This window comes from Neorhizobium galegae, from assembly GCF_021391675.1.
In the GTDB taxonomy this organism is placed as follows: domain Bacteria; phylum Pseudomonadota; class Alphaproteobacteria; order Rhizobiales; family Rhizobiaceae; genus Neorhizobium; species Neorhizobium galegae_B.
This window is the reverse complement of record NZ_CP090095.1, coordinates 3,093,866-3,149,197: the sequence shown is the minus strand read 5'-3', so window position 1 is coordinate 3,149,197 and position 55,332 is coordinate 3,093,866. Positions and strand designations below refer to the sequence as shown.

The following is a 55,332-nucleotide window of genomic DNA, read 5'->3' as shown; positions in this document are numbered from 1 at the left end:
AGCACGATGATATTGAGCAGGCCGTAGCGTTCCATGATGTGGTGTCGATGCCAGGGCGTGTTGCCGCTGAGCGGCTCGGCAATTGCCGGGACGGCGAGTTCAAGCAAGGCGCCCAAGACCCACAGCGCCAGGCCGAAGCCGGTCGATACCGACTGCGTCATCACGTAGACCACCCAGTAGATTTGCACCAGGAAGATACCGACGGCATAAGCGACGTTCGTCCTGCGGCGGGCGGGATCATGGTAGGCGGCGCGCAGCCAGAGCAGCACCATGGCGAGACGCATGACGACATAGCCAAAAACGACCATGGTCAGATCCGGAGCCGCCGTAAAAAGGAACTGGATGCCGGCTGCCATGGTCAGCGATCCGCCCATCAGGATCATCGTCAAAAGCCGATAGACGACGTCGTCATTGTCATAGGCGGATGAGAACCAGGTGAAGTTCATCCAGGCCCACCAGATGCAAAAAAAAGCGATCAGAAAGGTGACGACACCTTGGCCTGCATGATTCTCCGCGATCGCATGGTGCAGCCCGCCGGCCGCGGAAGCGATCGCGATCACCGACACCAGATCGAACAGCAGTTCGAGCGGGGTGGCGGCACGGTGGTGTTCCTCCGGATCCCGGGGATGCAAAGGGCGCAGGATACTGGCGAGTGGTGAAACCTGGTTCGTCATCGTCTGTCTGCCCCCGAGCATCAAGATTCGCTATGGGGAAAATAGCGCAAAAAAGCGTGTTCAAGTAAAGAGTGGCGGGGCGATTTGGCGATGATTGAGGGCTTGGGATGCGTGAGGTTCTTGAGACGGAAGGGCTGACTTTAAGGGAGATCACCAAAGCTGATCTGCTGATTTTATTTCGCATCTTCGGCGATGCCGAGAGCATGCGCTTCTATCCGCGCGCCAAGAGCTTTGAAGAGACCGAAGCCTGGTTCGAAAAGCTTGCCTTCCGGAGCTATGAGGAAAACGGTTTCGGCCTGTGGGGTGTCGTCGAGAAGGCGACCGGTGAGCTTATCGGTGATTGCGGCGTTACGCTTCAGCCGACGCTCAAGGGCTTGGAGCCGGAGATAGGCTATCATCTCCGGCGCGAATGGCTCGGCCGTGGTTATGCCGCCGAGGCAGCGGCCGCCTGCCGTGATTTTGGTCTCGGCACTCTCGGTTTCGAGCGAATCGTCTCGATCGTCAGTCCGGAAAACATTCCGTCGCTCCGGGTTGCGGCGAAGATTCATCAGCGATGGGAAACCTATCGGACGGTGACGGCGGCTGGGGCGGAAGTGGATCGGTTTCTGTTCATCTCCGAGTCCGATGCATCGGACGCCGACGGCCCGGGCGCCGCCACGCGAGTGGCAATGGTGGAGGCGGCGGCTCTTCTGTCGATGCGCCGCCGTGCGATGGAAAGCTAGAACCGTTCCATCTCGCGCCGGACTTTATCGAGGAAGGCAGCGCGCGTCTGCGGCGTGCAGTTGTTCATGTCGTAATGGGCCAGAAACGCCACCGGCCGGGCCGGGTTGGTCTGTACCCGCAGCACGCGTTTCGACAGTTTTCTCGGCGGGTCGCCGGCAAGGAAGGCGCGCCAGCGGGTGGCGCCATAGGTGGTGACCACCGCCACCTTGTCGATATGCAGTTTTCGCGTCAGCTTGCCGTCCTTCAGCTCGAAGGTGATGCCCGGCAGCCAGACGCGGTCGAAATAACCCTTCAGCATGGCCGGCCAGCCGAAATTCCAGACCGGCGTGACAATCACCAGCCCTTCCGCCGCCTGCAGCCGGTCGACATAGGGTTTCACCAGCGACAGGTTATTGGGGTAGTCGTGATAGGTCATCCGGTCATGGCGCGACATGACCGGATCGAAACCTTCGGCATAGAGGTTGCAGTCATCCACCTCATGCCCGGCCTTCAATAGACTTTCACGCGCCTGCCTGTGCAGCGCTGCGCCATAACTTTCCTCGACCGGATGCGAATGGATGAGCAGGACCCGCATCAGCCACCTGCTGCGGCAAGGCCCGGAAAGAGGTAGTTCTTGCCGGCCGAGAAATCGAAATCGGGATTGTCCCAGGCGATCATCTTGCCGGGATTGAGCAGGCCCTTCGGATCGGTCTCCTTCTTGAAGGCGAGCTGGACGGTGTCCGTCTGTTTCATGCCGCCTTCTTCCAGAGTGTAGCGGTGCGGGTTGAAGATCGGGCAGCCGTTGTCGCGGTGGATCTGCATGATCTCCTCCAGCCGCTCCCTGGTCGTATAGCGTACCAGCGGCAGGCCGGAGCATTGCATGCGGCCGTCGAACTTGATGAATTCGAGATGGCCCGGCACCTCGTCGCCGAACAGTTTTGTCATCTTCTCGACCTTGGCGACGTGGTCCGGCCCCGGATACTGGACCTGAAGATAAGTGAACCCGGGATCGACTTTCAGGGCGCGCAGCGTCGTGTGGTTCCAGGCGAGTTCATAGGCATGCGGGATGCCCTTCATGCTCTCGACCTTGTCGGAGCGGAACAGGATCTCGCCCTTCTGGCGTTCGGCAAAGGCGGTGAAGGCGTCCATCGAATGCGGCGCGATCATCAGCACGACGATCGACTGGTTGCGGTCGCGCAGGAACGGCTTGTGGCGCGGGAAATAGTCGTAGGGGATCGGCGCCGCGATCGGGGCGATTTCCTTGATCAGCAGGCCGTTCTTGTGGGCCAGCGCATCGCCGAAGCGCACCGCATCCATGAAGTCGTCGTAACCGACCAGCACGTCCACCCAGTCATAGGCGGGGGCCAGCGGCATCTCGACCTCGACGATGATGCCGTTGGTGCCGTAGGCGTGGGTGACTTTCTGCAGGTCCCAGGCCGTCAGGTCGAGCACGCGCGGTTCGGCCTCCATGGTAACGACGCGCAGGCGCAGGATATTGCCCAGGTCGCGCAGACCGCCCCAGTGGATCGAGCCGACACCGCCGGAACCACCGGCGACAAAGCCGCCGATCGTCGCCGTCTGGGCGGTGGAGGGGTGGAAGCGCAGCTCCTGGCCGGAATGCGCCCTGGTCTGGCGGTCGAGTTCGGCAATCACGATGCCGGGTTCGGCGATGACGCGGCCCGGATGGATTTCCTTGACCTTGTTCATGTGGATGAGGTTGAGCACGATGCCGCCCGAGAGCGGCATGGCCTGGCCGTAATTGCCGGTGCCGGCACCGCGCGGCGTCACCGGCACGCCATGGGCGTAGGCGACCTTCAGCACCCGGATCACCTCTTCCTCGCTTTTCGGCGAGACGACGAGATCGGCGGTGACGTTCTCGAGTTCTTCCTTGAGGATCGGCGAGTACCAGTAGAAATCGCGGCTCTTCTGGCGCACCAGCGCCGGATTGTCCTCAAGTGCGAGGCCTTCGAGTTCTTTCTTGATCTGTGCGTAGTCCGGCATGTTCACTTGTCCAAAATCGGGTCCAGGTCACGGTAATCCGGCAGGCGACGGTCGATGCCCATGCCATTCCGCATCACGATGCGGTCGGCCTGCGGACGGGAAAGGAATTCGCTCCAGCGGCGCGCGCTGAACAGCACGAGGTCGGCGGGGGCGCCTTCGGCAATAACCCCGATATCCGGTCGTCCAAGGATTTCGGCGGGCGTCGAGGTGACGACGCGGGCGGATGTGTCGAGCGGGTGGTCGAGATGCAGGATGCGGACCGCCTCGCGGAAAACCTCGACCGGATCCATGTCGCCATAGGCGTAGAACGGATCGCGGGTATTGTCGGAGGAGACGGCGGTTTTCACGCCGGCGGCTGTCAGCTCGTGGAACAGCGTGACGCCGCGCCAGCGCGGCGTGCGGCCGGCATGGCGGTCCTGAAGGTACATGTTGCACATCGGCAGCGACACGACCGAGATGTTGGCCTTGGCCACCTTGTCGATGACACGGCCTGCGGTCTCGTCGTCCTGCCTTGCGAGCGAACAGCAATGGCCGACGGTCACCGAGCCTTCGAAACGGTTGCGGAGTTTTGCCTCGGCGATGGCTTCGAGGGTCAGGACCTGCTTGTCTTCCGTCTCGTCCACATGCAGGTCGATGTCGAGGCCGTTGTCGGCGGCCGCCTGGAAGAGCGTGTCGAGGATCCGTTCGAAATCCGGCAGGATGCGGGTGGCGCCGCCGAGCAGTCCGCCATAACGCTTCGCCGTCGCGACGATGCCGCCAAAGACGCTTTCGTCGAGCACGCATTCCAACGGCAGCAGGGCGACCGCCTGCAGCGCGATCCTGTCCTTCCATTCGGCGCGAAGCTCGTCGAACAACGGAAAGGAGATATCCGGCTGCGGCGGAATACTATCGAGATGGGTGCGGATCAGCTTTGTGCCGTGGGCGTAGGCACTTTTCAGTGAGAATTCGAAGCGGGCGCGGATGTCCACGGCCGACCAATTGGCGATCCGGTCTTCGCGCACGTTCATCAGCGCGCCCTCGAACGTGCCGTCCGGGTTGGGGCGGCGGTCCCAGAAATGTCCCTTGTCGAGATGCGTATGCATGTCGGCGAAACAAGGCCAGACCATGCCGCCGCGCATATCCGCAATCGTCAGATCGGCGGGCGCCGAGCCTTTCGGCAGGATAGCCTCGATCTTGCCGTCCGCGATGACGAGATCGGCTTCCATGAGGCCGTCCTTCGCGACAGCCGGCAGGCCCTTGACGAGGACGGCCGGCAGCGTCGCATCGGTGAGCGCGAAACGGCGGGCGTCGGGAAGCGTCATGAAGGCAGTCATCAGTTTTCTCTTTTCAGGCTGCTTTCATGCCAGCGATGCAGGAAAAACCACGAGATGAAGGAGGTGATCGCAAAAATCACCACGCCGAGCAAGGACAGCAGGATCAGTGCCGCAAACAGGCGCGGAATGTTGAGGCGATACTGGGATTCGAGCAGCCGGAACGCAAGGCCGGAACCTGCGCCGGCCGAGCCTGCCGCGAACTCCGCAACGACCGCCGCGATCAGCGCCAGGCCGCCGCCGATCCTCAGGCCCGTCATGAAATAGGGGAGCGAGGAGGGGAGTTTCAGGTAGAGCAGCGTCTGCCAGCGCGAGGCACCGTAGAGATCGAAGAGGTTGAGCAGGTTGTGATCGACGCTCTTCAGGCCCTGGACCATGTTCGACAGGATCGGGAAGAAGGCGACGAGGAAGGCGCAGATCAAAAGCGCCACCTGGGTCGTCGGCGCATAGATGAGGATCAGCGGCGCGATCGCCACGATTGGCGTCACCTGCAGGATGACCGTGATCGGATAGAAGGCGGTCTCGATCCATTTCGACTGGATGAGAAAAACGGCGATGCCAACGCCGCCGATCAGCGCCAGCGCGAGCGCCTGCATAGTGATCTGCGTCGTCACCCAGAGAGCGGGCGAGAGCGTGCCCCAGTCGTTGTAGAGCGAGTTCGCGACCGCCAGCGGGCCCGGCAGGATGTATTGAGGGATGCTGTTGACGGTGATGATGAACTGCCAGAGGAGGACGAGGCAGATCACCACGCAGATCGGGACGAGGGTGCGCAGCAGCGTATCGCGGTTGCGGCTAAGGAAGCCCGGCTTCGGCGGCACGAGGGCGGTATCGGTGTCGGCCATCAATGTTCCTCCCCGCCGATTGCTTCGATGAGCATGGTCGAGACCTTTTCGCAGGCCTGGCGGTATTCTTCCGAGGTGCGGTAGCGGGCATCGCGCTCGAGGCTCGTGACCAGCGGGAAATCCGCATGCACCCGGCCGGGACGCGCCTTCATCACCACGATGCGGTTGGAGAGGTAAGCGGATTCGAACACGGAATGGGTGACGAAGATCACCGTGATGCCGGTCTCGCGCCACAGCCGCAGCACGTCGTCGTTGAGTTTCTGGCGGGTGATTTCGTCGAGCGCCGCGAAGGGCTCGTCCATCAAGAGCAGCTTCGGTTTGGTGACCAGCGCACGGGCGATCGAGACGCGCATCTTCATGCCGCCTGAAAGTTCGCGCGGATAGGCGTCGGCAAAGTCCTGGAGGCCGACAGTCGCGAGCGTCTTCATGATTTCGTCGCGAGCGGCGGATTTGGAGACGCCGCGCAGTTTCAGCGGCAGGTAGACGTTGCCGAACACCGTTTGCCACGGCATCAGCGTCGGCTCCTGGAAGACGAAGGAAATGTCGCCTTCCGGCAGGCCTTTGGAGTTGATGCGGGAACTCGGCCAGTCGATCGTGCCGGTCGAGACGTCGCCGAGGCCGGCAATGATGCGCAGTGCCGTCGATTTGCCGCAGCCGGAGGGTCCGAGCAGACTGACGAATTCGCCCCCCTCGACCGTCAGCGACATGTCGGAGAGCGCCAGCGTGCCGCTGGAGAATGTTTTCGAGACGGAGCGCATGACGACCAGCGGGCGTCTGCGTGTCTCCCCGGGGGCGGGTATCAACGGGGCTTGGGACATGCTCATTGCGGGCCTTGAACTTAGTCGGGACAGGGCGGCAATTCCCTCTTTCCCGTGACAGGCACAGCAAAGAGGGAATGAACCGTTGCGCTCTTCCGAGACTATTTCTTCAGCGCCATGCCGACGCCCTTGCAGACGAACTTGGTCGAATAGGCCTTCTTGTAATCGAGGTCGGCCGGCTGGACACCGATCGATACCATCGACTCGAAGAACTTCTTGTAGCGCTCGTCGGTGATGCAGCCGATGCCCTTGGTCTCGGCGTCGCCGGATACGACGATCCCGTATTCCTTCATCTTGGCGATGGAATAGGCGATCTGGCCATCCGTCATTTCCGGATTGTCCTTCTTGATCAGGTCGTTGCCGGCCTTGTTGTCACCATAGAGATAAGTGTACCAGCCCTCGATCGAGGCGTCGACGAAACGCTGCACGACGTCCGACTTCTTGTCTATCATCGGCTGCGTGGTGGTGATCATCGTCGAATAGGGGCCGTAACCGGCATCGGCGATCAGGAAGACTTTCGGCGTCCAGCCGGCCTGCTTGCCGATCTCGTAGGGTTCGGAGGTCAGGTAACCCTGCTGTGCGGAGGCCTTGTCGGCGATGAAGGGGGCAGGGTTGAAGGTGTAGGGCTTGAACTGTTCGTCCTTGAAGCCTTTGAAGTTCTTCTTCATCCACTCGAAATAGGTGGTGTAACCTTCCTTGCCCATGAAGATGGTCTTCATCTTGGCGAGGTCCTCGAACTTTTCGACGCCCGCGTCGGGATGGGCGAGCAGGACCTGCGGGTCCTTCTGGAAGATCGAGGCGACGCTGACCAGCGGAATGCCTTGCTTGACGGCATCCATGTCGCCGAGCGGGCCGCCCATGTAGAAATCGACCTTGCCGGCGATCAGTAGTGCGCGGTTGGCGGCGTTCGGGCCGCCCTGGACTATCTTCACCTTCAGGCCACGCTTTTCATAGGTGCCATCGGCGACGGCCTGGTAGAAGCCTCCGTGCTCGGCCTGGGCAAGCCAGTTGGTGCCGTAGGAGACTTCATCGAGGGCAGCGGCCGGCTGAGCGCCGAGGGCCACCGCCGAAAGACCGACGGCAGCAAAAAAACTCTTCATCATCAAGGATTTGGACATGTCGCTTTGTTCCCCTGTTAAACCGTGCGGCATCGTGAGAGCAGCTTATGATGAGCATTTGTACGGTTGCGTTGCTCTTTGAAAAGCATCAAAATTCGTTCACATTGATGCCTTTAGGGCAGCGCTCGAATTTTAACCTGCCAAATTGTGGTGCATGATCAAAAAACATGCAATGAGGGGCTTCGGAGAAAATGCTGCACTCGCGAAAACTTCAATATATCGACGAAATCGCCCGATGCGGATCGATCCGCAAGGCGGCCGCCCGGCTGAACGTCGCGTCGTCTGCGATCAACCGGCAGATTCTGGCCCTTGAGGAAGAGTTCGGGGCGCCGCTTTTCGAGCGGATGCCGCGCGGGCTGAAGCTGACGGCAGCGGGCGAGCTCTGCATCGAGCATATCCGGGAGGTGCTGAAGACCTATGAGCGGATGGAAGCGCGCATCCGCGGCCTCAAGATGCCGCAGGCCGGCAAGGTGACGCTGGTTTCGACCGTCGGGCTTGCCGCGGGGCCGCTCCCCGAGATCATAGCCCGCTTCGTCGCGCAGCATCCGCGCGTGCGGGTTCTGCTGCGCAACGATGGGCCGTCGAACACGATGCAGCCGGTGATCACGGGGGAGGTGGATTTCGGGCTCGGTTTCAACATCCCCGCGACGCCCGGCATCCGCACGCTCGCCAACTTCGACATACCGATCGGCGTTGTGATGCCGCCAGGGCATCGGCTGGCGGCCGAAGAGGGGCCGGTCGACCTTGCGGATGTCGTGCAGGAGCCACTGGTGCTTGCACAGTCGGGCACCAGTCTGCGCAACATCATCAATCTGGCGCTATCGCCGCTGTCGGTGGCGGTGGAGCCGCTGGTGGAAAGCAATGCCTCGGAAATGCTGAAGAAGCTGGTCAAGGCGGGCACCGGCCTGACGCTGCTCAATCCCCTCGACGTGCTGTCGGAATGCCGCCGCGGCGAGCTGATCTTCCGGCCGATCGCCAACCCGCACGCGCGCCACCAGCCGATGAAGCTTTTCGCCCGCGCGCGGACGACGCTCGATACGGCGACCAGCCTGTTCGTGGAATTCCTGCTGTCTGAACTGGCGGCCATGGTGGCCGAATTGCAGGCCAAGGGCCACCTGCCGCCCCAGCCGCATGGCCGGGACGCGCAACGCGACGAGGGTTAACGCGAGTAGAGCTCGTCGAGCGGGAAGGTTTCGAATTCCCGCAGCATCTCGATGAAGCCCGCGACCTGATGGCGGCAGATGAGCGCGCCTTTTTCGGCGGTGCCCTTCGAGGCGTCGCCGACGACGCCGTTGGGGTTCAGGTCATGGGCTACCCAGGACAGCACGTGCGGCGGGGCCGGCTGCATGTATTTCGAGCGGCTTTCCGCCTTGGAGACGAAGTTTTGCGCGTTCTCCATCCGCACCAGTTCGGGGCGGAAATGCAACATCAGCGAGGTTTCGACTTCGCCGCCATGGATACCGTATTTCTGCTCGTGCTCGCTGATCAGGCCCGGCGGGTGCCCGAAGCGTCCCCATTGCGTGCCGATCACGGCCATCTTGTAGCGGACGCGCAATTCGCGGCCGACAATGCTCATGATATCGACATTGCCGCCGTGCGAATTGACGAAAACGAGCTTCTTCACCCCGGCTTCCGCCACCTTGGCGCCGATCGCGGTCCAGGCGGGAATCAGGATTTCCGGGCCGAAGGACAGCGAGCCGGGGCCATAGACATGCTCGTTCGCCTTGCCGATCTCCTGGGTCGGCAGAACGAGGAAATCGAGGTCGTCCGGCCGCTGCGCCTTCAATTCCGCCAGCATGCCGTTGGCGATCGCCACGTCGGTTGCGATCGGCAGGTGGGGCCCGTGCTGTTCGGTCGAGGCGATCGGCAGGATGGCGATGGTCTTGTCGGGCGAAAGGCCGGCGAAATCGAGTGAATTGAGTTCGTTCCAGTAAAATGGCTTGCCCATGTTGTCCTGCCTTTCTGCATCTCGTTTTTGAGGGGTAGGAGATCGGGCACATCTCGAAAAGCATCAATTTCCGCCTACTCCGCTGCCTTTTTGAGCACGCTGTTTCGAGCCTTCTGTATCAAGTCGGGAAAAAAGCCGATTTCACTAAAATTGCAGCTATCTGTTTAAGCGCCCCGAAAAACCCGAGCGCTAGGGTGAACTCATCCAAGAAACGGCATCCAAGCCGTCTGAAGAAAAGGGTGCAGCCATGATCAAGAAGCTCATCATTTCCGCCATTGTCCTGACGGCGCTGATTGTCGGCAAGGAATCACGCGCAGCTGGCATCACCGGTTTCGCGGGCATGTTGACCGAAGGCGTGGCGATCGAGCGCCATCACCGCGTCGAGGATGATACGGCGCTGACATTTTCGCAGCGGCGCGAATTGCTGCGGGTCAATTCCGCGGTCAACAACGCCATCTCGGAGCTCGACAGTTATTTCGACACGGTCGCCGGCATACCTTTGGCCAAGATGCGCGCCAATGCCGGCCTCGATTGCGCCGACTTGAAGCGCGATCACCTCATTCTGCTCGGCTGGTCGCCGGAGGCTCTGCGGATCGAATATGCGATCGGCGGGGAAGGCCGCATCGAACGGGTGCTGGCGATTTCGACCGGCCGCGGCGACGTGATCCTCGGCCATGACAGCGCGATGATCGACATGTCCGGCGATCAGGTGCGGCGCCCGACCGGCGGGCGTGGTATGATCATTCCAATCTGTCATCTTATCTGATCCGGAGCGGCTCTCCTCGCTCCCGTCCGTTGCAGCACGACGGACCGGCCCGTCTCCTTCATACGGGGAGGCGGGTTTTCGCCATTCGGTGAATGTGATGCCCAAGTTGCGGAAACGATTCCACAGGCTTCCGGAACGCCTTGTATTTAATCGAATATTTAATGTTTTATACGAGGTTGTATTATCTCTCCCGTCCAGGTCGGGAGACGCTGCCGGGTGGTTCAGCAATTATCCGAATTGCTGATTGCCCGCAAACCGAGCGGCGAGTGTATTAACTAAGGAGTGATGCAGGTGCGGATTTCAATCAAGCATACTTTGATACTGGCTTTTGTTGTTCTTAGCTTGGGCATACTGGGTCTCATGGGCAGAATGCTGTCTCAGGAGATCGGTCGCTACCAAAACTCCACCCGGCTCTCGGAACTGGCACAGCTTGACGAAGCGCTGTTCAATGCGCTGATCGGGCTGCGCGGCGAGCGCGGCGGCATATCCTCGGCGATCAAGCTGGAACCTGCCGAGATCGCGTCCAGCCGCAAGAACATGGATACCGGCCGGCAGTCGATGGATAAAGCCTTTTCGGCGGTGAAGACCCTGACGGCCGAAGTCGAATCGGCGAGCCTGCGCAACGCAATCTCTCCCGTCCTCAACGCCTATACGCAGTGGGCCGGCTATCGTGCAAATGTCGACACGGCGCTCACGCAGGCGGTCAAGGACCGCGATCCGGGGCTCGGCAAAGCCGTGCTCGGACTTGCTGATACGATGCTGGCCGATCTCGAAAAGGCCGCCAATCAGGCCGAGGCCACCATCAATGCGCGCGGGCCGGGGATGATCATGTTCACCCAGATACGCTCCCTTGCCTGGACGGCGCGCACGCAGCTCGGCACCGCCAATTCCACCTTCGTCAATGCGCTGATCGCCAAACAGCCGCTTGCGGCGGACAAGCTGACGGAAATTGCTGTTCAGGATGCGCGCGTGGCTACGGCATGGGATGTCATCACCCAGCTTTCCAACGCGGAGACGACCCCGGAGAAGATCAAGACGCTCCACCGGACAGCGCAAACGACCTATTTCGCCGGACCGTATGCCGAGCAGCGCAATGCTGCCCTCAAGGCATTCCAGGCCGGCAAACCCTTCGACATGGCGGTCGACGACTGGCGCAAGCCCGCCGCGCCCGCACAGTCTTCGGTCGCCGACATGGCCTCCGCCTCGCTCGACGAGATGACGAGGCTGACGGCAGAAGAGGTTGCTTCCGCAACGCAATCCATCATCGTCTACAGTGTTGCGACCGTTATCGCTTTTGCGCTTTCGCTTCTCGGCATCTACACGGTCATCGTGCGGATCGCCAATCCGATCAGCCGGTTGACGGGTGTGATGCGCACGCTCGCCGGCGGCGACCTTTCCGTCGAAATCCCGGGTGCCGCCCGCACCGACGAGATCGGCGATATGGCGCGCGCCGTCGAAATCTTCCGCGAGGCTGCGCAGCAGAACCGCCAGCTCGAGGCGGATGCCGAACACTCCCGCAAGGCGGCCGAAGCCGAACGCATCGAATTCCAGCGCAGGGCAGAGTCCGAAGCCGAGGAGCGGCTGACCCAGGCCACCTCGGAACTCGCCTCCGGTCTGCAGCGCCTTGCTGCCGGCGATCTGCTGTGTGAGATCGACAAGGAATTTTCCGAGCAGTTCGAAACCTTGCGCCATGACTTCAACAGCTCGGTCCGCCAGTTGCGGACTGCGCTCGAAGGCGTGAACCGGACCGCCCAAAGCGTTCGCAGCGGCAGCGACGAAATCTCGACCGCTTCCGACCAGCTTTCGAAGCGGACGGAACAGCAGGCTGCATCGCTGGAACAGACGGCGGCGGCGCTGGAAGAAGTTACCACCAATGTGAAGCAGACCTCCGAAAGGGCGAGCGAGGCGCGGGAAATCGTCCGCGATGCAAGCTCCCGCGCACAAAACTCCAGCACCGTCGTTTCCAATGCGGTCAACGCGATGCAGAAGATCGAGATGGCGTCGAACCAGATCAGCCAGATCATCGGCGTCATCGACGAGATCGCGTTCCAGACCAACCTGCTTGCCCTCAACGCAGGCGTGGAAGCAGCCCGCGCAGGCGAGGCGGGCAAGGGATTTGCGGTCGTTGCCCAGGAAGTCCGCGAACTGGCGCAGCGCTCGGCCAAGGCCGCCAAGGAAATTAAGACGCTGATCGGCAATTCCGAAGCCGCCGTCAACCAGGGCGTGGTTCTCGTCAATGATACCGGCGACGGTCTCAAGGAGATCGCCAAGCTTGTCGCGGCGGTCAACCAGCATATGGAGGCGATCGCCATTGCCGCAAACGAGCAGGCGTTAGGTCTCTCGGAAATCAACACGTCCGTGAACCACATGGACCAGATGACCCAGCAGAACGCCGCCATGGTCGAGGAAATGAATGCGGCCGGCGCCTCTCTGGCGCAGGAAAGCAGCCGTCTTTCCGAACTGCTGGCGCGCTTTGAAGTGAGCCGAAACAACGTGCGCGATCAGCGCTCGTTCGCCCCTGGACGACTGGCGATGGCCAGCTGAGGAGCAGTTCCGACCAGCCGGCTCCCCAAATGCCTCAGCAGGCGGCGGGATATCACCGGTCGATGATCTGAAAACCGCCGGCCCGTTTGCAGGGGCCGGCGGTTTCTGTTTCCAGCAGGACTACCGGTCCATATGGGGTTTTCCCCATTCGGCGATGGCGATGCCGCCGAGCGCCAGCGCCAGCGCGACGACATGGAAGAGCTGCAGGCTCTCGCCGATGATGGCGACCGAGAGCAGCGTGCCGAACACCGGCACGAGATTGATGAACAGCCCGGCCCGGTTTGCGCCGATCTCCTCGACGCCCTTGATGTAGAGCACCTGGGCGATCAGCGAGGCGAAGACGGCCGTATAGAGCACCACGATCCAGCCTTCCGTGTCGGGCCAGATCAGGCGGTCGCTCGAATATTCCCAGAAGGCCAGCGGCAGGGAGAAGATCATCGCGAAGAAGGCGGGGACCGCCATCAGCGTCCGCCAATTGACCTTCGGGCGCCATCTGAGCGCCACCGTATAGATCGCATAGGCGACGATCGCGATCATCATGATCGCATCGCCGGAATTGACGGTCAGCGTCACCAGCGCGCTCAGATCGCCGTGGACGGCGGTGAGGGCGCCGCCGAGAAGCGTCAGGGTGAAGCCGAGGATCTGCGCCCAGGAGACCTTCATCCGGAACAGGGCGAAGTTGATGACGAAGATCAGCATCGGGATGACCGCCTGCTCGACCGTCACGTTGATCGCCGTCGTGTAGTTGACGGCGGTATAGAGCGCAGCATTGAAGACGACATAACCGACGACGCCGAGGAAGAGGAGAATCGGCAGGTTCTTCCTGACGACCGGCCAGTCCTTGATCAACTGCGGCATGGAAATGGCGAAGATGATGGCGACGGCGAAAAACCAGCGCCAGAAGGTCAGCATCATCGGGCTCACATGGCCAACGGCGAGCTTGCCCGCTACCGCATTGCCGCCCCAGGCCAGAGTTGCAATGACGAGCGAGAGATAGGCCTTTTTATGCAAGATGGTCTCCGGCGCCGGAAAATGACGGTGATTTCAGGAAATAACGGGCGGGAATAGCGTGTGATCCACGCTTTTGTCACGTAAAAACCACGCCCGAGTGACAAACAGGTCGCTTTCCGTCGGCCGAGGCTTTATAGATGCGGCCGTTTGCAATGCCCTTGAACGAGTTCCCTCCGCCAAAGGCAGTGCATGTAAAATCAAATTGGCGCGTCGACCGTATATCAATATTGATCTACGGAAGGTGCGCGTGTGGTCGCGTGGGGCTTTGCCCGCAATACAGGAAACACAGATGACGAACGTAGTCGTGGTTGGTTCGCAATGGGGTGACGAAGGCAAGGGCAAGATTGTCGACTGGCTTTCCGAACGTGCCGATATCGTGGTGCGTTTCCAGGGCGGTCACAATGCGGGCCATACGCTCGTCATCGATGGCGTCAGCTATAAGCTGTCGCTGCTGCCCTCCGGCATCGTCCGTCCGGGCAAGATCGCGGTGATCGGCAATGGCGTCGTGCTCGATCCGCATGCGCTGCTGGCCGAAATCGAAAAGCTGGGCGCGCAGGGCGTGAAGGTCACGCCAGAGAACCTGCGGGTCGCCGATAACGCCACGCTGATTCTCTCGCTGCACCGCGAGCTCGACGGCATGCGCGAGGATGCCGCCTCCAACAGTGGTACCAAGATCGGCACCACCCGCCGCGGCATCGGCCCGGCCTATGAGGACAAGGTCGGCCGCCGCGCGATCTGCGTCATGGACCTTGCGGACATGGAGACGCTGCCGGGCAAGGTCGACCGCATCCTCACCCATCACAACGCGCTGCGCCGTGGTCTGGGAGAGAAGGAAGTCTCGCACGAGGCGATCATGCAGGAATTGACCTCGATCGCCGACCGTGTGCTGCCCTTCCGCGAAACCGTCTGGGAACTGCTCGACAAGCAGCGCCGCAAGGGCGCGCGCATCCTCTTCGAAGGCGCTCAGGGCTCGCTGCTCGACATCGACCACGGCACCTATCCGTTCGTCACCTCGTCCAACACGGTCGCCGGCCAGGCGTCTGCCGGCTCCGGAATGGGGCCGGGCGCGCTCGGCTATATTCTCGGCATCACCAAGGCCTACACGACTCGCGTCGGCGAAGGCCCGTTCCCGACCGAGCTGAAGGACGAGATCGGCCAGTTCCTCGGCGAGAAGGGCCATGAATTCGGTACGGTCACGGGCCGCAAGCGCCGTTGCGGCTGGTTCGACGCAGCGCTGGTACGCCAGTCGGTCGCCACCAACGGCATTACCGGCATTGCGCTCACCAAGCTCGACGTGCTCGACGGCCTCGACGAGTTGAAGATCTGCGTCGGCTACATGCTCGACGGCCAGCAGATTGATCATCTTCCTGCAAGCCAGGGCGCCCAGGCTCGTGTAGAGCCGGTCTATATCACCCTCGAAGGCTGGAAGGAATCGACGGTCGGGGCTCGCTCCTGGGCGGATCTGCCGGCCCAGGCGATCAAATATGTCCGCCAGGTCGAGGAGTTGATCGGTGCGCCGGTTGCCCTACTTTCCACCAGCCCGGAGCGGGACGACACCATACTTGTGACCGACCCGTTTGAAGATTAAAGTCAAGAATTGATTACCATTCGGCCGGCCTTCGGGCCGGCTTACATGAGAAAGTGCTGATGGCTGATTTTGTAGCGGTGATCCGCCGCGCCGTTGACGGTCTGGCGAACAATACGCCGGAGATGCGCGCGAAGGTTTATGAAAAGGCTCGTGGCGCCGTGCAGCGGCAACTCGAGAACATGAAGCCGCGTCCGCCTGAAGACATGCTGCGGCGGCAGCTCGACAAGCTCGAAGCCGCCATCGTCGACGTCGAGAGCGAACATGCCGAAGCATTGGAACCCATAGCCGACGGCGAAAGTGCCGCAGATGTCCAGAGGGCCGGTGAGGCTGTTCCGGCCGAGCGGGTCTCGGAATACCAGGACGACCAGCAGCACGCTGCCGAACCGGCTCAGGCGCCGGAAGCCCATGAACCGGCAGAGACGCCGGCCGCACCCGAATCAGCCCCCTCCGTTCGCGCAGAACGGCCCGTCTTTTACGAAGACGGTTATGAAGAGCCGGTACCGGTCGTCGCCCATGCCGAACCCGCTGAGCCGGAGCCGGTCGCGCAGGAACCCGCCGACGTGGAGCCTTCGGTCTCCGAGCCGGCCGTCCTTGACGAGGAGGAAGAGGTAACGGCGGTTTCCGATCAGCAGGAGCCCGCCGCCCAGCAATATGGCGACTGGCGGGACGACGTGCCGTCGGAAGAGATGCCAGTCGAACCGGCACCCGACGATCATTCCGAACCGGCGCCCGAACCGGCGCCCGAGCCTTCGCAGGCTTTCGACGAGAGCACGATCGAATTCCCGACGGCCGCCCCCCTGACGGCCTCGGAGCCGGTTGTGCCGGAACCGGTCAATGCTGCCGCCGAGCCGGACGAATCCGCCGTGGGCGAATCGACCGACGACGATTTCCCCTATCCGACACGCGGCGAGCAGGCTGTTCAGCAGGACGCTCCCGAGTTCGTGGAGGCATGGCACAGGGAACCGCATCCGTTTGAGGATCAGCACCCGGTCGAGGACCGGATGGAGGTCGAACAGCCTGCCGAGGCTGATCAGGCGCCGGAACCGGCCAAGCCGGCAGACGAGGATTGGGGCTGGGAGGTGCCGGCTCCGGCCGAGCCTCCGGTGTCGAGCCAGGAGACGGTCGCCGCCGCTGCATGGAACGATGTGCCGGAACTGATCACGGCCGGTCCGGTCGTGCCGATCGATCATGCGCACGGCGGTACCGCAGCTCCGGCCGACGCTCATTTCGATCAGGAGACCCATGTGTCGGTCGATTCGGTCCGCATGCCGCCGGTCGCCGATCTTCCGGAGCTCGCGGAGCAATCCGCCGCGGCGGCAGGGGTGGCAACGGCTGCTGCCATTGATCCCTTTGCCGAATATCTCGATGAGCAACAGTCCAAGAAGGCCACTGCCGCGCCGGCGAAACCGGCCGACAGCGATCCGTGGGGTGATCTCGAGGAGCTGATCGGCTTCAACAAGGATGCTCCGTCCTCTTCGGGCGGTGGCGCGCGCAGCACGCTCCATACCGATGCCGATGCGGACGATCTGATGCATGCGCCGGCCAGGCCCTATCGGGTCACTCCGGTGCGCAAGCGCAACTATGCCGGCATCGTGCTGGCGATCGTCGGTCTGGCACTTGTCGGCGGCGGCGGTTACGCGATCTGGCTGAACCGCGACTCGCTGAACGACATGGTCGATGGCCTGATCCAGTCGAGCCTGCCTGGAAGCCAGACGGCGCAGCAGACGCCGGCGCCCGCACCCGCGACACCACAGGCCAACCGCACCCCTTCGACGCCTTCCGCCCCTTCGACACCGCCACAGAACGGTGCGGCCAATACGCCTGCCGCACCGCGAACAGCGGACGGATCGACAGCCGGGACCAAATTCACCCAACGGCTGATGGCCGACGGCCGCGAGGTCGACGAGGGGCCGGGCGCAACCGCCGGCCTGGCGCAGAATGCGGAAGGCCAGTCGGTAGCGCAGCTCAACGCTCCGCCCGCCAATCCTCCGGCGCAACCGGCGCCCGCTCCGGCTGCAGCCCCTCGCGCTCCGAACGGCAGCGCCAATGCGGTACCGCCTCAGACGCCACCGGCGGTGCCAGCTCCGAATGCCGCCACGCCGCCCGCCAACCCGCCCTTGGCGGCCCCGGCAAATGCTCCGGCGGTCGCAGGCGAGAAGATGTTCCTTTATGAGGAGCGGATCGGCCAGACGGCGCCGACGGCCATCGACGGTTCGGTGTCCTGGTCGCTGCAGCGCGAGGCAGGTGCAAACGGCCGGCAGGAGCCGGTCGTCCAGGGACGTATCAACGTGCCGGGCAGGGGCCTGACGGCGCTGATGACCTTCAAGCGCAATACCGACCCGTCGCTGCCGGCGAGCCACCTGGTCGAGATCGTTTTCGCCGTGCCGCCGGATTTCGAGGGCGGTGCGATCGAAAGCGTGCAGCGCATCGCCATGAAGGCGAGCGAGCAGGATCGCGGCAACGCATTGATCGCGGTGCCTGCCAAGATCACCGACGACTTCCACATGATCGCGCTCAACGACTTCCCGGATGCACGTGCGACCAATCTGGAACTCCTGCGCAGCCGCAACTGGATCGATATCCCGATCGCCTATCGCAACGGCCGCCGCGCGCTGCTGACCCTCCAGAAGGGCCCGGAAGGCGAACGCGCCTTCAACGATGCGATCCGCGAATGGGCTACGCTGGGGGCGACGGCCAGCGGGCAGTGACAGCTGTGACTCAATAGGCATTCAGGAACCGGCGCTGGAAACATCGCCGGTTTTTTCACGACGGTCGCAATGCCTCCTGGTCCGTGTAGGCTATCCCGTCCAAAACTCCCTGGGCCGCGGAATATCAGGTTCAGTTCGTCTGGCATCGCCTAGAGAAGCGTGTGGCCTGCGGTCTGCAGCAGCTCGCGGCTCTTCGGTTTGTCGGCCGTCTTGATCAGCAGGTGGTCGCCGTCGAAGGTGGAGACCACGAAAATGCCGATGCCGTTTTCCGACAGCGGTCGGATCACCGAGAGCACGATGCCGGTTTCGTCGAACGCGAACGGCCCCTGGAATTTGTAGCAGGTCCAGCCACCATCCTGCTTGATGTCGGACGGCACGCGCTCCTCGCGGCAGGCGATCGAGAGTTCGTCCCCGGTGCGGCTGATGCTGACGAAACCGTCGCCATCCGCCCATGCGGGAATGGGGTCGGCAGCTCGAAGCCGGGCAATGGCATAGCTGCCGGCAAGTTCCCTGAGCGTAATATGCGGTGCCATCCCTGCTTCTCCCACCGAGTTCACGGATGCCAGATAAAGAAAAGGGGCCGCCGAAGCAGCCCCTTTTATATCGTCGGCATCGCGCCGGACTACGCGTCGACGACGCGCAGGGCGTTCGCCTGGGCGAGCGCTTCCTTCTGAACGGCTTCCTGCACTTTTTCGAAGGCACGGACTTCGATCTGCCGGACGCGTTCGCGGCTGATATCGAACTCGGACGACAGCTCCTCGAGCGTCACCGGATCGTCGGAAAGACGACGCGCTTCAAAGATGCGGCGTTCGCGGTCGTTCAGCACGCTCAGGGCCTTGGCCAGCATGCGGCGGCGCGTATCGAGCTCGTCCTGCTCGATCAGCACTGCTTCCTGGCTTTCGTGGTCGTCCACCAGCCAATCCTGCCACTGGCCGGATTCGCCTTCGGTGGCGCGGATCGGCGCGTTCAGCGAGGCGTCGCCCGAAAGGCGGCGGTTCATGGAAACCACTTCCTCCTCGGAGACGTTCAGCTTGGTGGCGATTTCAGCCACCTGGTCGGGCTTCAGATCACCTTCGTCGATCGCCTGGATCTTGCCCTTCAGCCGACGCAGGTTGAAGAACAGGCGTTTCTGATTGGCGGTGGTGCCCATTTTCACGAGCGACCACGAGCGCAGGATGTATTCCTGGATCGAGGCCTTGATCCACCACATGGCATAGGTGGCCAGGCGGAAACCGCGTTCCGGGTCGAATTTCTTGACGGCCTGCATCAGGCCGACATTGCCTTCGGACACGACTTCGCCGATCGGCAGGCCATAACCGCGATAACCCATGGCGATCTTCGCCACGAGACGCAGATGGCTGGTGACCAGCTTGTGGGCCGCATCCCGGTCGGCATGTTCGGCATACCGTTTCGCCAGCATGTATTCCTGCTGCGGTTCCAGCATGGGAAACTTGCGGATTTCGTCGAGATAGCGGTTGAGGCCGGCTTCACCGGCGGTAATGGAAGGCAGAGTATTGCGGGCCATAAAGCACCCCTTTCCGATCTATATATCGGCTCCCTTTTTGATCTAGCTGTGCATGCTGAAGGCGAGCCAAGCGGCGCGGGTCATTTTCGACCCCACACCGACCCAAGTGACAGATAAGTACGGCAGAACAGTGATTCAAGTGATCACGGAAGCGTTATATCATTACGTTTTAGTAATGTATCTGCTTCGATTGTTGGTATTGAAAGCACCCGACTTGCAATTTAACGATAGGAGGGGATCTGCGCCAGCAATGGCTTGCTACGAGGGGACAGGTGCTATGAAAAAACGTGCTTCCGGGATGCGCCGCGCCAGGGGTCTGGCGATGTTTTTCGTTTTGTTTGCGCCGGCGCTGGCACTGGCGCAGGATGCCCAGGATCGGGCCGGAGAGCTCAAGGCCTGGCGGGAGCAATGCAACGATCCGGATCCGGACCTGCGGCTTGCCTATGTGGAGAAGGCGGTCGCCGGGGGTGACGCTGCCATCCAGCGCATCTGCACCCGCCTCGCGCTCGACAGCGACAATGCCGATATTCGCAATCTCGGACTGCGCACCGCCGTAGCGACCCTGCCGCAGATCCGCTTCTCGGTGGAGATCCCGCCCCAGCTCACGGCGGCCATCAAGGCCGCGTCCGGCAACGAGAAGAAGATGGCCGAACTGGAGCGCTCGTACATCATGCGCAGCTGGCAGCTGATGCAGAACGGCCTGATCTTCGAGATTGACGGAGCCGAACCGGGTACGAGCAATTCAGTCTGGTATCCGATGGTGGGCCTCAATGACCGAAACAACAATTACAAGGGAAAGACGACCATCGTCGGCTCCCGCCTGACCTGGCTCGGCCGGGCCAACCTGCCGCAGGGCGAGTGTTCGCTCAACATCCAGTTGAAGGCCGGTTCCGAACTTGCCGGCACGTTCCAATGCGCGGATGCCTGGCCTTTCGCGGTGTCCGCCAAGCTGCTTTGACGCGCCGACCTCAGCGCAGCTTCATGCCGGACAGGCTTACCGGTTCCTTCGCCTCGATCCGCAGGCGAAGCTGCCGAGGTCCGTTGAGGTTGACGCGGCACGGGGGTGCCCCGGCACTGCCGGTCTGGCATTTGCCGACATAGTTCCAGGCGCCGTCTCCCGGCCGGCGCTCCTCGACCCAGAATGTCTTTGGTGTGCCGGCGCAGCTTCCCTGGTGCTGGAGTTCGATCGTCTCGATCCGGTCAAGTTTGTCGGCCAGTTCGATCATCAGTTCGATGTCGCTGCGCCCGCCGTCCGCCGCGGCCCGGAAGCAGCCGGAGCCCGACTGGAGCGCGGAGGGGCCGTCGCTGCCCTTCAGGAGCAGCGCGGTGTAGCCCAACACGGTATACGGCACGCCATCGCCGGCCGCGCGGCTGCCGCGCCGCTTTGCGGAGTCGTGACTGTCGATCGCCGCAAACCGCTCGCGGATGTAGTCGAAGCGTATCGCCATGACGCCGGATTGATCGGCCGGTACCCGGGTGATCATCGCGAAGGGGACAGGGCTTCCGGAGCGCTCGCTCATGACGATCGCTCCGCTGAGCCCTTTCTGCAGAAAGCTCTTGTCGGCGGGGTCGGGCACTTGGAACTGCAGGATGGCGCCGCCGAATTCATCGACGCCGCCGCGCTTCAGTGCCACTTCGAAATTTCCGTAGCTGGTCCTCAGCATGCTGAAGACGTTCATGCGCGGAGCCGAGGCAAGCAGGTTGTTGTAGACGAAGGTGGGCGGGCCGAGCCGTGACAGGCAGGCGCCGTCCTTGCGTCCGCTTGCGACGCGGGCGAAGGCGAGGTCGGCGGCGCGCTCCTCCATGGGCGTCTTCGGAGCATCGATGGCGCCGGAGACCGGTCGTGCGCTTTCTCCGCCCACCGCATTCCGATCGGTGAAGAAGAACGGCTGCAACTCCTTGGTTTCCGGCGAGGCGACGACATGGGCGGGAACGGCGAGCCAGCATTCGCCGGGATTGATGCCTGCCGAGCCGAACAGCCAGGCCTGCCCGATCTCGCCATTGCGCGAGCGGACCGATACGGGTTCCGCCCGGGCGTCGGAGAGAAGCAGGGCAGCAAGTCCCAATGCAATGCCGATTGGACGGGAAAAGCGCCTCATTCGTGCTTTTCCTCCGGATTGCGCCAAAGTCCCATCCAGCTCGCGACGGCTCCCAGCACGCCGCCGAACACGACGACAAAGCCGATAATGATGAGTGCGAGCGAATCCGCGAATGTGCTGGTCAGCAGGCTGAGGCCGAGCGTTTCCATCTCGTCCCGGCGGGTGCCGGGCCGGTAGAGCTGAAGGGTCTTCGATATGGTCGTCGCCGAAATCTGCAACCCTTTCTCGCCCGGAATCGCGGCGCCGTACCAGGCGGCAATCGCCGGGTCTACCGGCTGCTTCGGATCCAGGTTGTCGCCGCCGGACAGGCGGCTGCCGATGGGAAGCGGAAATTCGGCGTCCGCCACCGGCACGAGCCGTTCGCTGAAATAGGTGCGGTTGAAGACCCTTACGCGCCCTTCCCACATGATGTCGTAGATGCGGGAGGAGGCCGTTCCGGTCGGCATGGTGGGCACGCCGAATTCCTGTCCGATATCGGCCGGGCCGGCGATCGGCAGCGGCCGGACCAGTTCGTCGGCGTTGTTGATCCGCACCGTCACGGGCTCCACGAGGTCGCAGTCTGCTCGGCCGGAAGATTGGAAGGTGGCCGCGATCCTCGCTCCGTTTTCGCTGACAAGCCTGCCGCCGACGATCTGAATGGCGATCCGGCCGGCGCCGGCGCGATAGCTGACGATAGCGCCTTCCGAGGGCTGCAGGAGGCCGGTGACGCGCGGTGAGGGATCGCCGGCCAATCCGACGCAGCCTTCCGCCGACGCGATCAACGTCGCGTCGGTCAGCGGGATCGTGGCGATCAACGGCCTGACCGCGCGGAAGCGCACCAGTTCGGAGACGGCATCGACGGAGGCGTAGAGCTCGGATCTGGACAGTTGCCGAAGCGCGAGGAATGCGATGGAGGTCAGGATAAGCGCGATGATGATCAGGTTCGTCGCGCCTTTCGTACTCAGGTACCTGGCGACCTCGGTTGCCAGCCATTTCGCTCCGGTCGAAACGCGCTTGCCCACGATCTTCATCTATTGCGTCTCAGCGACACGAGCACCGGTTCCTTTTCGGTGTCGAAGCCGTCATCCATGGCGATAACGAAGCGGGCCACCTCATCCTGGATGCCGTGGATATTGACCCGGCATTCCTGGTCGAAGGCGATCCGCGCCCCGCCGGCCGGCGCGCCGCAGACGATATCGGTAGCGCCTGCCGGCGCCTCCAGGCTGACCCTTCGGGAGCTCGCATTGATCATGATAGTCAGTACGTCGGAATTCCCGCGGGGTCCGAGTTGAGGGAAATGCACTGCGTCTTCCGGAATGCAGTCCTTGCCTTTCGCCTCGAAGACCTTGAGCGCGTAGTCGCGCCCATCGTAGCCGGCCAGCGCCGCCGCATGGATTTTCGTCACGGGGAAAATCCGGACGCTTTTCGCCGTCTGCGTACTCGTGATTGTATATTCGTTGTTGGCCGAGTAGCGGCCGTCGCGCGTCAGGGCGCGGACGCATACCAGTGTTTTTTGCGTCATGGCGAAGCGTACGTTGTCGGGATCGAGCTTTCCGGGCGTATCGCCGAGCCTCAGGCCGACGACCACGCCTCCTGAGACCGGAGCGCTTTCGTCATAGCTCTCGCGGAAATCTTTCCCCGGCGTGGCGACGGCGACCTCCTGCGCGAATGCCGGCACGGAGGCTATGGACGCGAGCCACAGGAAGGCGGTTGCCAGCCCTCGACCGGACATAGACAGCCGGTATCGCCGATGCCATTCTCCAATGCGCAACATGCCCTCCCGCCTATTCGCCCTGAAAGACGTCGATGGACAGCCAACGACCTCGACGATTGCAAGGCTGGCGGATATTCGGTCCATGCAGCCGTGCAATCGGAAATAGAGCAAATCCGACTGGCTTTCACAAGACAGCGAAAAGGTGAAGGACCGCACGGGGTTGTCCCGTTACGAGGGCGAACCGCAAGCTTTTCAGCGAACCCGTAGAGGACGGTGCCTACCGGTATACGCGCTCCGAAAAGGCCCGCATGCCCGACCGTACCATCAATTCATAGACCATGCGACGGCTCATCGGATTGTGCAGCCGTGCCACTTTCGAGCCGAGGAATTCCGTTTCCACATGGTCGAAGGCAAGGAGGTCCGAGGCCTCGGTGATCGCCTTCAAATAGAATTCATGGAATTCTTTGCGGCAGACATAGGTCTTGTACTTGGTCATGCAGAAGGTCGAGAACGTGTCCTTGCGCTCCCGCAGGAAGTCCGCGACACCGACGGTCACCTCCGGCCAGGCGGGATTGAACGTATCGTCGAAGGCGATGATGCCGTGGTCGGCGAGCGTGTCCGTCGCAAGCCGGCTGTCGGCCGCGATATGTTGCAGCGTATGGCCGCCGTCGATGCTGAAGAAGCGGGTGCGGCCGACCTTGCTGGTAATCTCGTCGGCCTGCATCAGGGTGCTGTCGCCCTTGATGATCAGCTCCTCGTCCACGTCCAAACCCAGCCGCCGGCCATTGGCGAGGAACTGGCCGTATTGCGTCGGCGCCCCGTCCGACGCCCGGCCGATATCGAAGAGATCGATCGCCAGGATCTTGTCCTCGCCGTTATTGACCTTCTTCAGAAGGAAATAGGAGCGTCCGTAGAAGACGCCGATCTCGGCAACGCCCCCGTCCAACCCATTGTTCTTTTGTGCCTGCAGAAGAGACAGGAAAACCAGCGCGTCGGGGGGGTCAATATAGCCCTCGATCGTCTGCAGGTCATGAAAGATGAACTTCCGGAGGCTTGAATTCATATCTTGAGCGTCCCTAAGTTTTCTATTTTCTGTGGAACCGGCAAATACATCTCGCTCGATGCACGGCTTGATCCAGAGTTTTATTTTTATGGTGCGGATATTTGTTTTGCACCGCAGCAATAGGGACAAATAAAGCGAAACTTTGACGATGATTTGACTTGTGGGATAGTCGCTACGATTCCGACCATGACTCAGATTTATTTCGGAATGTCTTTGCCTCGCCTATTTCTACAGGATTTCAAAGGCATTTTCGTTCCAGCCCGTGCGCGTCGCTGCGGCGGCAGCGGCTGAAATCGCCATAGGCCTGACTGCGCGAAACGCCAATATCCTTCAACTGATCATCGGTCAGCTCGAGCAGCGCCAGCCGGTTACTGTGCTGGCGAAGCTTCAGCGCGATGACGGCGATCAGGCGGCGCAGAGATGATGTTTCGACGTCTGCCGCATCCTCCGTTTCTACTGGCTTGGGCTTCGTCGCTGGCAACAGCTCCAAGGCAAGGTGATAGCGTTCCGATGCGCGGTCAAAGACCGCCCGGTTCTCGTTCTTCATGATCTTTCTCCTGAAGGGATGCCGGCCGATCCGCGGCCGGCGTTCAGGAGGCGGGCGGCTGTCGCCCGCCTCGATGTCGGTTGTTTGGGTGTTGGCGACCGTTTATTTGCTGGCTGCCTGGGCTGAGCGGGTCGCGACTTCCGCTTCCCGCAGTGCTTCGGCGCATTCCTCGCAGCAGACTTCGACCGTCTTGCCGCCGATCTTCACCGCGATCCGGGTCGAATCGAGTTCGCAGTCGCAGGCGGCGCAGGTGTTCTCTTTCATGGTGGCATCTCCCGATGTGGACGTTACGGGAGAAGAAAAGCATTTTGCCGGGGTCTTCCGCTGTCAGAATCTTTAGCGACTTTGCGCCCTGCTATCTCAGCCCCGCAAATCGCTGGAATTCCGCCGGCGTGCGGCCATAGGCCTGCCGGAAGGCCGAGGAAAAATGGCTGTGGCTCGAAAAGCCGAGCTCGAGGCCAAGGTCGGTCAGGTCGTCATAGGTGCCGAGCAGGTCGAGCGCCCGGGCCAGCCTGAGGCGAAGCTGGTAGCGATAGAGCGGCGTGCCCTCCACCTGCTGGAAGACCTGGGTCAGATAGACCGGTGAGACGCCGGTTTCACCGGCGATCTCGGCGAGCGTCCAGCGGCGCGCGAGATCGGAGGAGAGGGCAAGCTTGGCGCGGTCCACCAGCTTCTGCCGTCCGGCGCTGGCGGTCGCCGCGCGGGCGGTCCGCACGCCGACGGAGCGGCGCACCAGCGTCATGGCGAGCGTCTCGGCTTCCAGCGTCTCGGCGGCGCCGCGCATCAGGCTGTGGCGCAGCAGCGCCACCAGCGCCTGGGCGCGCTCGTCGATCCTCAGCCGCTGCTTGTTGAAGACGAAGCGCGATCCCTTGGGATTGCGGTGCTCGGCCGGGACCAGTTCCTCCAGCATTGCTTGGGGCACGTCCATGCTGAGGCAGGAATCGCCGCCTTCGACCGGGTGGCTGATCTGGTAGGCCTCGTCGCAGTTGAAGAACAGGACCTGGTTGGCCTCCGCCACCGTGTCGTCGCTGCCGACATGGCGCATGAAGACGCCGCGATAGGGGAAGACGAGGCTCGTCGCATGCGAGCATTCCTCGCCGCTCCGGTGCCGACACTCGCCGTTGCACACGACGTCGCGGACCTTGATGAGGTCGGTGTCGAGGAGCTTTCTGACGGCGAGCTGGCTCATGGAGGGCCTTGGGATGCCTCGTGAATGTCGGGAGTTATATACTCTTCGACGGTGCCTCAGGCCACCCGTTTCATGCCTTCAGCGCTTCGATCAGCTCTGCCATGTCCTCAGGCATAGGTGCTTCGAATTCCATCACTTCGCCGGTGCGGGGATGCTCGAAGGCGAGCAGGAAGGCGTGCAGCGCCTGGCGTGGGAAGCGGTTGACGACGCCTTTGGCGAAATCCGGCAGCAGGTTGGCCTTGGTCTTGAAGCCGGCCGAATAATCCTGGTCGCCGATCAGTGGATGGCCGATATGGGCCATGTGCACGCGGATCTGGTGGGTGCGGCCCGTCTCCAGCCGGCACTCGATCAGCGCGGCGAGCGCCGTTGCGTCCGGCTTTTCGTGGAATCGTTCCATCACCTGGTAATGGGTGATGGCCTCGCGGGCGTCGCTGCTGTCTTCCTTCTGCACGGCGCGCTTGGTGCGGTCGCCGGCGCGGCCGAGCGGCGCGTCGATCGTGCCCTTGAGCCCACGCGGACGGCCCCAGACGACCGCCTGATAGGCGCGCTCCAGCGGGCCCGAGCGGCCGTGGTCGGCGAACTGGTCGGCGAGGTGGCGGTGGGCGATATCGTTCTTGGCGGCGACCATGACGCCGCTCGTATCCTTGTCGAGCCGGTGGACGATACCGGGGCGCTTGACGCCGCCGATGCCCGAGAGGCTCGCGCCGCAATGGTGGATCAGCGCGTTGACCAGCGTGCCGGTCCAGTTGCCGGCGCCCGGATGGACAACGAGGCCGGCGGGCTTGGCGATGACGATCAGGTCGTTATCCTCGTAGAGAACCTCGAGCGGAATATCCTCGCCCTTCGGCTCGGGATCCTCGGGCTCAGGGAGGTCGATCTCGACGATGTCGCCGGCAGTGATCTTCTTCTTCGGCTCGGTGATGACCTTGCCGTTCAGGCTGACGGCACCCTGTTCGATCAGCGCCTTGATGCGGTTTCGCGAAAACTCGCCGTCGAGAACGGATGTCAGCCAGGCATCCAGCCGTCCTTCGGCCTCTTCGGAGGCGGTGAGGACTTTCCTTGGGCGCTCGGCTTCTTTAAAGGGATCGTTCATTCAATCATTCCGATAGCATTCGACAAGAACAAGGACGTCGCCCTCATGCCCCAACCCGAAATCGAGGAAAAGGAAGAGCCGCTTGATCCGGCAATGGAGAGAATCCGCCGGAAAATGGTGCTTCTGATACTTGTTTCGGGCGGGATCCTGTTCGTCTGCTTTATGGCGGTCCTTGGCGCCATTGTCTACAAGGTCGCGCAGCGGCCTGCCACGCCCGGGACGATCACCTCGACGGGCGGCTTCTCGGTACCGGCCGGCCAGCCGCTTGCGGCAACCGCGGAACTGCCGGCCGGCTTCGTCGTGCAGGGAATATCGCTCTCCGGCAGCCAGATCCTGTTCTATGGACTGCTCACCGGCGACCAGAAGGTCTTCATCTACGATCTTGCTGCCGGCCGCATCGTCGCCGATGTGACGGTGGCCATTCCGCAATAATGGCGCCGCTCCGCATCGATGACGCGGACGACCCGCGGATCGCCGAATTCCGGTCGATCCGCGAGCGGGACCTGACCGGGCGCGAAGGGCGGTTCATCGCCGAGGGCACGGTCGTGCTCAGGATGCTCGCCGCCGCGCATGGTTCGGGCGGTGACTTTCTGACTGAAAAGATCCTGCTGCTCGAAAACCGGGTTGCCGGGCTTTCGGATATCCTCGCCAGCTTTCCGTCGGATATTCCGGTTTATGTGGCCTCGGCGGGGGTGCTCGATCAGATCGCCGGTTTCCACCTGCATCGCGGCGTGCTGGCGCTTGGGCGCCGCCGGCAGGAGAGGACGGCTTCCGACCTGGTCGCCGCGCTGCCGGAAAAGGCGCTGGTGGTCGCGGCCTTCGGCATTTCCAATCACGACAATATCGGCTCGATCTTCCGCAACGCTGCCGCCTTCGGCGCCGATGCGGTGCTGCTCGATCAGGGCTGCTGCGACCCGCTCTACCGCAAGTCCCTGCGCGTCTCGGTTGGAGCGGTTTTGTCCGTGCCCTATGCGCGGCACGGCACGATGACGGATATCCTCGCCGTGCTGATGGAGAAGGGTTTTGCCGTCTGGGGGCTTTCGCCCACGGGGTCGGTGGAAATCCGGGATGTACCGCCTTCCGAGCGTATGGTGCTGATCACCGGCACGGAAGGCGAGGGATTGCCCGCACACGTCCTCAGCCGCATCCGATCCGCTAGGATCGCCCAGGCGCCGGGTCTCGACAGCCTCAATGCGGCGACGGCGACCGGCATCGCGCTCTACGAGATCGCCATGGTCCAAGGTCGCCTATCTCAGGGCAGGTTATAGAAGTCTCAGGTGTTCGCGTCCTGGCTGGTTGCGAGCGTCTTCTTCGACCTCGCGGCAAGGCTTTCCCGGTTGCTGTTTCCGGATTTGCCGGACAGGATCTTGTGGATCGGCGAGGCTGAACCTTCGGACTCTGCCGTCATGGCCACCATGCTGGCGGCTATGGAGGCCAACTCCTGGCGAATGGCGTCGTCGCTGCCGCTGCCCTTCTGCAGGCGTTCGGAGAGCGCCGCTGCCCGGTTGCGGGCGTCCTCAGCCATTCTGGCCACGACGGGATCGATGTCCGGCTGCCCGGAAACCCGGGCCTGTCTGGGAGGCGGAGCATGCGGAATTTCGCGCAGGTTGATGTCCTCCGGAGTGATCTTCTTTCTCGGCGTCGCTTTTATAACAGGTCGCACAGCCGTCGAATCGCGAAGGGCGCGACTGGAATCCCGCGCTTCGGCGCTGGCGCCTTTCAGCTTGTCCCGCAGTCGGCCGATCTCGGCAAGCCGGCGTTCCAGCGCCGTCTCCCTGTCGGCCCGGTCGGCGATTTCCTTGGCAAGCTTGTCCTCGAGCCGCTGGACGCGATGCTCTTCCTGGGCGAGCCGTGCCTCGGCGTCCTTGGCGCGGGCAGTCTGCTGCCGGACGTCGTTGCGCAGCGTATCCCGTTCGTCGCGCAAGGCGGTGACGCGGAATTTGAGGTTCTCGACCTCCGTGTCGCGGGTGGAAAGGTCGATCCGGAAATTGTCGGCGTCGGCGATCATCAGAAGCTGGCGCTGCTGCAGCTTCTCGATCTCCAGATCCTTGGCGGCGACGGTTTCCTCGGCGGTTTCGAGCGCCGCCTTCAACTGCTGGATATAGCTGTCTTCCTGACGCAGGCGCGAACGGGCGTCTGCAGCCTCGACATCCATGGTGTCGATCTGGGCGCGCAGGTCGGTAATCTCGGACAGCAACTGCGTGGCTTCCTCGGCCAGCCTGTCGCTCTTGATCTGCAGCGCGACCGCCTTGTCCCTTTCCTGCACGAGTTCCTGCTTGGTGCGGGCATTCTCGGCCGCATAGACGGCGCGGGCCATGTCCCGCTGGGCGCGGACTTCCTGCGGGCTGATCGGCAGCGTCGCCTTGATGCGGTTTTCGGTGTAGCGCACGATGCGATTGTGGACTGCCGGAGCAACCAGCATCACCGCAAGCGCGGCGCTCAGGAAACCCAAGCCGAACAGAAGAGCAAACTGGATCACGATGAGGCCGTTTCGCGGTCTGGATGGGAATGCGCTGGCTGTTTAAGCATGGTCACATTCAACCGGCAAGCGCCCTTCAGGCAGAAGGCCGGATTACCGGCCGCTGTGGCGCAAAACATGAAATTCCCCTCCGTTGTCCGGAGAGGACAATGGCGAATTTCAGAAAGGATTCCAGGTCGGCGACTGGGTGAGCTTCAGATAACCGACGTTGATGCCGAGGCGAGCACCGAGGCCGGTGCGAATCGGCACGAGAATCATGTTGTTGTTGCGCAGCACCGTCATGCCGACGCCGGCGACCACGAAGGCGGAGCCCGACACGCCGCCGAAGCGGGCATAGAGGCTGTTCACCGAGGGAAGGTCGTAGACCAGCATCATCGCGCGGGTGCCTTGGCCGCCGTAGTCGATACCGAGCGAAGGACCCTGCCAGAAGACCGGGTGTTGTCCGGCGTTCTTCGTATAGAGCTCGCCCTCGCCATAGGTCAGGCCTGCGATGAACGCGCCCGAGCCTTCCTGGCCAAGGATATAGCCGTTCGGCAGGCCGTATTGCGAAAAGGCGTTCTCCACAACCTTGGCAAGGCCGCCGCTGGTGGAGCCGAAGAAGCCGTGGCCGGCATCGACGATTTCCTGGGCGGAATATTGGTTGGAGCCCTGCTGGGCGGATGCCGGGCCTGCGAAGACCGCCACGGCTGCGATCACGGCAAACACCGTCGCTGCGAAACGGGCGAGGGCGGAAGGGGTGTGGATGCGCATTGTCAGATCCATGATTGTATCATCCAGGGGCACGCCTTTTGCATCATGCTTAAGGCCCGGCCATTTTGAAGCCATGATCTTAATAATCGGTTTACCAAATATGGTGTCATTATGGCCAGGAACATTGCTACATCCTCGCGCAACCTTCAGATGGCAAGGCGAATACGGGGGGTGCATTCCCAAACAGGAGACCTACATGCCGAAGAATCCGAATCTTACCCTTGCCGGGCCAGATCTCGCGGCACTTCTGTGCAGCCGTGTCTGCCATGACGTGATCTCCCCGGTCGGCGCGATCAACAACGGCCTCGAGCTTCTCGACGAAGGTGCGGCCGACGGCGACGCGCTCGATCTCATCCGCACCTCGGCCCTGAACGCCTCGGTACGCCTCAAGTTCGCGCGGCTCGCCTTCGGTGCTTCCGGCTCGGTCGGCGCCTCGATCGATACGGGCGAGGCCGAGAAGGCCGCCAAGGATTTCGCCATCGCCGAAAAGAAGACCGAGGTCACCTGGAACGGCCCGCGGGCGATCATCGCCAAGAATCGCGTCAAGCTGCTCCTCAACCTCTTCCTGGTCGCCTATGCCGGCATTCCCCGCGGCGGCTCTATGGACGTGACGCTGGAAAATCCGGAATACGACGCGAAATTCATCCTCACCATCAAGGGACGGATGATGCGCGTGCCGGCCAAGTTCGTCGAGATCGCCAGCGGTACTCTCGAAGAGCCGATCGATGCTCATTCGATCCAGCCCTATTACACGGTGCTGCTCGCGGAAGAGTCCGGTATGGAACTCAGCCACGTGGTTTCTGAAGACAAGATCGTTTTCATTGCCGAGACCGTGGCCGCTTGAGACGATCTGCGGTTGTTTGGCACCCAAGGGTAACCATTCATTAGTGCCATCCCCTTATTGATAGATGCTCGGGACCAGAGCGGGTTCAGCGTCAGGGGGATACGATGCAGCGTTTAATGATTGCCGACGGATCGGACATCGTACGCACGGTCGGAAAGCGAATCCTGTCGGAATTGGGCTTCCTCGTGGTCGAGGCCGGCACCGCGCGCGAGGCGGCGACGCGCTGCAGTGCCGAGCTTCCCAATTTCCTGATCGTCGATGCAGCGCTGGAAGGCGCGCTTGAACTCATCGGCACCATCCGGGCGATGCCGAACGGCAAGAGCATCCGCATCTTCTATTGCGTCATCGAAGCGGACCTAAAGAAGATGATGGCCGGCAAGCGCGCCGGTGCGGACGATTTCCTGCTGAAGCCGTTCGATCGCAAGATCCTGACGTCGGTCTTCTCGGCCCTGGCGCAGGCCGCCTGATTTTCAAAGACCTTACATCCGCTCGACCACCGGTGGCCCGCACGGTCCCCGATTCTCGTTGTGCCCACATTTCGTTTCAGGTCGGCACGCGGCTCAAAACAAAACGTCCGCCGGGCAGACCAGGCGGACGTTTTGAAAGGGGATTGTCAGGCGGCTCAGGCGGTTTCGGCGTATTCCGCCTCCGGTTCGCGCAGCACGTAGCCGCGGCCCCAGACAGTTTCGATATAGTTTGCGCCGCCGGCAGCATTGGCAAGCTTCTTGCGCAGCTTGCAGATGAAGACGTCGATGATCTTCAGTTCCGGCTCGTCCATGCCACCGTAAAGGTGGTTCAGGAACATTTCCTTGGTGAGCGTGGTACCCTTGCGGAGCGAGAGGAGCTCCAGCATCTGGTATTCCTTGCCCGTCAGGTGAACGCGCTGGCCGCCGACTTCGACAGTCTTGGCGTCGAGGTTGACGATCAGTTCGCCGGTGACGATGATCGACTGTGCGTGACCCTTGGAACGGCGGACGATCGCATGGATGCGAGCGACCAGTTCATCCTTGTGGAAGGGCTTGGTCATGTAGTCGTCGGCGCCGAAACCGAGGCCACGGACCTTGTCCTCGATGCCGGCCATGCCGGACAGGATAAGGATCGGTGTTTTGACCTTCGAAAGCCTCAGAGTGCGAAGCACTTCATAGCCCGACATGTCGGGCAGGTTAAGGTCGAGGAGAATGATATCATAGTCGTAGAGCTTGCCAAGGTCGACGCCTTCCTCACCGAGGTCGGTCGTATAGACGTTGAAGCTCTCCGATTTCAGCATTAGCTCGATGCTCTGGGCAGTCGCGCTGTCATCTTCGATGAGTAGAACCCGCATATTTTTCCCCTTTACCGCCGCGTAAGGTCTCGTTGCCCCCTTACTCGATACGGATCCAGACTGAGCCTGATTTGGAAGCTGCCACTAAATGGTTAACAAATTATGATTCAACCTGGCAAGGTTCATGATTTCGTTAAGCAAGATTAGTAGCAACCTGTTTTCCCTTCAAGTTTGGCCATCACCAGGATTGAATCCGCGGATGAGGAAATTCCGCTAAGTGATTCATTCGACTCATACATTGTCGCGGCCAATTTAGGCCCTGGCATTTACCGACCCTTAAACGATCCGGTTTATCATTAATGATGCCCGTAAACGAAAGGTTAACGCGAGCCTTAATTTATTAACGCCGCGAGAATTTTTTGATCCTGAGTGTACCAATCCGGATACACGGGCCTGGGTCTCGCTATCCACGGAGTATTGCGTATGAAGTCGCGTGACAGCATGGTTCGCCTGAAAAGCTTTCAGGTCACCGAAAAGCGCCGTCAACTGCAACAATTGCAGATGATGATGGCCGAATTCGAGAGAATGTCTAAAGAACTCGAGCATCAGATCACTCTGGAAGAGAAGAAATCCGGGATTACCGACCGGAATCACTTCGCTTATCCGACATTCGCAAAGGCAGCCCGCCAGCGCGCGGATAATCTTCAGGTCTCGATTCGCGAGCTGAAGGTCCAGGAGGAAAGCGCCGAACTGGCGCTTGAGGAAGCGGAAGCAGAATTCGCCAAGGCTTCGGCGCTCGAAGAGCGCGATGGCGGAATGCGCGCCCGGGCTTAACAAAGTCGGGCGGCATCATCGACGGAAATGTCATAATCTGGGGCGGTGCCGCGGTGCCGGGCCCCATTTCCGTATTTTTAGTGGTCGTTAACGTTTGTGATTCGGGCTCGGCATCCCGTGTTAACGAAGAATATCCTGCCACTCGGGGTGGCGTTCCACCTGGGCCTTGAAGAACGGGCAGAGCGGGATGATCTTCCAGCCGCCCTTGCGGGCTTCTTCGACCGCATGCAGCGCGAGCGCCTGACCGACGCCCTTGCCGCGAAGTGCATCCGGAACCCCGGTGTGATCGATGATGACAAGTTCCGGAGATGCGCGCGAATAGGTCATTTCGGCATAATGACCTTCGACCTCGGCCACATAACGACCGCCCGACCGTGTCTCTTCCAAAGTAATATTCATGATTGTCCCGCTTTTGTCCGTTCGCCGATGGTGTATTACGGGGAGGGCCGAAGGGAAATAGCCTGGGCCGCCTCATCAGGGGTGACACATCGTCAACGGAGAAAGCGATGAACTGGCTGCGGCCGCTTCTTCTCGCGCTGGCCGCGATCTTTCTGGCGCTCGGGCTCTTTTTGCCGATCATCCGTTTCGAGCGGCTCTATTTCTTCAGCGAAACGCCGTCTCTGCTGGAGCTTGTCGCGGTGCTTTTCCGGGAGGGAGACCTGGCGCTATCGCTGGTGGTCGGGTTGTTTTCGATCGTTTTTCCGATCGTCAAGCTGGCTGGGCTGGCGGTGCAGCTTTCCGGACGGGCGGTGGGAGCGGGATTTTTCCGCCGCGCGATGCCGCATCTTTCGAAATGGTCGATGATGGACGTGATGCTGGTGGCGATCGTCGTCTTTGCGGCAAAGAGCAGCGGCCTGGCTGTTGCGGTCTCGCAGCCGGGCCTCTGGTTCTACGCCGCTTCAGCCGTCATCGCCGGGCTTCTGCCGTCGCTGTCCCGGATCGGATCCGGGCAGAATTGAGCCGTCTTTCAGAAACCGAAAGGTGCCGTTGCGTTCGTTGCAGCGGCACCTTTTGGTTTCCGGTGCGGGCTTGACGCCCGCGAATTCGGCGTCAGTGGCGATATTGCTGGATGCGTGTGGTGCGCAGGCCGGCCAGGCCGTGATCGTTGATGGAGGACTGCCAGGACAGGAATTCCTCGACGGTAAGCGTGTAACGCTCGCAGGCTTCTTCCAAGCTCAACAGGCCGCCGCGAACCGCGGCTACCACCTCTGCCTTGCGCCGGATGACCCAGCGGCGCGTATTGGCCGGCGGCAGATCGGCGATCGTCAGGGGGCTGCCATCGGGGCCGATGACATATTTTACTCGGGGACGTATCATTTCGGTCATTGGACTCTCTACACAACGCAAGACCACGTCGATGAGCCTAGCTGCCCAGTTTTAATATTTGACTAAACAGGCAGCAGCATTTGTTCCCACTGTGGCAACAATCGCGTTGCGTGTCCAAAGGCAGGACGAAAAGCGGTCACTTGTCCAGGAAAAGACGGTGTTTCGGGGATCGGGCGGTCGCTTGAAAGCGGCCGGTCAGAAGCCTTTGCCGCCCCGAAGTTCGGCGAGCAGCGTGCCGAGCATGATGCGCAGATCGAGGAAAATGGAGAAATTGTCGATGTAATAGAGGTCGCATGCGATACGGGCGCGCGCCTTGCCGGGACGATCCGTCGGGCCGCGCAGGCCGCGCATCTGGGCCAGACCGGTCATGCCCGGCCGCATCGAATGGCGGCGATGATAATCCGCAACCAGGCTCTCGTAAGGGATGCCGGCCGCCAGCATGCCGATCGCGTGACAGCGCGGGCCGACCAGCGACATGTCGCCTTTCAGGACATTCAGGAGTTGCGGCAGTTCGTCGATATTGGCCTTGCGGATGAGGGCGCCGACGCGGGTGACGCGCGGATCGTCCTTGACCGTCTGGGCTATCCCCCGCGCATCGCCGAGATTGCTGCGCATCGAGCGGAACTTGTAGATCCGGAACCTGCGACCGCCCTTGCCCCAGCGCATCTGGGTGAAGAGCGCAGGCCCGTTGCTGTCTATGGGGATCGCCACCGCCACGAGCAGCATCAGAGGCAGGAGCAGGATCATTGCCGAAAGCGAGACGCCGATGTCGATCGCCCGCTTTGCCGCGAGCTGCGTTCGAAGGCTGCCGCTGGATTTACGGGGTAAACCCGAATGGCGGATGAGGATTGGCGGCGGCTCGATGTGGCGCCAGCCGCTCGACCGGTCGGTGGTGTCGTCATGCAGACCAGGAACACTCAAAACCAGCCACCCCACCCGACGCCCTGATGGGCGGCGGTAACTCTCAATAGAATACCTTCAGTCCGGAGTCATCAGCCAAGTTAACCGTCCGTTAAGGATGAATAGAATTTTAGAGATTGCTGTTATTGCAGCATCGCCAAAGACAACTCTGTTTTTCCGGGACCCAGTTCCAGTTGTGCCGTTCCCGCATGCCCGAGCGTCAGGTAATCCCCGGCGGAAAAGGAAAAAATTCCCGTTGCGGACTGCATTTGTGCTCCACCGGCTGCGCCGTTCATCAGAATAAGTGTCTGCGTTGCATTGAGCATGAGGCTGGTCGCATGGCCGGACGACGAGAGCACCGCGAGATTGAGGGCGACGAGGTACAGGCCGTCGGCCGGCACCACGAGCCGGTTGCCGCCGCCGCCGACCGCAGGGCCCAGCGAAAGGCCGCCGCGATCGAGGGCAAGCGTGGTGAAACCGCTCTGCTGGCCGGCGGTCGGGGTGAAACTCGTGCCGGTGCGGTAAGCGCGGGCGGCCGGCTGGTTGGGTTGCGAGACACGGCCGCTGGGCGAGATCGACAGACCCGTTTTCCAGGTCGTCCCGTCGCTGACCTTGACGGAGAACTCGGTGTCGCCGGCCAGGCCCATTTCCGCATAACCCGTCCAGTTCGACTGGAAGAGCAGCGAGGCCGTGTCGGTCGATGCTGCCTTGTTGACCTTGATCTGGTGGCCGTTGCCGGCGTGGTTGAACAGGCTTGCCGGGGAGGCGAGCGTGAGCCGGTTTGTGCTGTCGGGCGTCGCATTGATGCCGAGTTCGTCGACGTGGCCGATGGCGGGCAGGGGGATGTCCTGCCAGAGCGCGCCGGAGAACACTTTGAGCTTTTCGGAAGCGGCGAACCAGGCGCGCCAGCCGACGCGTGGGATCAAGAATGCCCAGTAGCCGTCCTGCCAGGAAGCGACACGTCCCGTCTTGCCGGCCCAGGCGCCGGTCGCTCCGGTCGCCACCAGGTAACAGGCGCCTTCCTCGGATGTGCCGGGCGGGTTCGCGAGTTCCGCGGCGATCGTCAGATGCACCAGGGTGTCGAGCCGCAGCAGCGCCTCGTTGTGGGTCACGTGTTTCTGCGCCTGCGAAGGCAGGATGAAGGGCATGTTCAGATTTGCGGTCGTATCGGCCATGGCTGTCTCCGTTCGGTCGCCCGGAGTCTAAGGCCGATGGCGGAGACGGGGAGGCGGAAGCGGTCAAGCCTTTGAAAAGCCTGAAGCGGCCCTTGAGAAATATGCCCGCTTCGACGCGCCGTGCCTTTGGCGCAACGCCTGCGCGTTTCGTCGCATGCGGGCGTTTCGATGTCCTGATTGCGCTTGTCCTTTGTCTCGCATATGCGAATGTGAGCGCGGCGAGAGACAGGGAAAAGCATGCGTTATTCGGCCTATTCGATCTTCAAGGAAGCGCTCTCCGGCAACCGGATGTGGAAGCCGGCCTGGCGCGAACCGCAGCCGAAGCCGCATTACGACGTGATCATCGTCGGCGGCGGCGGGCACGGGTTGGCGACCGCCTATTACCTCGCCAAGGAATTCGGCATCACCAATGTCGCGGTGCTCGAAAAGGGCTATCTTGGTTCCGGCAATGTCGGGCGCAACACGACGATCATCCGCTCCAACTACCTGCTCGAAGGCAACAACCCGTTCTACGAATTTTCGCTGAAGCTCTGGGAAGGGCTGGAGCGGGATTTCAACTACAATGCGATGGTCTCGCAGCGCGGCATGCTCAACCTGTTTCATTCCGACGGCCAGCGGGATCACTATGCGCGCAAGGGCAACGGCATGCGCCTGCATGGCGTCGATGCCGAACTGCTCGACCGCGAACAGGTGCGCCGGAAAGCGCCCTATCTCAATTTCGACCACGCCCGGTTCCCGATCATGGGGGCGCTCTACCAGAAGCGCGCTGGCACCGTGCGGCATGACGCGGTCGCCTGGGGTTACGGCCGCGGCGCCGATGCCCGCGGGGTCGATCTGATCCAGCATTGCGAGGTAACTGGCATCCGCCGCGAGAACGGCCTCGTCGTCGGCGTCGAGACGACCAGGGGCTTTATCGGCTGCAACAAGCTGGCGCTGGCGGCTGCCGGCAATACGACCACCGTCGGGCGGATGGCCGATCTCGAACTGCCGATCGAGACGCATGTGCTGCAGGCCTTCGTGTCGGAAGGGCTGAAGCCCGTCGTCGACCATGTGATCACCTATGGCGCCGGCCATTTCTATATATCGCAGTCGGACAAGGGCGGGCTGGTGTTCGGCGCCGAGATCGACTTCTATTCGTCCTATGCGCTGCGCGGCAATCTGCAGACCGTCGAGCATACGATGGAGGAGGGGGTGTCGCTGATCCCCGGTCTTTCGCGCGCGAAAGTGCTCAGGAGCTGGGGCGGGGTGATGGACATGTCGATGGACGGATCGCCGGTCATCGACCGCACGCCGATCGACAATCTCTATCTCAACTGCGGCTGGTGTTACGGCGGCTTCAAGGCGACACCGGCTTCCGGCTTCTGTTTCGCCCACCTGATCGCCAAAAACGAGACGCATCACGTCTCGCGCTTCATGCGGCTCGACCGGTTCGAGCGCGGTTACACGATCGACGAAGCGGGCCGTGGCCCCCAGCCGAACCTCCACTGAGCAAGATCCCCCATGGCAAGCCTGATCACCTGTCCGCATTGCGGCACCAGACCCAAGGAAGAGTTTTCGATCCGCGGGGCCGCCGCGCCGAAACGCCCTTTGCCGACCGCCAAGGACGAGGCCTGGCACCGTTACGTCTATGTGAGGGACAACCCGAAAGGGCGAACCCTAGAATACTGGCACCATGTCGCCGGCTGCCGCCGCTTTCTGGTGGTCGAGCGCGACAACCTCACCCATGAGGTTTTCGGCGTGACCGACGCTTCGGAATTCAAGTGGGCGGGAGCTGCCGAATGACCTCCTATCGTCTCGGATCGGGCGGCGCGATCAATCGCGGCCAGTCGCTCACCTTCACCTTCGACGGCAGGACCTACAAGGGTTTCGAGGGCGATACGCTCGCCTCGGCGCTGCTGGCCAACGACCAGATGCTGATGGCCCGCAGCTTCAAATATCACCGCCCGCGCGGCGTGGTGACGGCAGGGTCCGCCGAGCCCAATGCGCTGATGACGATCGGGGCCGGCGCGCGCGCCGAGCCGAACGCTCGGGCGACGGTGGTCGAGCTCTACAACGGCCTTGCCGCCGCAAGCCAGAACCGCTGGCCGTCGCTGAAGCACGATTTCGGCGCGGTGAACGACCTCTTCTCGCCGTTCCTCGGTGCCGGTTTCTACTACAAGACCTTCATGTGGCCGGGCGTGCTGTGGGAAAAGCTCTACGAGCCGCTGATCCGCCGCGCCGCCGGGCTCGGCAAGGTCACGATGCAGGCCGATCCGGACCGCTACGAAAAGTCCTGGGCTCATTGCGACCTGCTGGTGATCGGCGCCGGCCCGACCGGCCTGATGGCGGCGCTTGCAGCCGGCCGGGCCGGGGTCCGCGTCATTCTGGCCGACGAGGGGTTCAGGTTCGGCGGTTCGCTGCTGTCGGAAAGCGCTGCGGTCGGCGGCCAGCCGGCTGCCGAGTTCGCCGCTGAGATCGTCGAGGAACTCGCCACGCTGCCGAATGTCACCCTGATGCCGCGCACGACCGTGTTCGGTTGGTATGACGACATGGTGTTCGGTGCGGTCGAGCGGGTGCAGAAACATGTGGCCTCGCCATCGCCGGACCTGCCGATGGAGCGGCTGTGGCGCGTCGTCGCGAAACGGGCGATCCTCGCCACCGGGGCCGAAGAACGGCCGCTCGTCTTCGGCGGCAACGACAAGCCGGGCGTGATGACCGCAGGGGCCGCGCGCACCTATCTCAACCGCTACGGCGTTGCTGTCGGCGGCAAGGTCGCGGTCTTCGCCAATGGCGGTTCAGGCTATCGCGCTGCTGCCGATCTCTTCGCGCAGGGGGTCGACGTCACCGCGATCATCGATGCGCGGCCGCAATCGGCCGATCCGGTGCCGGACGGTATCCGCATCATCCGCAACGGCTCGGTGATCGCCACCAAGGGGCGCCGTCGCATCGAGGGGCTGATCGCCGAGCGTTCCGGCTTCGAGGAAGTGATCGGCTGCGATGCGCTTGCCGTGTCCGGCGGCTGGTCGCCGATCGTGCACCTGATGTGCCAGCGCGGCGCCAAGCCCGTGTGGTCGGACGGGAAACAGGCATTCCTGGCGCCTGACGTCGGCGGCGCTTTTGTGGCTGCCGGTTCGGCTGCCGGCCACGCGTCGCTGGGTGATTGCCTGAAGGATGGTTCGGTCAAGGCGCATGCGGCGCTCGACGCGCTGGGCAGGCTGGTGGGGTCCCTCGATACGCCCGAGGTCGAGGGCGAATACGATCCGTCCTTCGCGCCGCTCTGGTACGTGCCGGGCGCCCGGGACAAGGCTTTCGTCGATTTCCAGAACGACGTGCATGTCGGCGATCTCGGCCTCGCCCAGCGGGAGGGTTTCCGTCATATCGAGCACACCAAGCGTTATACGACCGCCGGCATGGCGACCGACCAAGGCAAGCTCGGCAATGTCAACACGGCCGGCATCGTCGCTGGAATGCGTGGTGTGTCGCCGGCCGAGATCGGCACCACCACATTCCGGCCGTTCTACACGCCGGTCTCGTTCGGTGCTGTGGCCGGCACTGCGCGGGCCGAACATGCGGCCCCTGTACGTACCTCCCCGCTGCATGGCTGGGCGAGAAAGAACGGCGCGACCTTCGTCGAATCCGGTCTCTGGTACCGCTCCGCCTGGTTCCCGCGGGAGGGCGAAAAGACCTGGCGGGAAAGCGTCGATCGCGAGGTCCTTAACGTCCGCGCCCATGCCGGGCTCTGCGACGTCTCCACGCTCGGCAAGATCGAGATATTCGGGCGAGGTGCTGCGGAATTCCTCGATCGCATCTATTCCAACAGCTTTCTCAAGCTTCCGGTCGGAAGAGCACGTTACGGGCTGATGCTGCGCGAGGACGGCATCGTCTTCGACGACGGAACAGTGAGCCGGCTTTCCGAAAACCGCTATGTCATGACCACGACGACGGCTTTTGCCGCGGAAGTGCTCGCGCATCTGGAATTTTCGGCGCAGACCTTCTGGCCGGAACTCGACGTGCGCTTCGTCTCCTCCACGGATCAGTGGGCGCAGATGTCGCTCGCCGGGCCGAAGGCGCGAATCATCATGAGCCGCGTCGTGCAGGACGATATTTCCGATGCTGCCTTTCCCTTCCTCGCCGCCAGGGAGGTAGTGCTGCGCGACGGGCTGAAGGCGCGGCTGTTCCGCATCTCCTTCTCGGGCGAGCTCGCCTACGAGCTTGCGGTTCCGGCCGGCTACGGCGAGGCGGTCGCCGATGCGATCATGGATGCCGGGCATGAGGAGGGGATCTGCGCCTATGGTGTCGAGGCCTTGAACGTGCTGCGCGTCGAGAAGGGGCATGTCACCCACAGCGAGCTCGACGGCCGCACCACCGCGGACGATGTCGGGCTCGGCCGGATGATGGCGATGCAGAAGCCGGATTTCATCGGCAAGCGGCTCTCGATGCGATTCGGGCTGACAGCCGCGGACCGGCTGCAGCTCGTCGGATTGAAGCCGATCGAGGCCGACAAGGAGATCAAGGCCGGTGCGCATCTGCTGAAAGACGGCGCGAAACCGTCGACGGCGAACGACCAGGGTTTCGTCTCGTCGGCCTGCTTTTCGCCAACGCTCGGGCATTTCATCGCGCTCGGCATGCTGAAGTCCGGGCGCGAGCGGATCGGCGAGCGGGTCATGGTCTGGGACGGGTTGCGCGGTTCGGAAGTGCTCAGCGAAGTCTGCCCGCCGGTCTTCGTCGATCCCGAAAACAGCAAACTGCATCTCTGAGGGCTGCTTGATGTCAATCAATCTTCTGCACCGGCATGTCCTTGAGGTTCATGTCTCCGGCTTCGAGACGGATCCGAATCCGAACCACCTCTCAATCATTCGCCGGCCCGTGATCTTCTCGGTTCTCGCCCATGCAGGCCAGGAAACAGCCGTCGCCGAGGCACTGTGGAATGCCCCGGATGTGGCGCTGCGCTTCTGCGGCCCGTCCGAATGGCTTGCCGTATCGCGGACGGTCGGCGCCGACACGGTCGCCGGCATGTTGTCCGGGATCGCCGGAGCGTCCTACGTCGACCAGAGCGACGGCCGCGTGCTGATGGAAATCTCCGGTCCGAGCGTGCGAACGATTCTGGCGAAATGCGTGGCGAGCGACCTGCATCCTGAGGTGTTCGAGGAGGGCCATTCCGCCGCGATGTTGTGCTGCCATGCCGAGGCGAATGTCGCCCGCACCGGTGCCGACACGTTCGAGATCATCGTGCCGCGCTCGCTTGCGGGGTCGGTTTTCGAGGAACTGATGGAGATGGGCCGCGAACATGCGCTGACCCACGGCTTTGCTGATTGAACGCTGCGCTTGCAGGTCGAGGGTCGGATCTGGATTTAACGTTAACCGCAGCACGATCTTTAATTTCGAAAACAGGGCCTCCCGGCTAATTTTTCGACAGAGGCTGCCGGTTTTTTGGAATTTCTGATCTTTGTGTTGCCAGATTGTTGAGAAGTGCTGCGATTTTGTCGGTCTCTCGGCTTTTTGTCTTCACATTCCTTACGAAAACGTTATGGAATGCGCCAAAGAACGTAAGAACCCGCAAGGGGCAAATAAACGAGATGCGACCCTTCCGGGATCGCATCCAGGGGAAAATATATGGAGTATTTTATCCAGCAGCTCATCAACGGGCTGACTCTTGGATCCATCTATGGCCTTGTGGCAATCGGCTATACGATGGTTTACGGCATCATCGGCATGATCAACTTCGCCCATGGCGATATTTTCATGCTCGGCGGTTTTGCCGCTCTGATCGTCTTTCTGATCGCAACCTCCTTCTTCGCCGGCATTCCGGTGGCGTTGCTTCTGCTGCTGATGTTGCTCGTCGGCATGCTGATGACGGGGTTGTGGAACTGGACGATCGAGCGGGTCGCCTACCGGCCGTTGCGCGGTTCGTTCCGGCTTGCGCCGCTGATCACCGCGATCGGCATGTCGATCGTGCTGTCCAACTTCATCCAGGTGACGCAGGGGCCGCGCAACAAGCCGATCCCGCCGATGGTGACCGACGTCTTCCATATCGGCGGCATCACCATCTCGCTGAAGCAGGTGCTCATCGTCATCATCACCGCGGTGCTGCTGTTCGCCTTCTGGTACATCGTCAACAAGACGCCGCTCGGCCGCGCCCAGCGGGCAACCGAGCAGGACCGCAAGATGGCGGCGCTGCTCGGCGTCGATGTCGACCGGACGATCTCGATCACCTTCATCATGGGTGCAGCGCTCGCCGCGGTCGCCGGCGGCATGTATCTGATGTATTACGGTGTCGCCTCGTTCAACGATGGCTTCATCCCGGGCGTCAAGGCCTTCACGGCGGCGGTTCTCGGCGGCATCGGGTCATTGCCGGGTGCCGTTCTCGGCGGGCTTCTGATCGGCCTCATCGAGTCGCTGTGGTCAGCCTATTTCTCCATCGCCTACAAGGACGTCGCCACGTTTGCGATCCTCGCTTTCGTGCTGATCTTCAAGCCGACCGGCATTCTCGGCCGGCCGGAAGTGGAGAAGGTGTAACATGACAGCTTCCACCGAAACCGGACATCCGAACGTGCTTGCCAAGGCGGTACGGGAAGGACTGTTTGCCGGCGTCATCTCCTTCTTCATGTTCCTGCTGTTCGTCGGCGTCGAGACCTATCAGGACATCAACAACGCGCTCGTCTGGCGCACCCGCTGGGGTCTTCTGGCGATCTTCGTGCTGGTAGCGGCGGTCAGCCGTTTCCTCACCGTCGGGTTCATCAAGCCGCATATCGACCGTCGCAAGCTCGCCAAGGCAAAGAGCGGCGTTCTGGAAATTTCCGAGCAGAAGAGCTTCTTCCATCGGCATTTCCTCAAGATCGCGCTGATCTTCCTGCTGGTCTATCCCTTCCTGTCGCTGCTCATTGTCGGCAAGCAGGGCTCGCTGAAATATGTCGACAATTTCGGCATCCAGATCCTCATCTACGTGATGCTCGCCTGGGGCCTGAACATCGTCGTCGGCCTCGCCGGACTGCTCGACCTCGGTTATGTCGCCTTCTATGCGGTCGGCGCCTATTCCTATGCGCTGCTGTCCTCCTATTTCGGCCTGTCCTTTTGGCTGCTTCTGCCGATGTCGGGCGTTCTCGCGGCACTCTGGGGGATCATCCTCGGCTTCCCGGTTCTGCGGCTGAGGGGCGACTATCTCGCCATCGTGACGCTCGCCTTCGGTGAAATCATCCGCCTCGTGCTGATCAACTGGACCGATGTGACCAAGGGAACATTCGGGATTTCGGGTATCGCCAAGGCCTCGTTCTTCGGCATCTGGTCTTTCGATACCGGCAGCGCGAACAGTTTCGTCAAGGCCTGGGGCCTGTCGGCTTCCTCGGTCTATTACAAGATCTTCCTGTTCTACATCATCCTGGCGCTCTGCATGCTCACCGCCTACGTCACCATCCGGCTTCGGCGCATGCCGATCGGCCGGGCCTGGGAAGCGCTGCGCGAGGACGAGATCGCCTGCCGCTCGCTCGGCATCAATACCGTCACCACCAAGCTGACCGCCTTTGCGACCGGTGCGATGTTCGGGGGAATCGCGGGCTCCTTCTTCGCCACCCGCCAGGGTTTCGTCTCGCCGGAAAGCTTCGTCTTTCTGGAATCGGCCGTGATCCTGGCAATCGTCGTTCTCGGCGGCATGGGGTCGCTGACCGGCATCGCGATCGCCGCGGTGGTGATGGTCGGCGGCACAGAGGTGCTGCGCGAAATGTCCTTCCTCAAGGCCGTGTTCGGGCCTGACTTCACGCCTGAACTCTACCGCATGCTGCTCTTCGGCCTGGCGATGATCATCGTCATGCTGTTCAAGCCGCGGGGCTTCGTCGGATCACGAGAACCGACGGCCTTCCTCAAGGAGCGCAGGGCGGTCTCCGGAAGCTTTACCAAGGAGGGCCACGGCTGATGGCTCTCGGAACGACGACAATGACGAACGATACGATCCTCAAGGTCGAGCACCTGTCGATGAAGTTCGGCGGCCTGATGGCCATCAACGATCTCTCGCTGGAGGTACGGCGCGGCGAGATTACCGCGCTGATCGGGCCGAACGGCGCGGGCAAGACGACGGTGTTCAACTGCATCACCGGCTTCTACAAGCCAACCATGGGCATGCTCACCCTGCAGCGCAGGGACGGCAAGGAATTCCTGCTGGAACGCCTGCGCGACTTCGAGATCCCCAAGCTGGCCGGCGTCGCCCGCACGTTTCAGAATATCCGCCTGTTCTCGGGCCTGACGGTTCTCGAAAACCTGCTGGTCGCGCAGCACAATGCCCTGATGAAGGCATCGGGCTACACGGTCCTCGGGCTTCTCGGTCTGCCGGCCTATAACAGGGCCGTCGATGCCTCGATCGAGAAGGCGAAATACTGGCTCGACAAGGCGGATCTGACCGATCGTGCCGACGATCCTGCCGGCGACCTTCCTTATGGTGCCCAGCGGCGGCTCGAAATCGCCCGCGCGATGTGCACCAACCCGGAACTGCTGTGCCTCGACGAGCCGGCTGCCGGCCTCAACCCGCGAGAATCTGCGGCGCTTAACGCGCTGTTGCACCTGATCCGCGACGAGGGCGCCTCGATCCTGCTGATCGAGCACGACATGTCGGTGGTCATGGAGATTTCCGACCATGTCGTGGTGCTGGAATACGGCCAGAAGATATCCGACGGCTCGCCGGACCATGTGAAGAACGACCCACGAGTGATCGCCGCATATCTCGGCGTCGAGGATGACGAGGTGGAAGAGGTGATAGCGGAAGAACTCGATGGGGGCCTGCGCTGATGGCGGCCGAAAACCTTCTGAAAGTCGAGGCTGTCGAGACCTACTACGGCAATATCCGTGCACTCGCAGGCGTCGATGTCGAAGTCAACAAGGGCGAGATCGTCAGCCTGATCGGCGCCAACGGCGCCGGCAAATCGACGCTGATGATGACCATCTGCGGCAGCCCGCAGGCCCGAACGGGCTCGATCATCTTCGACGGCGAGGACATCACCAAGCTGCCGACGCATCTGATCGCACGCCGCCGCATCGCCCAGTCTCCCGAAGGTCGGCGCATCTTTCCGCGCATGACCGTCTACGAGAACCTGCAGATGGGGGCCGGCCTCGACAATCTCAAATATTTCAACGAGGACGTCGAGAAGATCTTCACGCTCTTCCCGCGCCTCAAGGAACGCCAGAGCCAGCGTGGCGGCACGCTTTCGGGCGGCGAACAGCAGATGCTGTCGATCGGGCGCGCGCTGATGGCCCGGCCGAAGCTGCTCTTGCTCGACGAGCCTTCGCTGGGCTTGGCGCCGCTGATCGTCAAGGGCATTTTCGAGGCGATCAAGAAGCTGAACCAGGAAGAGGGCCTGACCGTCTTCCTCGTCGAGCAGAATGCGTTCGCGGCCCTGAAGCTCTCCGACCGTGGCTACGTGATGGTCAACGGCAAGGTGACGATGAGCGGTTCCGGAAAAGAGCTTCTCGCCAATCCGGAAGTGCGCGCCGCTTACCTTGAAGGTGGACGGCATTGATCGTTAAGGTTGTGTTAATGGCAGCCGGAGGAATTTAGGATGCAGGGACTGTTTTTCGAAAGCGACAGCGGCGTGCGTTACCTCTTGCGTTTCCTCGTGCTGATCATCGGTTTCTGGACTGCCTGGCGGTCGGGCAAGGCCGCCGCCGAGGGCTGGAACGGCTATGCGACAGTGGTGGTCTATACGCTGCTACTCGGCGTGGCGATGCGTTTTCTGCACTATGCGCTGTTCCAGGGGCCCTTCATCAGCCCGTTCTACTACATCATCGACGTGGCCATCCTGCTCGTCTTTTCGAGCGCCGGTTTCCGCATCCGGCGGACGCGCCAGATGGTGCAGAATTACTATTGGCTCTACGAGCCTGCTTCCGCTTTCTCCTTCAAGAAGAAAGATTGACAGCCGAACTTTTCTGCCCTCAGATTAGCTCGGGTTGAAACGATAAGTAACCTAGAGTGGAACATTTCCGGCGCAGTGATGGTGGGTATTGCGCCCGGTTTCGAAAAATCAGCTCACCTAAAAAATTGGGAGTAACTCGATGAAGAAGTCTCTTCTTTCCGCGGTTGCGCTGACGGCCATGGTCGCCTTCAGCGGTAGCGCATGGGCCGACATCGTTATTGGCGTCGGCGGTCCGCTCACGGGTCCGAACGCCGCCTTCGGTGCGCAGCTCCAGAAGGGTGCCGAACAGGCAGCAGCCGATATCAATGCCGCCGGCGGCATCAACGGCGAAAAGATCAAGATCGTCCTCGGCGACGACGTATCCGATCCCAAGCAGGGCATCTCGGTTGCCAACAAGTTTGCATCCGACGGCGTCAAGTACGTGGTCGGCCACTTCAACTCCGGCGTCTCGATTCCGGCTTCCAAGGAAGTCTATGCCGAAAACGGCATGCTCGAAATCACTCCGGCTGCGACCAACCCGGTCTTCACCGAGCGTGGCCTGTGGAACGTGTTCCGTACCTGCGGTCGTGATGACCAGCAGGGCGGCGTTGCCGGCGCTTACCTCGCAGACAAGTTCAAGACCGCCAAGATCGCCATCATCGACGACAAGACGCCTTACGGCCAGGGCCTTGCCGAAGAGACCAAGAAGGCCATGAACGCCAAGGGCCTCAAGGAAGTCATCCGCGAAGGCGTCAACGTCGGCGACAAGGACTTCTCGGCTCTCATCTCCAAGATGAAGGAAGCCGGCGTCACCATCATCTACTGGGGCGGTCTCCACACCGAAGCCGGCCTGATCATCCGCCAGGCCAAGGACCAGGGCCTCAAGACTAAGCTCGTTTCGGGTGACGGCATCGTCTCCAACGAACTGGCCTCGATCGCCGGCGACGCCGTCGAAGGCACGCTCAACACCTTCGGCCCGGACCCGACGCTGAATCCGGCCAACAAGGACCTGGTTGCCAAGTTCAAGGCAGCCGGCTTCAACCCGGAAGCCTACACGCTGTATTCCTACGCAGCCGTGCAGGTCATCGCTGCCGGCATCAAGGCAACCGGCAAGGCCGACGACGCCGAAGCCGTTGCCAAGACGCTGCATGAAAAGGGTCCGTTCAAGACCGTTCTCGGCGACATTGCCTTCGACGCCAAGGGCGACCCGAAGATCCCGGGCTATATCATGTACGAATGGAAGAAGGGTCCGGACGGCAAGTACAGCTACTTCCCGCAGGGCTGAGCCGTTATCGGCCAAGTCGTATCTTAAAAGGGAGCCCGGTCGAAAGCCGGGCTTCTTTGCGTTTTGGAGCACTTATAGGCGGCATGCCGGAGGCCCACTAAACTGACAGGTGAATTCCGAACTTGGAAATTACCATTATCTGGCATACCCTGGGTCAGGGCCTATTAAATTCAGCCGAACCCGAAGGACGAGACGGGTTTCGCGCCTGTACTGCGTCGGGAAGATTTGAAAATGCGCGATATTTCCTCCATCTTCCCTCCTAGCCAAGCATGAAATCCGTTACGCAGGTTGGATGAATTGAACAGGTCCTGATCCTGGATAATCCAATTTAAGGAGAGGTAATGTTATGGATCTAAGTGCCATTATTGCCCAGATCATCGGTGGAGCCGTCGGCGGAACCGCAGGTGGGAAAATCCTGAAGGATGCCGATCTCGGTCAGATCGGAAATATCATAGCCGGCGCGGTCGGAGGAGTTGGCGGTGGTTCAATCCTCGGCTCGCTTCTTGGAGTTGGCGGCGCGGCGGCCGGAGGCGTCGACTTTGCGGCGCTCGCTGGTCAGCTCGTCGGGGGCGGTATTTCCGGGCTTGTTGTTCAGATCGTCGTTGGTTTGGTCATCAACAAGTTTTTCAAGAAAGCCTGACTGCAGCGAAGCGTCTGTCGTCGCCACGCAGAGGCGCATGTTCGTCGCTCGAAACGATTTAGCCGGATCGTTTCCCGGCTAAGCTGACCGTTACTCACCGTGCAGCACATGTGCCGCCTTGACGGCCGCCGAGGCGCGATTTTCCACGCCGAGCTTCACATATATCTGTTCCAGATGCTTGTTCACCGTGCGGGCCGAGAGGCCGAGGATATCGGCGATGTCGCGGTTCGATTTGCCTTTGGCGATCCACAGCAGCACTTCGGATTCCCGTTGGGTCAGCGGGAAGTGCTGGCGCAGCACCTCGTCGTCCGGGCGTTTGTTGGCGGCCGTCAGGCGGAAGAGATGTTCGTCGGCGCCGATCGCGCCCAGGAAGGAGAATTGCAGGCTCGCCTGGCCGTTCTGGACGAGGGCGAAGGCTGCGTCGCGGGCAAAGCCCGGCTTGTCGCGCTCGGCCATCCAGGCGGAAATCCGGCGGGAGACGATGTCGAGCCCGTCGTCGCTGTTGGTCGCCGCATTGATCAGCCGTGTCGCCTGGGGGGTCGACCAGTGGATCGCGCCACTTGCCTTGACCGCCAGCAGATGGCGGCCGGCGGCGTCGAGCGCCACACGGGCGCTCTGGGCGGAACGGGCATTGGAGAGGTGCACGCGGATGCGGGCGCGCAGTTCGTCGATGTTGATCGGCTTGGTGAGGTAGTCGACGCCGCCGGAATCGAGCGCGTTGACCACATGCTCGGTCTCGGTGAGGCCGGTCATGAAGATGACCGGCACCTGCGCGACGGCGCCATTGGTCTTCAGCTTGCGGCAGGTCTCGAAACCGTCCATGCCGGGCATGACCGCGTCGAGCAGGATGAGGTCCGGGGTAATGCGCTCGACGATGTTCAGCGCCGACTGGCCGGCGGTGGCGATCAGCACCGAAAAGCCGGATTTTTCGAGCGCTTCGGTGAGGAAGCCCAGGGTTTCCGGGCTGTCGTCCACGAGAAGGACGATATCGCGCGGCAGAGCAGTTTCAGCCATCACTCGTCCTTTCTGCCTCAAGGCGGCTCAGGAATTTCATATAACCGGCAAGATCGAAGGCCTGTACGTAGGCGCCGAGCTCTTCCGTGAACGGGCGATGTTCCTCCTCCCGGGCGAGATCGGCGAGCTTCGCCTCGATACCGCGGACGTAGCCGATTTCGCCGAGACGCAAAAGGTCCTGGACATGGTTCGTCCCTGGACTTTTGATCGGTTTCTTCGGGCCGACGACCGCCGGAATCACCGTTTCGTTCTCATAAACCCAGACGAGGCCGAGATGGGCGGCGAGCTTGTCGGCAAGCCTGCGGATATCGACCGGCTTGGCGATCGCGTCGTTATGGCCTTCGTCGCCGGAATGCGTGGCGACGCCGTCGCCGATATTGGCCGACAGCATGACGATCGGCGCCACCTGGCCGTTCTCGCGCAGCTTGGCCACGAGCTGCCAGCCGCTCATGCCGGGCATGGAGATGTCGACGAGGAAGAGGTCCGGCGTGACGCCCTCGATCAGCGTCAGACAATCCGGCCCGCTATTGGCGGTCAGCACGACGAAATCCATCGGCACCAGCACCTCGCGCATCAGGTCGCGGTGATCCTCGTTGTCGTCGACGAGGACGATGGTGCGGCGCGGGCCGGTATAGGAGACGATCTTCTTTTCCGCCGCCGGCGCGGTGTTCGGTCGCTCGATGGCGGACAGCATCAGCCGCACCTTGAAGATCGAGCCTTCGCCCTTGGTGCTGGCGACAGCGATCTCGCCGCCGAGCGTGTTGGTCAAAAGCTGGGTGATGGTGAGGCCGAGGCCGAGCCCGGGCATCGGCCTGATGCTCTCCGCCTCGCCGCGCTGGAAGGGTTCGTAGATGCGGCCGAGATCCTTTTCGGCAATGCCGCGGCCGGTATCGGAAATGGTGAAGGTGGCAACCTGACTGCGATAGGCGATGTCGAATTTCACCGTGCCCTCGTCGGTGAACTTGATCGCATTGGAGAGCAGGTTGACGAGGATCTGGCGCAGGCGCTTTTCGTCGGTGCGAACGTATTGCGGCAGCGCGCGGGCGCGCTCGTGCTCGAACGTAAGCCCCTTGGCCTGCGCCTGCAGGCCGAACATCTCGACGATCTGGTCGAGAAAATCCTGGATGTTGATCTCGTTTGAATAGACCTGCAGCCGGCCGGCCTCGATCTTGGAAATGTCGAGCAGGCCGTCGATCAGGCCCGACAGATGATCGGCCGAGCGCTTGATGACCTTGATCGCCGACTGGCGCGGGGCAGGGATGGTCTCGTCGCGCTCGAGGATCTGGGCGTAACCGAGCACGGCGTTGAGCGGCGTGCGCAGCTCATGGGAAAGGCCGACGACATAGCGGCTCTTGGCCCGGTTGGCGGCCTCGGCTGTCTCCTTGGCCTCCTGGAGCGCCGCGTCGGTCTTCTTGTGGGCGGCGATTTCCTTCAAGAGCAGGGTGTTCTGGCGGGAGGACTCTTCCTCCGCCACCACCCGGCTGTCATGGGCGAGCACGTAGAACCACGAGACGATGCCGGCGATGATGGCGAAGACGAAAAAGACGATCAGCACCGTTCCGACGATCACCTCGGAATTCACAGGGGTCGCCTGGCTGACCTGATAGGCGATCATGCCGAGGATCGCGCCGATCGCCGAGATCGACAGGATCGCCGTCGTCGCGTAGCGCCCGAGGCGCGTCGTCAGCCGGGTGATGACGCTCTCCGGCAGGAAGGAGCGGGCGACCGCGCCGACCTGGGTGTTCAGCCGCGCATGCGGCTTGCACATGTCGTGGCAGCGGCTGTCGAGCGAGCAGCATAGCGAGCAGATCGGCGCCGCATAGGCCGGGCACCAGGCCATGTCCTCGTGCTCGAACGGGTGTTCGCAGATGGAACAGGTGATCGAGCCCAGGGTCTTCCAGCTCTGGCGCGGTTTGCGGGCGAGGTAGAACTTGCCCTTGGTGGCAAAGGCGAGCGCCGGCGAGATCAGGAAGGCGATCAGCGTTACATAGGTGGCGAGCGAGGCCATCAGCTGCCCGAACAGGCCGAAATGGGCGGCGAGCGCTATCGCCGCCGAGCCGAACATCGAGCCTAAGCCCACCGGGTTGATGTCATAGAGATGGGCGCGCTTGAACTCGATGCCTTCAGGGGACAAGCCCAGCGGCTTGTTGATCATCAGATCGGCCGAGATGGTGCAGAGCCAGGCCATGGCAATGATCGAGAAGATGCCGAGCGTCGCTTCGAGCAGCCGGTAGATGCCGAGCTCCATCAACAGCAGTGCGATCACCACGTTGAAGACCAGCCAGACGACGCGGCCGGGATGACTGTGGGTGAGGCGCGAGAAGAAGTTCGACCAGGCGAGCGAGCCCGCATAGGCATTCATCACGTTGATTTTCAGCTGCGAGACGACCACGAAGGCCGCCATCAGCAGCAGCGCCGCCGTATCGTTCGGGATCATGTAGCCGAAGGCGGCGAAATACATATGCGCCGGATCGGCCGCCTCACGGATCGGCACGCCGGTCGAGAGCGTCAGCACCGCCAGGAAAGAACCGGCGAGCAGTTTCGGCACGCCGACCACCACCCAGCCGGGGCCGGCGAGGAAGACCGCGAACCGGTGGCGCCATTTCCGCAGGCCTTCCGGCGGCAGGAAGCGCAGGAAGTCGACCTGTTCGCCGATCTGCGGCATCAGCGCCAGGATGACGGCGGAAGCCGCGCCGAACTCGACGAGGTTGAAGGGGGCCGGGCCGCTGACCTCAGCGTTCGAATGGCCGATGCCGGCAAAGGCGCGCCAGAGGTCGAACTTCTCCCAGTCCATGAAGGCGATGAACACGAAGGGCAGGATGTTCAGTATGATCCAGAACGGCTGGGTGATCAGCTGAAAGCGGGAGATGAGCTGCACGCCGTAGATGACCAGCGGGATCACCACCACGGCGCTGATGATATAGCCGATCCACGGCGGGATGCCGAAGGCGAGGTCCAGCGCGCCGGTCATGATCGAGGCCTCGATCGCGAACAGCATGAAGGTGAAACTCGCATAGATCAGCGAGGTGATGGTCGAGCCGATGTAGCCGAAGCTCGCGCCGCGGGTGAGCAGATCGATATCGACGCCGTGGCGGATTGCATAACGGCTGATCGGCCAGCCGATCCCCAGCATGGCGATGGCGGCCGCGACGATCGCGAAAAATGCATTGGTGGTGCCGTAGGAGAGTGTGATCGCGCCGCCGATCGCCTCCAGCGCCAGGAAGGAAATGGCGCCGATGGCGGTCTGGGAGATGCGGCTGGAGGAAAACCGGCGGGCGCTCTTGGCGGTGAAACGGAGGGCGTAATCCTCCAGCGTCTGGTTGGCGACCCAACGATTGTATTCACGCCGAACGGGAATGATGCGTTGCCGCGCTGCCATGCCTAATTTCTAGCACCTTTTGAGGGGAGACCGTCAATTGTGCACTTTCGGCTGTGGCGCGGCGTTTTGCAAGCAAACTATGATGCGGTGCGGTAAATCCCCACCGCATCTATGCGCCTGCTTACATCGTGCGGGTCGGGCGGACGACGATCTCGTTTGTATCCACGTCTTCCGGCTGGTCGATGACATGCAGGATGGCGCGGCCGATCGCGTCGGGGGTGATCGCGATGCTGCGATAGGTCTTCATCGCGTCTACCGCAACCGGGTCGGTGATCGTGCCGGCCAGTTCGGATTCCACCACGCCCGGATAGACGCAGGTGACGCGGATCTTGTCGTTTTCCTGGCGCAGCCCGTCGGAGATCGCCCGCACCGCGTATTTGGTGGCGCAATAGACCGCCGCGGTCGGCACCACGCCGAGGCCGCCGACGGACGAGATGTTGATGATCTGGCCAAAGCCCTGGCCGTTCATGACCGGCAGGACGGCAGCGATGCCGTAGAGCACGCCGCGGATGTTGACGTCGATCATCCGGTCCCATTCCTCGATCTTCAGCGACGACATCAGCGACAGCGGCATCAGGCCGGCATTGTTGATGATGACGTCGATGCGGCCGAATTCGGCCAGCGCGAATTCCGCGAAGGCCTGAAAGTCCTGGCGGTCGGTGACGTCGAGCCCGCGGATGCGGACGGTGCCGCCATTGGCGGCGATCTCTTCGGCCAGCGCTTCCAGCCGGTCGGTGCGGCGGGCGCCGAGCACGACCTTGGCGCCGGCAGCGGCGAGGGTGCGCGCCGTACCTTTGCCGATACCGCTGCTGGCGCCGGTGATAAGAACCACCTTTTCAGTGATTTGAGTCATGTTGCTGATCCTCTGTGCGAGGCAGCGGCGGCATGCCGCTGCAGGCACGGGATCTATGCGCCGGATGCGCGGCCGACCGGTATCAAGGTCCTCCGCAGTTCTTGCACGATCGTCCGAGCCTGCATCTGCGGCTATTTCAAAAGCGGCCAGAGCGTCGCGACCAGCAGCAGCGCCATGACGATGTTGAACCATTTGAGCCGCACCGGATCGGACAGGAACTGCCGCAGCGCCACGCCGAAGCCGGCCCAGACGGCGACGCTCGGCAGGTTGACGACGGCGACGACGAGCGTGATCAGCACCACCGAGACGAACGGGTTCTCGGCGCTGGCATAGGCCGCCATGGCGGTCAGCGCGCCGACCCAGGCCTTCGGGTTGACCCATTGGAAAGCGGCGGATTCGAGGAAGGTGAGGGGGCGGGCGGCGCTCGCGCTATCGCTGGAGACGGAGCGGGACATGGCAATCCGCCAGGCGAGGGTGAGCAGGTAGGCGCTGCCGGCGATCTTCAGCGCCAATCCAAGCGGCGGATAGGCCGTCAGAAGCGCGCCGAGACCGAAGCCGACCGCCAGCAGCACCGACGAAAAACCGATGGTGATACCGAGGATCTGCGGCACGGTGCGCCGGAAGCCGAAATTGGTGCCCGATGCCAGCAGCATGAAATTGCTCGGACCCGGCGAGACCGATCCGACAAGCGAGAAGAGGGCGATTGCAAGAATGGTTTCGTAGGCCATGGCAAAAGGTCTCCCGCGCGGGGAGGTGGCTCCCTGCGGCGTTAGGGTGTCTGGTTGTTCAGTCGAGATGTTAGAGGTGGCTGTATTCTAGAGATGGCGGACGCTGAGCTTGCCGCCCCATTTGCCGTTCAGGTAGTCGCAGACGAGCCGGCGGTGGCAATGATGCGGCGTGTCTTCGGAGCAGAGCAGGCAGGAACCGTCGAAGGCTTCCGGCTTCAGGTGACTTTCCACCTGACGGTCCGCCATCAGACCCATGAAATCATTCTGGAAAATCGCCCAGTCGCCCTTCTGCTTCTTGAAGGCGGTCATGATCTCCTCGGTCGGCGCCAGCAGCGGTTCGTGCACATAACCGGCACCGCAGATCGTCTTCAGGAAGAAGGCGAGGTCGTCGGATTTGGCAAAACCGGCAAGCTGCGAGGTGTTGTGGAGGCGCACGTCCAAGACCCGTTTCACGCCGGCCGCCTTGACGCGGCCGAAGAAATCCTCGGCGGTCGTCTTGGTGAAGCCGATCGTGGTGACATCCATGTTCATGCGTCTCTTCTTATCGCAACGGGCTTGCTCAGGCGACGTTTTTCAGGCGCGATATTCCCCCGGACGGGCCTGGCTGCCTATTGTCAATATTGACATTGTTGATAGTGTTCTTGCCATGAAGCTACAGCTCCTCGCCCTCGATCCCGTTTTCGATACCGGCCTGTCGACCATGCTCGACGTGTTCACCATGGCGAACGAGCTGGCGGCTATGCTGTCACTTGAGGTGCCGACCTTCGACGTGTC

At 62.1% G+C, this 55,332-nt stretch carries 56 protein-coding genes (2 of these 56 only partly in view); 25 read left to right on the top strand and 31 right to left on the bottom strand.

Annotated features, from left to right (window positions below; all coding sequences use genetic code 11):
- Window positions 1-674: the 5' portion of a low temperature requirement protein A gene (locus LZK81_RS15675; protein ID WP_233953861.1), read on the bottom strand. 529 nt of this gene lie to the left of the window's left edge; the window shows 674 of its 1,203 coding nt (coding positions 1-674); the start codon lies at window positions 672-674; its stop codon lies beyond the left edge, outside the window.
- 107 nt (window positions 675-781) lie between these two features.
- Between LZK81_RS15675 and LZK81_RS15670 the strand changes: the two genes are divergently transcribed.
- Window positions 782-1,396 carry a GNAT family N-acetyltransferase gene (locus LZK81_RS15670; RefSeq protein WP_326491490.1) on the top strand — a complete coding sequence of 205 codons (615 nt, stop codon included), beginning with the start codon at window positions 782-784 and terminating at the stop codon, window positions 1,394-1,396.
- Here LZK81_RS15670 and LZK81_RS15665 read toward each other — a convergent pair.
- From LZK81_RS15665 to LZK81_RS15640, 6 genes are all read right to left on the bottom strand, one after another.
- Complete coding sequence (locus tag LZK81_RS15665) at window positions 1,393-1,971, bottom strand: NAD(P)H-dependent oxidoreductase (protein ID WP_233953860.1); 579 nt, start codon at window positions 1,969-1,971, stop codon at window positions 1,393-1,395. The genes LZK81_RS15670 and LZK81_RS15665 overlap by 4 nt on opposite strands.
- Window positions 1,971-3,377 carry an FAD-binding oxidoreductase gene (locus LZK81_RS15660; RefSeq protein WP_046604086.1) on the bottom strand — a complete coding sequence of 469 codons (1,407 nt, stop codon included), beginning with the start codon at window positions 3,375-3,377 and terminating at the stop codon, window positions 1,971-1,973. Before LZK81_RS15660 ends, LZK81_RS15665 begins: the two co-directional genes overlap by 1 nt.
- A 2-nt stretch (window positions 3,378-3,379) precedes the next feature.
- A complete protein-coding gene (locus LZK81_RS15655; RefSeq protein ID WP_418936446.1) occupies window positions 3,380-4,690 on the bottom strand; it encodes a cytosine deaminase in 1,311 nt (436 codons plus the stop codon).
- The gene (locus LZK81_RS15650) at window positions 4,690-5,529 is read right to left on the bottom strand and encodes an ABC transporter permease (RefSeq protein WP_046603626.1); all 840 of its coding nucleotides are present in this window, start codon (window positions 5,527-5,529) and stop codon (window positions 4,690-4,692) included. Before LZK81_RS15650 ends, LZK81_RS15655 begins: the two co-directional genes overlap by 1 nt.
- Window positions 5,529-6,353: an ABC transporter ATP-binding protein gene (locus LZK81_RS15645; RefSeq protein WP_046603627.1), complete on the bottom strand. Its 825-nt coding sequence runs from the start codon at window positions 6,351-6,353 to the stop codon at window positions 5,529-5,531. The genes LZK81_RS15650 and LZK81_RS15645 overlap by 1 nt, the downstream gene beginning before the upstream one ends.
- A 95-nt stretch (window positions 6,354-6,448) precedes the next feature.
- Window positions 6,449-7,465, bottom strand: a complete 1,017-nt coding sequence (locus tag LZK81_RS15640; protein WP_233953859.1) for an ABC transporter substrate-binding protein — start codon at window positions 7,463-7,465, stop codon at window positions 6,449-6,451.
- Between the two features lie 191 nt (window positions 7,466-7,656).
- Here LZK81_RS15640 and LZK81_RS15635 point away from each other — a divergent pair, with 191 nt between their 5' ends.
- Window positions 7,657-8,628, top strand: coding sequence for a LysR family transcriptional regulator (locus LZK81_RS15635; RefSeq protein WP_046603629.1), 972 nt, complete (start codon window positions 7,657-7,659; stop codon window positions 8,626-8,628).
- Here LZK81_RS15635 and LZK81_RS15630 read toward each other — a convergent pair.
- Window positions 8,625-9,413 carry a creatininase family protein gene (locus tag LZK81_RS15630; RefSeq protein ID WP_233953858.1) on the bottom strand — a complete coding sequence of 263 codons (789 nt, stop codon included), beginning with the start codon at window positions 9,411-9,413 and terminating at the stop codon, window positions 8,625-8,627. The two genes, LZK81_RS15635 and LZK81_RS15630, sit on opposite strands and share 4 nt — an antisense overlap.
- A 247-nt stretch (window positions 9,414-9,660) precedes the next feature.
- On the opposite strand from LZK81_RS15630, the gene LZK81_RS15625 reads away from it, so the two are divergent.
- Together LZK81_RS15625 and LZK81_RS15620 are read left to right on the top strand one after the other, a co-directional pair.
- Entirely contained in the window at window positions 9,661-10,179 is a 519-nt protein-coding gene (locus LZK81_RS15625) for a transglutaminase-like cysteine peptidase (RefSeq protein WP_233953857.1), read from the top strand.
- Between the two features lie 360 nt (window positions 10,180-10,539).
- Window positions 10,540-12,723: a methyl-accepting chemotaxis protein gene (locus LZK81_RS15620; RefSeq protein ID WP_233953856.1), complete on the top strand. Its 2,184-nt coding sequence runs from the start codon at window positions 10,540-10,542 to the stop codon at window positions 12,721-12,723.
- 120 nt (window positions 12,724-12,843) lie between these two features.
- Here the strand turns inward: LZK81_RS15620 and LZK81_RS15615 are convergent, their stop codons facing one another.
- Window positions 12,844-13,734, bottom strand: coding sequence for a DMT family transporter (locus LZK81_RS15615; protein WP_233953855.1), 891 nt, complete (start codon window positions 13,732-13,734; stop codon window positions 12,844-12,846).
- A gap of 289 nt (window positions 13,735-14,023) precedes the next feature.
- Between LZK81_RS15615 and LZK81_RS15610 the strand changes: the two genes are divergently transcribed.
- Both LZK81_RS15610 and LZK81_RS15605 read left to right on the top strand, forming a co-directional pair.
- Entirely contained in the window at window positions 14,024-15,322 is a 1,299-nt protein-coding gene (locus tag LZK81_RS15610) for an adenylosuccinate synthase (protein WP_233953854.1), read from the top strand.
- A gap of 59 nt (window positions 15,323-15,381) precedes the next feature.
- Complete coding sequence (locus LZK81_RS15605; RefSeq protein ID WP_233953853.1) at window positions 15,382-18,030, top strand: hypothetical protein; 2,649 nt, start codon at window positions 15,382-15,384, stop codon at window positions 18,028-18,030.
- Between the two features lie 149 nt (window positions 18,031-18,179).
- Here LZK81_RS15605 and LZK81_RS15600 read toward each other — a convergent pair whose 3' ends face one another.
- Both LZK81_RS15600 and rpoH read right to left on the bottom strand, forming a co-directional pair.
- Window positions 18,180-18,563, bottom strand: a complete 384-nt coding sequence (locus LZK81_RS15600; RefSeq protein WP_233953852.1) for an ACT domain-containing protein — start codon at window positions 18,561-18,563, stop codon at window positions 18,180-18,182.
- An 89-nt stretch (window positions 18,564-18,652) separates the two neighbouring features.
- Window positions 18,653-19,555, bottom strand: a complete 903-nt coding sequence (gene rpoH / locus LZK81_RS15595; protein WP_046600920.1) for an RNA polymerase sigma factor RpoH — start codon at window positions 19,553-19,555, stop codon at window positions 18,653-18,655.
- Between the two features lie 277 nt (window positions 19,556-19,832).
- On the opposite strand from rpoH, the gene LZK81_RS15590 reads away from it, so the two are divergent.
- Window positions 19,833-20,513 (top strand): hypothetical protein, encoded by a 681-nt coding sequence (locus LZK81_RS15590; RefSeq protein ID WP_233953851.1) that lies wholly within the window; start codon window positions 19,833-19,835, stop codon window positions 20,511-20,513.
- Between the two features lie 10 nt (window positions 20,514-20,523).
- On the opposite strand, the gene LZK81_RS15585 is transcribed toward LZK81_RS15590, so the two are convergent.
- The 8 genes from LZK81_RS15585 to LZK81_RS15550 form a co-directional block, all read right to left on the bottom strand.
- The gene (locus tag LZK81_RS15585; RefSeq protein ID WP_233953850.1) at window positions 20,524-21,654 is read right to left on the bottom strand and encodes a hypothetical protein; all 1,131 of its coding nucleotides are present in this window, start codon (window positions 21,652-21,654) and stop codon (window positions 20,524-20,526) included.
- On the bottom strand, window positions 21,651-22,664 hold the full coding sequence (locus tag LZK81_RS15580; protein ID WP_233953849.1) for a hypothetical protein: 1,014 nt from the start codon (window positions 22,662-22,664) through the stop codon (window positions 21,651-21,653). The genes LZK81_RS15585 and LZK81_RS15580 overlap by 4 nt, the downstream gene beginning before the upstream one ends.
- Window positions 22,661-23,407 carry a hypothetical protein gene (locus LZK81_RS15575; protein WP_233953848.1) on the bottom strand — a complete coding sequence of 249 codons (747 nt, stop codon included), beginning with the start codon at window positions 23,405-23,407 and terminating at the stop codon, window positions 22,661-22,663. The genes LZK81_RS15580 and LZK81_RS15575 overlap by 4 nt, the downstream gene beginning before the upstream one ends.
- 217 nt (window positions 23,408-23,624) lie before the next feature.
- Complete coding sequence (locus LZK81_RS15570; protein WP_233953847.1) at window positions 23,625-24,410, bottom strand: class I SAM-dependent methyltransferase; 786 nt, start codon at window positions 24,408-24,410, stop codon at window positions 23,625-23,627.
- Between the two features lie 238 nt (window positions 24,411-24,648).
- Window positions 24,649-24,957 carry a DUF1127 domain-containing protein gene (locus LZK81_RS15565; RefSeq protein ID WP_233953846.1) on the bottom strand — a complete coding sequence of 103 codons (309 nt, stop codon included), beginning with the start codon at window positions 24,955-24,957 and terminating at the stop codon, window positions 24,649-24,651.
- Between the two features lie 102 nt (window positions 24,958-25,059).
- Window positions 25,060-25,221: a hypothetical protein gene (locus LZK81_RS15560; protein WP_167336288.1), complete on the bottom strand. Its 162-nt coding sequence runs from the start codon at window positions 25,219-25,221 to the stop codon at window positions 25,060-25,062.
- A 91-nt stretch (window positions 25,222-25,312) separates the two neighbouring features.
- Entirely contained in the window at window positions 25,313-26,146 is an 834-nt protein-coding gene (locus LZK81_RS15555) for a helix-turn-helix domain-containing protein (RefSeq protein ID WP_233953845.1), read from the bottom strand.
- Between the two features lie 70 nt (window positions 26,147-26,216).
- Window positions 26,217-27,239 carry an RluA family pseudouridine synthase gene (locus LZK81_RS15550; RefSeq protein ID WP_046603642.1) on the bottom strand — a complete coding sequence of 341 codons (1,023 nt, stop codon included), beginning with the start codon at window positions 27,237-27,239 and terminating at the stop codon, window positions 26,217-26,219.
- Window positions 27,240-27,284: 45 nt separating this feature from the next.
- On the opposite strand from LZK81_RS15550, the gene LZK81_RS15545 reads away from it, so the two are divergent.
- Both LZK81_RS15545 and LZK81_RS15540 read left to right on the top strand, forming a co-directional pair.
- The gene (locus LZK81_RS15545) at window positions 27,285-27,671 is read left to right on the top strand and encodes a hypothetical protein (RefSeq protein WP_046610048.1); all 387 of its coding nucleotides are present in this window, start codon (window positions 27,285-27,287) and stop codon (window positions 27,669-27,671) included.
- Window positions 27,671-28,507, top strand: coding sequence for a TrmH family RNA methyltransferase (locus LZK81_RS15540; protein WP_046610047.1), 837 nt, complete (start codon window positions 27,671-27,673; stop codon window positions 28,505-28,507). Before LZK81_RS15545 ends, LZK81_RS15540 begins: the two co-directional genes overlap by 1 nt.
- Window positions 28,508-28,512: 5 nt before the next feature.
- Here LZK81_RS15540 and LZK81_RS15535 read toward each other — a convergent pair whose 3' ends face one another.
- Together LZK81_RS15535 and LZK81_RS15530 are read right to left on the bottom strand one after the other, a co-directional pair.
- On the bottom strand, window positions 28,513-29,718 hold the full coding sequence (locus LZK81_RS15535; protein WP_046610046.1) for a hypothetical protein: 1,206 nt from the start codon (window positions 29,716-29,718) through the stop codon (window positions 28,513-28,515).
- A gap of 159 nt (window positions 29,719-29,877) precedes the next feature.
- Window positions 29,878-30,480 (bottom strand): DUF1134 domain-containing protein, encoded by a 603-nt coding sequence (locus LZK81_RS15530; protein ID WP_370649327.1) that lies wholly within the window; start codon window positions 30,478-30,480, stop codon window positions 29,878-29,880.
- 184 nt (window positions 30,481-30,664) lie between these two features.
- On the opposite strand from LZK81_RS15530, the gene chpT reads away from it, so the two are divergent.
- Both chpT and LZK81_RS15520 read left to right on the top strand, forming a co-directional pair.
- Entirely contained in the window at window positions 30,665-31,312 is a 648-nt protein-coding gene (chpT, locus tag LZK81_RS15525) for a histidine phosphotransferase ChpT (protein WP_046603646.1), read from the top strand.
- Between the two features lie 104 nt (window positions 31,313-31,416).
- Window positions 31,417-31,779, top strand: a complete 363-nt coding sequence (locus LZK81_RS15520) for a response regulator (RefSeq protein WP_046610045.1) — start codon at window positions 31,417-31,419, stop codon at window positions 31,777-31,779.
- A gap of 155 nt (window positions 31,780-31,934) precedes the next feature.
- Here the strand turns inward: LZK81_RS15520 and ctrA are convergent, their stop codons facing one another.
- Window positions 31,935-32,633, bottom strand: a complete 699-nt coding sequence (gene ctrA, locus LZK81_RS15515; RefSeq protein ID WP_007769464.1) for a response regulator transcription factor CtrA — start codon at window positions 32,631-32,633, stop codon at window positions 31,935-31,937.
- Between the two features lie 423 nt (window positions 32,634-33,056).
- On the opposite strand from ctrA, the gene LZK81_RS15510 reads away from it, so the two are divergent.
- Window positions 33,057-33,407, top strand: coding sequence for a hypothetical protein (locus LZK81_RS15510; RefSeq protein ID WP_046603647.1), 351 nt, complete (start codon window positions 33,057-33,059; stop codon window positions 33,405-33,407).
- A 120-nt stretch (window positions 33,408-33,527) separates the two neighbouring features.
- Here the strand turns inward: LZK81_RS15510 and LZK81_RS15505 are convergent, their stop codons facing one another.
- Entirely contained in the window at window positions 33,528-33,806 is a 279-nt protein-coding gene (locus LZK81_RS15505) for a GNAT family N-acetyltransferase (protein WP_046625200.1), read from the bottom strand.
- 107 nt (window positions 33,807-33,913) lie between these two features.
- Between LZK81_RS15505 and LZK81_RS15500 the strand changes: the two genes are divergently transcribed.
- The gene (locus LZK81_RS15500) at window positions 33,914-34,366 is read left to right on the top strand and encodes a paraquat-inducible protein A (RefSeq protein WP_046603649.1); all 453 of its coding nucleotides are present in this window, start codon (window positions 33,914-33,916) and stop codon (window positions 34,364-34,366) included.
- Window positions 34,367-34,457: 91 nt separating this feature from the next.
- Here the strand turns inward: LZK81_RS15500 and LZK81_RS15495 are convergent, their stop codons facing one another.
- From LZK81_RS15495 to LZK81_RS15485, 3 genes are all read right to left on the bottom strand, one after another.
- The gene (locus LZK81_RS15495; protein ID WP_018327815.1) at window positions 34,458-34,733 is read right to left on the bottom strand and encodes a DUF1153 domain-containing protein; all 276 of its coding nucleotides are present in this window, start codon (window positions 34,731-34,733) and stop codon (window positions 34,458-34,460) included.
- Window positions 34,734-34,928: 195 nt separating this feature from the next.
- Complete coding sequence (locus tag LZK81_RS15490; RefSeq protein WP_418936504.1) at window positions 34,929-35,582, bottom strand: sugar transferase; 654 nt, start codon at window positions 35,580-35,582, stop codon at window positions 34,929-34,931.
- Window positions 35,583-35,776: 194 nt separating this feature from the next.
- The gene (locus LZK81_RS15485) at window positions 35,777-36,808 is read right to left on the bottom strand and encodes a DUF2793 domain-containing protein (protein WP_233953844.1); all 1,032 of its coding nucleotides are present in this window, start codon (window positions 36,806-36,808) and stop codon (window positions 35,777-35,779) included.
- Window positions 36,809-37,045: 237 nt separating this feature from the next.
- On the opposite strand from LZK81_RS15485, the gene LZK81_RS15480 reads away from it, so the two are divergent.
- The 11 genes from LZK81_RS15480 (at window position 37,046) to LZK81_RS15430 (ending at window position 48,584) form a co-directional block, all read left to right on the top strand.
- On the top strand, window positions 37,046-38,296 hold the full coding sequence (locus LZK81_RS15480; protein WP_233953843.1) for a sarcosine oxidase subunit beta family protein: 1,251 nt from the start codon (window positions 37,046-37,048) through the stop codon (window positions 38,294-38,296).
- Window positions 38,297-38,308: 12 nt separating this feature from the next.
- Complete coding sequence (locus LZK81_RS15475) at window positions 38,309-38,590, top strand: sarcosine oxidase subunit delta (RefSeq protein ID WP_233953842.1); 282 nt, start codon at window positions 38,309-38,311, stop codon at window positions 38,588-38,590.
- Entirely contained in the window at window positions 38,587-41,544 is a 2,958-nt protein-coding gene (locus LZK81_RS15470; RefSeq protein WP_233953841.1) for a sarcosine oxidase subunit alpha family protein, read from the top strand. The genes LZK81_RS15475 and LZK81_RS15470 overlap by 4 nt, the downstream gene beginning before the upstream one ends.
- A 10-nt stretch (window positions 41,545-41,554) precedes the next feature.
- Window positions 41,555-42,103, top strand: coding sequence for a sarcosine oxidase subunit gamma (locus LZK81_RS15465; RefSeq protein WP_233953840.1), 549 nt, complete (start codon window positions 41,555-41,557; stop codon window positions 42,101-42,103).
- A gap of 297 nt (window positions 42,104-42,400) precedes the next feature.
- Window positions 42,401-43,303 (top strand): branched-chain amino acid ABC transporter permease, encoded by a 903-nt coding sequence (locus LZK81_RS15460; protein WP_038544603.1) that lies wholly within the window; start codon window positions 42,401-42,403, stop codon window positions 43,301-43,303.
- Window position 43,304: 1 nt separating this feature from the next.
- Window positions 43,305-44,693 (top strand): high-affinity branched-chain amino acid ABC transporter permease LivM, encoded by a 1,389-nt coding sequence (gene livM / locus LZK81_RS15455; protein ID WP_233953839.1) that lies wholly within the window; start codon window positions 43,305-43,307, stop codon window positions 44,691-44,693.
- The gene (locus tag LZK81_RS15450) at window positions 44,693-45,559 is read left to right on the top strand and encodes an ABC transporter ATP-binding protein (RefSeq protein ID WP_233953838.1); all 867 of its coding nucleotides are present in this window, start codon (window positions 44,693-44,695) and stop codon (window positions 45,557-45,559) included. The genes livM and LZK81_RS15450 overlap by 1 nt, the downstream gene beginning before the upstream one ends.
- Window positions 45,559-46,287, top strand: a complete 729-nt coding sequence (locus LZK81_RS15445; RefSeq protein WP_046603657.1) for an ABC transporter ATP-binding protein — start codon at window positions 45,559-45,561, stop codon at window positions 46,285-46,287. The genes LZK81_RS15450 and LZK81_RS15445 overlap by 1 nt, the downstream gene beginning before the upstream one ends.
- 39 nt (window positions 46,288-46,326) lie before the next feature.
- The gene (locus tag LZK81_RS15440; protein ID WP_233953837.1) at window positions 46,327-46,680 is read left to right on the top strand and encodes a DUF6867 family protein; all 354 of its coding nucleotides are present in this window, start codon (window positions 46,327-46,329) and stop codon (window positions 46,678-46,680) included.
- A 139-nt stretch (window positions 46,681-46,819) separates the two neighbouring features.
- Window positions 46,820-47,944 carry a branched-chain amino acid ABC transporter substrate-binding protein gene (locus LZK81_RS15435; protein ID WP_233953836.1) on the top strand — a complete coding sequence of 375 codons (1,125 nt, stop codon included), beginning with the start codon at window positions 46,820-46,822 and terminating at the stop codon, window positions 47,942-47,944.
- A gap of 346 nt (window positions 47,945-48,290) precedes the next feature.
- Entirely contained in the window at window positions 48,291-48,584 is a 294-nt protein-coding gene (locus tag LZK81_RS15430) for a hypothetical protein (protein WP_233953835.1), read from the top strand.
- 90 nt (window positions 48,585-48,674) lie between these two features.
- On the opposite strand, the gene LZK81_RS15425 is transcribed toward LZK81_RS15430, so the two are convergent.
- The 5 genes from LZK81_RS15425 to LZK81_RS15405 form a co-directional block, all read right to left on the bottom strand.
- Entirely contained in the window at window positions 48,675-49,598 is a 924-nt protein-coding gene (locus LZK81_RS15425) for a response regulator transcription factor (RefSeq protein ID WP_233953834.1), read from the bottom strand.
- The gene (locus tag LZK81_RS15420; RefSeq protein WP_233953833.1) at window positions 49,591-52,977 is read right to left on the bottom strand and encodes an ATP-binding protein; all 3,387 of its coding nucleotides are present in this window, start codon (window positions 52,975-52,977) and stop codon (window positions 49,591-49,593) included. Before LZK81_RS15420 ends, LZK81_RS15425 begins: the two co-directional genes overlap by 8 nt.
- A gap of 121 nt (window positions 52,978-53,098) precedes the next feature.
- Complete coding sequence (locus LZK81_RS15415) at window positions 53,099-53,830, bottom strand: SDR family oxidoreductase (RefSeq protein ID WP_233953832.1); 732 nt, start codon at window positions 53,828-53,830, stop codon at window positions 53,099-53,101.
- Window positions 53,831-53,961: 131 nt separating this feature from the next.
- Window positions 53,962-54,558: a LysE family translocator gene (locus LZK81_RS15410; protein ID WP_233953831.1), complete on the bottom strand. Its 597-nt coding sequence runs from the start codon at window positions 54,556-54,558 to the stop codon at window positions 53,962-53,964.
- 87 nt (window positions 54,559-54,645) lie between these two features.
- The gene (locus tag LZK81_RS15405; protein WP_233956583.1) at window positions 54,646-55,083 is read right to left on the bottom strand and encodes a DUF488 family protein; all 438 of its coding nucleotides are present in this window, start codon (window positions 55,081-55,083) and stop codon (window positions 54,646-54,648) included.
- Between the two features lie 121 nt (window positions 55,084-55,204).
- Between LZK81_RS15405 and LZK81_RS15400 the strand changes: the two genes are divergently transcribed.
- Window positions 55,205-55,332: the 5' portion of a GlxA family transcriptional regulator gene (locus LZK81_RS15400; protein WP_233953830.1), read on the top strand. Its footprint extends 835 nt past the window's final position; 128 of the gene's 963 nt are visible here — the first part of the coding sequence; its start codon is at window positions 55,205-55,207; its stop codon lies off the right edge, out of view.

Bases quoted from the DNA above. Each gene is read 5' to 3' on its own strand.
- LZK81_RS15670 (WP_326491490.1), top strand. From the start codon at position 782: ATGCGTGAGGTTCTTGAGACGGAAGGGCTGACTTTAAGGGAGATCACC.
- LZK81_RS15665 (WP_233953860.1), bottom strand. From the start codon at position 1,971: ATGCGGGTCCTGCTCATCCATTCGCATCCGGTCGAGGAAAGTTATGGC.
- LZK81_RS15660 (WP_046604086.1), bottom strand. From the start codon at position 3,377: ATGCCGGACTACGCACAGATCAAGAAAGAACTCGAAGGCCTCGCACTT.
- LZK81_RS15655 (WP_418936446.1), bottom strand. From the start codon at position 4,690: ATGACTGCCTTCATGACGCTTCCCGACGCCCGCCGTTTCGCGCTCACC.
- LZK81_RS15650 (WP_046603626.1), bottom strand. From the start codon at position 5,529: ATGGCCGACACCGATACCGCCCTCGTGCCGCCGAAGCCGGGCTTCCTT.
- LZK81_RS15645 (WP_046603627.1), bottom strand. From the start codon at position 6,353: ATGAGCATGTCCCAAGCCCCGTTGATACCCGCCCCCGGGGAGACACGC.
- LZK81_RS15640 (WP_233953859.1), bottom strand. From the start codon at position 7,465: ATGTCCAAATCCTTGATGATGAAGAGTTTTTTTGCTGCCGTCGGTCTT.
- LZK81_RS15635 (WP_046603629.1), top strand. From the start codon at position 7,657: ATGCTGCACTCGCGAAAACTTCAATATATCGACGAAATCGCCCGATGC.
- LZK81_RS15630 (WP_233953858.1), bottom strand. From the start codon at position 9,413: ATGGGCAAGCCATTTTACTGGAACGAACTCAATTCACTCGATTTCGCC.
- LZK81_RS15625 (WP_233953857.1), top strand. From the start codon at position 9,661: ATGATCAAGAAGCTCATCATTTCCGCCATTGTCCTGACGGCGCTGATT.
- LZK81_RS15620 (WP_233953856.1), top strand. From the start codon at position 10,540: ATGGGCAGAATGCTGTCTCAGGAGATCGGTCGCTACCAAAACTCCACC.
- LZK81_RS15610 (WP_233953854.1), top strand. From the start codon at position 14,024: ATGACGAACGTAGTCGTGGTTGGTTCGCAATGGGGTGACGAAGGCAAG.
- LZK81_RS15605 (WP_233953853.1), top strand. From the start codon at position 15,382: ATGGCTGATTTTGTAGCGGTGATCCGCCGCGCCGTTGACGGTCTGGCG.
- LZK81_RS15600 (WP_233953852.1), bottom strand. From the start codon at position 18,563: ATGGCACCGCATATTACGCTCAGGGAACTTGCCGGCAGCTATGCCATT.
- rpoH (WP_046600920.1), bottom strand. From the start codon at position 19,555: ATGGCCCGCAATACTCTGCCTTCCATTACCGCCGGTGAAGCCGGCCTC.
- LZK81_RS15590 (WP_233953851.1), top strand. From the start codon at position 19,833: ATGAAAAAACGTGCTTCCGGGATGCGCCGCGCCAGGGGTCTGGCGATG.
- LZK81_RS15585 (WP_233953850.1), bottom strand. From the start codon at position 21,654: ATGAGGCGCTTTTCCCGTCCAATCGGCATTGCATTGGGACTTGCTGCC.
- LZK81_RS15580 (WP_233953849.1), bottom strand. From the start codon at position 22,664: ATGAAGATCGTGGGCAAGCGCGTTTCGACCGGAGCGAAATGGCTGGCA.
- LZK81_RS15575 (WP_233953848.1), bottom strand. From the start codon at position 23,407: ATGTTGCGCATTGGAGAATGGCATCGGCGATACCGGCTGTCTATGTCC.
- LZK81_RS15570 (WP_233953847.1), bottom strand. From the start codon at position 24,410: ATGAATTCAAGCCTCCGGAAGTTCATCTTTCATGACCTGCAGACGATC.
- LZK81_RS15565 (WP_233953846.1), bottom strand. From the start codon at position 24,957: ATGAAGAACGAGAACCGGGCGGTCTTTGACCGCGCATCGGAACGCTAT.
- LZK81_RS15560 (WP_167336288.1), bottom strand. From the start codon at position 25,221: ATGAAAGAGAACACCTGCGCCGCCTGCGACTGCGAACTCGATTCGACC.
- LZK81_RS15555 (WP_233953845.1), bottom strand. From the start codon at position 26,146: ATGAGCCAGCTCGCCGTCAGAAAGCTCCTCGACACCGACCTCATCAAG.
- LZK81_RS15550 (WP_046603642.1), bottom strand. From the start codon at position 27,239: ATGAACGATCCCTTTAAAGAAGCCGAGCGCCCAAGGAAAGTCCTCACC.
- LZK81_RS15545 (WP_046610048.1), top strand. From the start codon at position 27,285: ATGCCCCAACCCGAAATCGAGGAAAAGGAAGAGCCGCTTGATCCGGCA.
- LZK81_RS15540 (WP_046610047.1), top strand. From the start codon at position 27,671: ATGGCGCCGCTCCGCATCGATGACGCGGACGACCCGCGGATCGCCGAA.
- LZK81_RS15530 (WP_370649327.1), bottom strand. From the start codon at position 30,480: ATGGATCTGACAATGCGCATCCACACCCCTTCCGCCCTCGCCCGTTTC.
- chpT (WP_046603646.1), top strand. From the start codon at position 30,665: ATGCCGAAGAATCCGAATCTTACCCTTGCCGGGCCAGATCTCGCGGCA.
- LZK81_RS15520 (WP_046610045.1), top strand. From the start codon at position 31,417: ATGCAGCGTTTAATGATTGCCGACGGATCGGACATCGTACGCACGGTC.
- ctrA (WP_007769464.1), bottom strand. From the start codon at position 32,633: ATGCGGGTTCTACTCATCGAAGATGACAGCGCGACTGCCCAGAGCATC.
- LZK81_RS15510 (WP_046603647.1), top strand. From the start codon at position 33,057: ATGAAGTCGCGTGACAGCATGGTTCGCCTGAAAAGCTTTCAGGTCACC.
- LZK81_RS15505 (WP_046625200.1), bottom strand. From the start codon at position 33,806: ATGAATATTACTTTGGAAGAGACACGGTCGGGCGGTCGTTATGTGGCC.
- LZK81_RS15500 (WP_046603649.1), top strand. From the start codon at position 33,914: ATGAACTGGCTGCGGCCGCTTCTTCTCGCGCTGGCCGCGATCTTTCTG.
- LZK81_RS15495 (WP_018327815.1), bottom strand. From the start codon at position 34,733: ATGACCGAAATGATACGTCCCCGAGTAAAATATGTCATCGGCCCCGAT.
- LZK81_RS15485 (WP_233953844.1), bottom strand. From the start codon at position 36,808: ATGGCCGATACGACCGCAAATCTGAACATGCCCTTCATCCTGCCTTCG.
- LZK81_RS15480 (WP_233953843.1), top strand. From the start codon at position 37,046: ATGCGTTATTCGGCCTATTCGATCTTCAAGGAAGCGCTCTCCGGCAAC.
- LZK81_RS15475 (WP_233953842.1), top strand. From the start codon at position 38,309: ATGGCAAGCCTGATCACCTGTCCGCATTGCGGCACCAGACCCAAGGAA.
- LZK81_RS15470 (WP_233953841.1), top strand. From the start codon at position 38,587: ATGACCTCCTATCGTCTCGGATCGGGCGGCGCGATCAATCGCGGCCAG.
- LZK81_RS15465 (WP_233953840.1), top strand. From the start codon at position 41,555: ATGTCAATCAATCTTCTGCACCGGCATGTCCTTGAGGTTCATGTCTCC.
- LZK81_RS15460 (WP_038544603.1), top strand. From the start codon at position 42,401: ATGGAGTATTTTATCCAGCAGCTCATCAACGGGCTGACTCTTGGATCC.
- livM (WP_233953839.1), top strand. From the start codon at position 43,305: ATGACAGCTTCCACCGAAACCGGACATCCGAACGTGCTTGCCAAGGCG.
- LZK81_RS15450 (WP_233953838.1), top strand. From the start codon at position 44,693: ATGGCTCTCGGAACGACGACAATGACGAACGATACGATCCTCAAGGTC.
- LZK81_RS15445 (WP_046603657.1), top strand. From the start codon at position 45,559: ATGGCGGCCGAAAACCTTCTGAAAGTCGAGGCTGTCGAGACCTACTAC.
- LZK81_RS15440 (WP_233953837.1), top strand. From the start codon at position 46,327: ATGCAGGGACTGTTTTTCGAAAGCGACAGCGGCGTGCGTTACCTCTTG.
- LZK81_RS15435 (WP_233953836.1), top strand. From the start codon at position 46,820: ATGAAGAAGTCTCTTCTTTCCGCGGTTGCGCTGACGGCCATGGTCGCC.
- LZK81_RS15430 (WP_233953835.1), top strand. From the start codon at position 48,291: ATGGATCTAAGTGCCATTATTGCCCAGATCATCGGTGGAGCCGTCGGC.
- LZK81_RS15425 (WP_233953834.1), bottom strand. From the start codon at position 49,598: ATGGCTGAAACTGCTCTGCCGCGCGATATCGTCCTTCTCGTGGACGAC.
- LZK81_RS15420 (WP_233953833.1), bottom strand. From the start codon at position 52,977: ATGGCAGCGCGGCAACGCATCATTCCCGTTCGGCGTGAATACAATCGT.
- LZK81_RS15415 (WP_233953832.1), bottom strand. From the start codon at position 53,830: ATGACTCAAATCACTGAAAAGGTGGTTCTTATCACCGGCGCCAGCAGC.
- LZK81_RS15410 (WP_233953831.1), bottom strand. From the start codon at position 54,558: ATGGCCTACGAAACCATTCTTGCAATCGCCCTCTTCTCGCTTGTCGGA.
- LZK81_RS15405 (WP_233956583.1), bottom strand. From the start codon at position 55,083: ATGGATGTCACCACGATCGGCTTCACCAAGACGACCGCCGAGGATTTC.